Origin of the sequence: Burkholderia sp. Tr-862 (assembly GCF_011753085.1) — a bacterium.
In the GTDB taxonomy this organism is placed as follows: Bacteria; Pseudomonadota; Gammaproteobacteria; order Burkholderiales; family Burkholderiaceae; genus Burkholderia; species Burkholderia ambifaria.
Window position 1 is genome coordinate 1 of sequence record NZ_VWWG01000018.1, and the last position, 57,671, is coordinate 57,671.

Genomic DNA, 57,671 nt, shown 5'->3' on the forward strand with positions numbered 1-57,671 from the left:
TCGGCGAAACCGGCGGCGACCTGCTGTCGATGACGCTGAACGTCGGCTACGCGGTGAGCTCGATCCTGCTGTTCGGTTTCTTTCTCGTCACGCTCGGTGCGCAGCTCAGGACGACCGGCTATCGCCCATACGGCAGACCGGCGCACCCGCGCCGGTTTTTTTTCGTCCCGCACCAAATTTCACGATGCGAAAAATTTTTTTGCGTCGTAAAAAATCATGCTGCGCGGCACAACCTCATGATTGCGAGATGGGAAAAATCGTTTCTCATTGCGAAACGTGATTAGCAACCATTTGATTCATAACGATTAAAAAATTTCGAGCTTCCTGAGATAGCCCCTGTTTCACGTCGATCGGTTTGCCTAGACTCTTATACAAGACTTCACGAAACGGCACGCGTCCCGCTCCGCTTCGAGAACAGCATCATCACCGTCCGATTCGACTCATCAGGCAACGCACCGTATCAAGGAGCTCATCATGTCGCGACAGCAACAGGCGCAGGAACTGCAAAAGCAATGGGAAACCGATCCGCGCTGGAAGGGCATCAAGCGCAGCTACACCGCTGACGACGTGGTTCGCCTGCGCGGCTCGATCGCCGTCGAGCACACGCTGGCCAAGCGCGGCGCGCAAAAGCTGTGGAGCCTCATGAACGAAGAGCCGTTCGTCAACGCGCTCGGCGCGCTGACCGGCAACCAGGCGATGCAGCAGGTGAAGGCCGGTCTCAAGGCGATCTACCTGTCGGGCTGGCAAGTGGCCGGCGACGCGAACGTCGCGGGCGAAATGTACCCGGACCAGTCGCTGTACCCGGCGAACTCGGTGCCGCTCGTCGTCAAGCGCATCAACAACACGCTCACGCGTGCCGACCAGATCCAGTGGTCCGAAGGCAAGAACCCGGGCGACGAAGGTTACGTCGACTTCTTCGCGCCGATCGTCGCGGACGCGGAAGCCGGCTTCGGCGGCGTGCTGAACGCGTTCGAACTGATGAAGGCGATGATCGAGGCAGGCGCATCGGGCGTCCACTTCGAAGACCAGCTTGCGTCGGTGAAGAAATGCGGCCACATGGGCGGCAAGGTGCTCGTGCCGACGCGCGAGGCCGTCGCGAAGCTGTCGGCAGCGCGTCTCGCCGCTGACGTGATGGGCACGCCGACCGTGCTGGTCGCGCGGACCGACGCGGAAGCAGCGGACCTGATCACGTCCGACATCGACGACAACGACAAACCGTTCCTGACGGGCGAGCGTACGGTCGAAGGCTTCTTCCGCACGAAGCCGGGCATCGAGCAGGCGATCTCGCGCGGCCTCGCGTATGCGCCGTACGCCGACCTGGTCTGGTGCGAAACGGGCAAGCCGGATCTCGAGTACGCGAAGAAGTTCGCGGAAGCGATCCACAAGCAGTTCCCGGGCAAGATGCTGTCGTACAACTGCTCGCCTTCGTTCAACTGGAAGAAGAACCTCGACGACGCGACGATCGCGAAGTTCCAGAGGGAACTGGGTGCGATGGGCTACAAGTTCCAGTTCATCACGCTGGCCGGCTTCCATGCACTGAACTACTCGATGTTCAACCTCGCGCACGGCTATGCCCGCACGCAGATGAGCGCGTTCGTCGAACTGCAGCAGGCCGAGTTCGCGGCGGCCGACAAGGGCTTCACGGCCGTCAAGCACCAGCGCGAAGTCGGCACCGGCTACTTCGATGCGGTGACGCAGACGGTCGAGCGCGAGGCATCGACGACCGCGCTGCACGGCTCGACCGAGGACGAACAGTTCTTCGACGGCAAGAAGGTCGCGTAACGCGCGAAAGCGTCACGCCGATGCCCGCCCGTCACGCGACGGTGCGGCATCGGCCGCACAGAACAAAAATCAGGGAGGAGACGGCAGGCGCGCGGTGACACGCGCGACCCGCCGCGCGGCCTGCGGCCGCCAGCAACGACGCGCGCCGGCTTCGTCCGGCGCGCCCTTTTTCAGCGGCGCTGCCGTGCCGCCGCCCGCGCGGCCACGGACGACGTCGCCGCTACCGATAGACGATCACCGGAATTTTCGTATGGGTCAGCACGCGCTGCGTCTCGCTGCCGATCAGCAGGCTGCCGAGCCCGCGACGTCCGTGGGACGCCATGAAGATCACGTCGCAGCCGCCGCGTTCGGCCGCCTCGATGATGCCGAGGTACGGCGACGGATGCACGCTCGTCCAGCTGTCGCAGACGACGCCGGCCGCCTTCGCGGCCGCCTGCACCTCGTCGAGGTGCGCGCGCGCCTCACGCTCGCTGCGCGCCCGGAAATCGGCGGGCGGCTCGATGATCACTTCGGAAAACGGCGAGTACGGATACTGCGGCAGGCACGCGTAGGCCGTGACCTGCGCGCCGACCGCGCGCGCCAGGTCGATCGCGCCGTCGATCGCCTTCTGCGACAGTTCGGAACCGTCGGTTGGAACGAGGATGTGCCGGAACATCGCGCCCTCCTGCGTCAGACGCACCGCGCGCGCCGCGAACCCATGCGGGCCGGCCCCGGCGCGTCGCGCATGCCAGTTTCGATTGTAGTGCGCGAAACCGGGCGGCCGGCGCCGTCAGCGGGTTCGCCCTCATATCGGAAACGCGCGGGCGGGCGCGCCCTACTCGCCCCAATACCCGGGCCGCTCGTACGTATGTTTCAGGTAATCGAGAAACAGCCGCACGCGCAGCGGCAGGTGGCGCCGCTGCGGAAACACTGCGTGGATACCGATCGGCGGCGCCGCGAACGCATCGAGCACGCTGACGAGGCGGCCGGCCGCGATGTCGTCGCCGACCTCCCACCACGATCGCCATGCCAGGCCGTAGCCGGCGAGGCACCACTCGTGCAGCACCGCGCCGTCCGAGCATTCCATCGTGCCGTTCACCCGGATCGACACGACCTTATCGTCCTCCTGGAACGCCCAGCCGCGCTGCTGGTTTGCGTTCGCGGCAAGGGCGAGGCAGTTGTGGCGCGCAAGTTCGGCGAGCGTGGCGGGCGTGCCGCGCCGCTCGAGATACGCCGGAGACGCAACGCACACGCGCCGGTTCTCGCCGAGCTTCAGCGACACCAGCGACGAATCGGGCAGCTCGCCGAGCCGCACCGCGCAATCGAACCCTTCGTTGACGAGGTCGACTATCCGGTCGGACAGGTCGAGCGTGACCGATACGTCCGGATGTGCGCCGCTGAACTCGGGCACGAGCGGCGCGACGTGGCGCCGCCCGAAGCCGGCCGGCGCGGAAATGCGCAGGTGGCCGCTCGCCTTCACGCCGCCGGCAGACACGCTCGCCTCCGCGTTCTGCATGTCGTTGATGATCCGCTGGCAATCCTCGAGGAAGGCCGACCCCTCGAAGGTCAGCGTGAGCTTGCGCGTCGTCCGCACCAGCAGCTTGACGCCGAGCCGCTCCTCGAGCGCGTCGAGGCGGCGGCCGATGATCGCCGGCGCGACGCCTTCCGCGTGCGCGGCCGCCGACAGGCTGCCCTTCGCCGCGACCGCGGCGAACGTTTCGATCTGTTTGAACCGGTCCATGACTCGAAAGGACGGCCATCCCGCCCTTGAAATAGCTTAAGCCGCTCCAGATTAGGTATATGAAAGTAAAAGATCAAGTGATGATTACCGTCTTTTTTAGTACATGTGATCACGAATAGAATCGACTCGACCTCTGAAACTGGAGCGCAAGGCTATGTCGGCCACAACGACACTCTCCTCTCCCGACGCAATCCTCTTCGACGCATTCGGCACGTTGTTCGACGTGCATGCGGTCGTGGCCGCGGCGGAGCAAATGTTTCCCGGTCACGGGGAGCGGTTGTCGCAGCTGTGGCGACGCAAGCAAATCGAATACTCGCAGTTGCGCACGCTCGCCGATCCGGCCGGCGCCCGCTATCGCCCGTTTCGCGACATCACGCTCGACGCGCTGCGGTTCGCCGCGCGCGTGCTCGGCCTCGCGCTGAACAGCGCGGCCGAGAAGCGGCTGATGGACGAGTACGCGTGCCTGTCCACCTATCCCGACACGGTGCCCGCGCTGCGCAAGCTGCGCGCGCTCGAACCGCGCCCGCCGCTCGCGATCCTGTCGAACGGCAACCCGGAGATGCTCGACATCGCGATCAAGAGCGCCGGCATGATCGGGCTGTTCGATCGCGTGCTGTCGGCCGACACGGTGCGCGCGTACAAGCCGAGTCCGGCCGTCTACGCGCTCGGCACCGCCGCGTTCGGGCCGAACCCGCGCGGCATCGTGTTCGTATCGTCAAACGCCTGGGACGTCGCGGGGGCCGCTTGGTTCGGCTACACGACGTTCTGGCTCAACCGCACGGGCGCCCCCGCCGAGGAACTCGGCGCGCCGCCCGACGGCACCGGCAGCGGCATGGCCGATCTGCTCGCCTTCCTCGCCACCCCGGCTCCGTCCGGCAGACCCGCGAACCGCGCGCGCCCCGGCCCGGGCGCATGACGTTCGCGGCGCTGCCGCCTTCCCCCTTCATCGAAACCGCAACTGACCGACCAAGGAGATGAGACTCATGAGCACCCCGATCACGCTGCCGCAAGGCATGGCGATCACCGGCGAAATCAAGCCGGGTTACGAAGCAATCCTGACGCCTGAAGCGCTCGCACTCGTCGCGGCGCTGCACCGTACGTTCGAGCCGCGCCGCCAGACGCTGCTGCAGGCCCGCGTCGAACGCACCAAGCGCCTCGACGCCGGCGAACGCCCCGATTTCCTGGCCGACACGAAGGCAATCCGCGAAGGCGACTGGAAGGTCGCGCCGCTGCCGGCCGACCTGCAATGCCGCCGTGTCGAGATCACGGGCCCCGTCGAGCGCAAGATGATCATCAACGCGCTGAACTCCGGCGCCGACTCGTACATGACGGACTTCGAGGACTCGAACGCGCCGAGCTGGACGAACCAGATCGACGGCCAGATCAACCTGAAGGACGCGGTGCGCCGCACGATCTCGCTCGAGCAGAACGGCAAGTCGTACCGGCTGAACGACAAGGTCGCGACGCTGATCGTGCGTCCGCGCGGCTGGCACCTCGACGAGAAGCACGTGACGGTCGACGGCCAGCGCGTGTCCGGCGGCATCTTCGATTTCGCGCTGTTCCTGTTCCATAACGCGAAGGAACTGATCGCGCGCGGCTCGGGCCCGTACTTCTACCTGCCGAAGATGGAAAGCCATCACGAGGCTCGCCTGTGGAACGACATCTTCGTCGCGGCACAGGAAGCGGTCGGCGTGCCGCGCGGCACGATCCGCGCGACGGTGCTGATCGAGACGATCCTCGCCGCATTCGAGATGGACGAGATCCTGTACGAGCTGCGCGAACACAGCTCGGGCCTGAACGCCGGCCGCTGGGACTACATCTTCTCGGCGATCAAGAAGTTCAAGAACGATCGCGACTTCTGCCTGGCCGACCGCGCGAAGATCACGATGACGGTGCCGTTCATGCGCGCGTACGCGCTGCTGCTGCTGAAGACCTGCCACAAGCGCAACGCACCGGCAATCGGCGGGATGAGCGCACTGATTCCGATCAAGAACGATCCGCAGGCGAACGACAAGGCGATGGGCGGCGTGCGCTCGGACAAGCAGCGCGACGCGACCGACGGCTACGACGGCGGCTGGGTCGCGCACCCGGGCCTCGTGCCGATCGCGATGGAGGAATTCGTCAAGGTGCTCGGCGACAGGCCGAACCAGATCGCAAAGCAGCGCGACGACGTGCAGATCGAAGGCAAGAACCTGCTCGACTTCCAGCCTGAAGCGCCGATCACCGAAGCCGGCCTGCGCAACAACATCAACGTCGGCATCCACTATCTCGGCGCGTGGCTCGACGGCAACGGCTGCGTGCCGATCCATAACCTGATGGAAGACGCGGCCACCGCCGAAATCTCCCGCTCGCAGGTATGGCAGTGGATCCGCTCGCCGAAGGGCGTGCTCGACGACGGCCGCAAGGTCACGGCGGAACTCGTGCGCGAATTCGCGAAGGCCGAGCTCGACAACGTGAAGCGTTCCGTCGGCGGCAACACGCAGCCCTATGAACGTGCCGCGGCGATCTTCGAACAGATGTCGACGTCGGAAGGCTTCACCGAATTCCTGACGCTGCCGCTGTACGAGGAAATCTGACGGCGCGGGCCGGTCCTGCCGGCCCTGGTCGTGCCCACCCTGCCCGCCGCCGGTCGCACCACCCGGCGGCATGAAAAAAGCGCCCGGCTGGGCGCTTTTTCTTTGCGACGCCGCGCGGTTTGCCGCGCGGACGCTCAGGCGGTTTCCCGCTCGCGCCGGTGCTGAACCCAGTCGCCCGACGCGATGCGCGGACGGTCGGCTGCCGCATGCGCGGCGATTGGATAGTAGACGCACGCGTATTTACGGCCGCCGAGCTCGACGGTCACCGGCTCCTGCCGGAACAGCGTGTCGACGCCCGGATAGACGCGCTCGATCTCGTCGAGCACGGGCATCAACTGCTCGTCGATCTCGTAGACGTCGCCCCATACGAGCGACTGGCCGGCCGGCCCGGCAATCATGCCCGGGTACGTGCCGAAATCGTACAGTTCGCCCGGCAGCGCGGCCGCACCGAGTAGCGTCGGCGCGGCGATCCCGTGCCGCGCGGCCGCATGGCCGATGTCGTTGGCTTCTCCCGCTCTCAACGTGCCGTAGACGAATACGTGGCGCATCGTGGTTCTCCTCTTCGATTCAGGTGTTGCCATGCCGGGCCGTCGTGGCCGCGCCGCGGGCACCGGCGTCTTCAGGGTGTTCGGGGCACCGCTCGCGCGACAACGCGGCCGCATCGGTAGACCGCGATCGCGGCCCGATGTTTTTTGGCCCGACGCGTCGTGCAGACCCAAACTTGCGCGCGGCTGGAATGCACGCGGCCCCATACAAAGTTCATTTGAACGGTGCATTATCGGCCGCAAAACCGCCGCATGCGCCTGCGCGGCGCCTTCTAAAATAACGGCATCGCCGCCGCGCCGACCGAGTCGTCCATGAATCCGCCTGCCCAAGCCGACACATCGAACCCCTACGACGTCATCGACATCCCGCCCGAGTTCGCGCCGACCCGCGTCCACCCGATGCGCGTCCGGGCGCGGCAGGTGGATGCCGGCCGCCGGATCCCGCTGCACACGCATGCGTGGGCGCAGCTCGCGTACGCGTCGCGCGGGGTGTTGCGCGTCGCGACGACCGGGACGACGTGGATGGTGCCGCCGTCCCGCGCGATCTGGGTGCCGCCGCACATCACGCATGAAGTCGTGATCGTCGAGGAGGCGTATCTGCGCACGCTGTATATCGACGAGTCGATCGTGCCGGACGGGCTCGATGCATGCCGGGTGGTCGAGGTGACGGGCTTGCTGCGCGAACTGATCGTCGCGCTCGACGCGCGCGACCTGAGCGAGGCGCGCGAGCGGCTGCTGTGCGGGCTCGTGCTCGACGAGCTGAGCCGCGCCGAACCGCTGCCGCTTGCGGTGCCGATGCCCGACGAGAAACGCCTGCGCATGCTGTGCGAGTCGGTCCTCGCGCAGCCGGCGCATGCGGAATCGCTCGAGCACTGGGCAAGCGAGGTCGGCGCGAGCACGCGCACGATTTCGCGGCTCTTCAAGCAGGAACTGGGCGTGAGTTTTTCGCAGTGGCGGCAGCAGGCGCTGCTCGCGCGCGCGATTCCGCTGTTGAATCAGGGGCGTCCGCTGTCGCATATCGCGCGCGAGCTCGGCTACCAGAGCCAGAGTGCGTTTTCGGCGATGTTCCGGCGCGCGTTCGGCGAAAGCCCGCGCGCGTTCATGCTGCGCGGCTACGAGCACCGCGGCGCGGAAGACAATATCGCGACGGACGACGCCCTCGACGACGACGACCCGTTCGGCACCGCCCGCTGACCGTCGCCGCGTCGCAGTTACTCGCTCAGACCGTACGCACCATGTGGCGGATCGAGCCGAGCTGCGCCAGCCTCGGCCCGGTGACGCGGTAGCCCATGCGCTGGTAGAGCCGCGCGGCCGGATTGTCGACGAACACGCGCAACTGCAGTTCGTGCAGCCCGCGGGCGCGCGCCCAGCGCAGCGACATGTCGAGCATGTAGGTGCCGGCGCCCTGACCGCGATGACCGGCTGCAATCTGCACATCGCGAATGTGGAGCGAATCGCCCTCCTCGGTCACACGCAGCACGCCGATGCGTTCCCCGTCGGCTTCCAGGATGAAGTTTTCGGATTCGCGCCAGCTCGCATAGAACAGGTCGCTGCGCCAGACGAGTCCATGGCGCTTGTAATAGCCGCCCATGTTGCCGTGCGTCAGCGCCTCGGCAAACGGAAAATCGCCAGGCTCCGCGGGCCGGAGCTGATACAGCAATCGCAGGTCGGTCGGATCGAGCATCGCGCGGGGGTCAAGAACGCATTCCGCCACGATAGCGCAGTCGCGGGCGGATGCAATCGCGAATTTCTCGTAGCGGCGCGCAACCGGTGATGCGTCACGCGCCCGCAAGCGGGCACGAATGGAAATACAAATGAAAAAGCCCGCACAAGGCGGGCTTTCTCATTTTCTGGCGGAGCGGACGGGACTCGAACCCGCGACCCCCGGCGTGACAGGCCGGTATTCTAACCAACTGAACTACCGCTCCAGTGTTGCTTCTTGCCTGGCAGGCGTCGGTTACTTCCTGCCGGCGCATCGTTTGTTCGAACGACGCCGAAATCTGGCGTCCCCTAGGGGATTCGAACCCCTGTACTCACCGTGAAAGGGTGATGTCCTAGGCCTCTAGACGAAGGGGACAACGTACTGCTTACATCTTTAATACAAAAGCCCGTTCAAAACGTTCATTTGAACGGGCTTGGTTCTGGCGGAGCGGACGGGGCTCGAACCCGCGACCCCCGGCGTGACAGGCCGGTATTCTAACCAACTGAACTACCGCTCCAGCTTTCTGCACCACCACCTGCAGGACCACGTTCACGTCCTGCAAGCGTTGCGACACTTCTACGAAACGCCGCTGAATCCTGGCGTCCCCTAGGGGATTCGAACCCCTGTACTCACCGTGAAAGGGTGATGTCCTAGGCCTCTAGACGAAGGGGACAGCGTACTGCTTACATCCTTAATACAAAAGCCCGCTCAAAAACGTCTTGAACGGGCTTCGTTCTGGCGGAGCGGACGGGACTCGAACCCGCGACCCCCGGCGTGACAGGCCGGTATTCTAACCGACTGAACTACCGCTCCAACTTTCTGCACCGTTACCTGCAGGACGTCGGTTACGTTCTGCAAGCCTCGCGACACTTCTACGAAACGCCGCTGAATCTGGCGTCCCCTAGGGGATTCGAACCCCTGTACTCACCGTGAAAGGGTGATGTCCTAGGCCTCTAGACGAAGGGGACATAATCTTTTCAGATCTGTCTGACTTTCGCTATTCACTCACCGCAACAGCGAAGGCCGAAATTCTAACTGCTTTAAATCATTTTGTGAAGCATTTATTACTACTGCCACTGCTTCACAACTCAATCCATTCTGCTCTGATGGTGGAGGTAAGCGGGATCGAACCGCTGACCTCTTGCATGCCATGCAAGCGCTCTCCCAGCTGAGCTATACCCCCTTGCAGAACAGAAATGAGATTATATGGACCGAATTTGAACTTGTAAATACCCTTTTTGCGATTCGAGCGAAATTTTTTGCGAAGCCGCGCCGCCCTCACGCGCGGACGGCCTCGCTCCCGCCCTCAGGCCAGCGCGGCCTCGATACGCGACACCACGACATCGCGACCGAACAGCACGAGCACCGCGTCGATCGACGGCGTATGCGTCGTGCCCGCCACCAGCAGGCGCACCGGCATCGCGAGCTGCGGCATCTTCAGCTTGTGCGTGCCGAGCGTCGCCTTCAGCGCCGCAGACACGGCTTCCTTCGTCCAGTCGGCCGCCTTCAGTGCGGCGGCGAGGTCGGCCAGCGCCGGACGCACCGCATCGGTCACGTGCTGCGCGAGTGCGTCGGCGTCCGGCGCCGGCACACGGTAGAACATCGCGGCGCCTTCGGCGATCTCCTTGACCGTCGTCGCGCGATCCTTCATCAGGCCAACCACCGCGTCGAGCGCGGGACCCGTCGCGATCGCCGCGTCCTCGATGCCGAGCGCGTCGAGGAACGGTTTCGCCAGCGCGGCGAGGCGCGCATTGTCGGCTTCCTTGATGTAGTGGGCGTTGAGCCAGCTCAGCTTGCTGTGGTCGTACTGCGCGGGCGACTTGCCGAGATGCTCGAGGTCGAACCATTCGACGAACTGTTCGCGCGAGAAGATTTCAGCGTCGCCGTGCGACCAGCCGAGACGCGCGAGATAGTTGACGACGGCCTCCGGCAGGAAGCCGGCGTCACGATAAGCCGTCACGCTCATCGCGCCATGCCGCTTGCTCATCTTCTCGCCCTGCTCGTTCAGCACGGTCGGCAGGTGCGCATAGACGGGCGGCTCGCCGCCGAGCGCGCGCAGGATGTTGATCTGGCGCGGCGTGTTGTTCACGTGGTCGTCGCCACGGATCACGTGCGTGATGTTCATGTCCATGTCGTCCACGACCACGCAGAAGTTGTAGATCGGCGTGCCGTCCGGGCGCGCGATCACGAGGTCGTCGAGCTCCTCGTTCGAGATCTCGACACGGCCCTTCACCGCGTCGTCCCACACGACCGTGCCGGTCAGCGGGTTGCGGAAACGCAGCACCGGCTTCACGCCGGCCGCCGGCTCGGGCAGCACCTTGCCCGGCTCCGGACGCCACGTGCCGTCGTAGCGCGGCTTCAGGCCGGCCTCGCGCTGGCGTTCGCGCAGCGCGTCGAGTTCCTCTGCCGACATGTAGCATGGGTACGCGAGGCCCTTCTCCAGCATCTGCGCGAGCACCTCGCGATAGCGGTCCATCCGCTGCATCTGGTAGATCGGGCCTTCGTCGAAATCGAGGCCGAGCCACTGCATCCCTTCGAGGATCGCGTCGACGGCTTCCTGCGACGAACGCTCGACGTCGGTATCCTCGATACGCAGCACGAACGTGCCCTTCATCTTGCGGGCGAACGCCCACGGATAGAGCGCGGAGCGGATGTTGCCGAGGTGGATGAAGCCGGTGGGACTCGGCGCGAAGCGGGTACGGACAGGACGGGTCATAAACGGTAACTCGAACGCCTGGGGCGCATGAATGATTCGACGCGGGATCGACGGCGGCAGCCCGGACAGCAATGGGGCCGGCCGCGCCCGGAACGGGAAAGAAGCCGGAATTATACTCGCGCCGGTCTTCGCGCCAAGCGCGCCGCTTGCTTTATGATGTGCGCGCCGCGGCCGCCAGTCGGCGCCGCGCCGGCCGCCCGGATCCCGCCGCACGGCCGCTCGGAACCTATCGCCGCCGCGGGCCGAACGGCCCGCCGCCAAGCCGCCGGAGAATCAATCGATGTCGTCCCCTCGCCTGTCGCGCCGTCACTTCACGATCGCGTGCGCGTCCGCCAGCCTCGCCGCCTGTACGTCGTTCGGCGACAAGTCCCGTCCCGACAACGCCGCGAATTCCGCGCAGTCGCACGAAAAGCCCGTGAAGATCGGCATCGCGCTCGGCGGCGGCGCCGCCCGCGGTTTCTCGCACATCGGCGTGCTGAAGGCGCTCGAGGCACGCGGCATCCCGGTCGAGATCGTCGCGGGCACGAGCGCGGGTTCGGTGGTCGGCGCGCTCTATGCGTCCGGGATGAGCGCGCTGCAAATCAACAAGATCGCGCTCGACATGGATCAGGCGTCGATCAGCGACTGGGCGCTACCGTTCCGCTCACGCGGATTGCTGCAGGGCGTCGCGCTGCAGAACTTCCTGAACAAGACGCTCAACAACCGTCCGATCGAGAAGATGGCGAAGCCGCTCGGCATCGTCGCGACGGATCTGCAGAGTGGCCAGCCGATCCTGTTCCAGCAAGGCAATACGGGGCTCGCGGTGCGCGCGTCGTGCAGCGTGCCGTCGGTGTTCGAACCGGTGAGGATCGGCAACCGCGAGTACGTCGATGGCGGCCTCGTGAGCCCGGTACCCGCGTCATTCGCGCGCAAGATGGGCGCGAGCTTCGTGATCGCGGTCGATATCTCGGCGCGGCCGGACGGCGCGGCGACCAACAACCCGATCGAGATGCTGCTGCAGACCTTCACGATCATGGGCCAGACGATCAAGTCCTACGAGCTCGACAAGTACGCGGACGTGGTAATCCGCCCGAACCTCGCGGCGATGGGCGGCAGCGACTTCAACCAGCGCAACGCGGCCATCCTCGCGGGCGAGGAAGCCGTCGCACGCATCATGCCCGAGCTGCAGCGCAAGCTCGCGGCTGCCCGCGGCGTCGCGACAGCGTAATCGGGCTCAGCGCGGTGCGCGACGCATGACGGCGCGCACCGCCCACGGTGACACGGCCGCCCGCCGGTTCCGCGTGCCGCAAAACAAAAAACCCTGCCGCCTTTCGGTGACAGGGTTTTTTGATCCGGCGGAGCGCCGGCGAGCGTCAGTTGCTGCCGTTCGCGTCGTCGCCGATCGTCGCGCGCACGCGCTGGCGCAAGTCGTCGGCCTTCATCGGAAACTCCGATTCGAGCCGGCGCGCGCCGGTGAACCGCTTTTCCCAGTAGCCGCTGTCGAGATCGTCGACGCGAATGGTGCTGCCCGTCGACGGCGAATGCACGAACTTGTTGTCGCCGATGTAGATGCCGACGTGCGAGAACGTACGGCGCATCGTGTTGAAGAACACGAGGTCGCCCGGCTTGAGGTTGCTCATGCTGACCTTTTCACCCACGCGGCTCATTTCTTCCGCACGGCGCGGCAGCGACATGCCGAGCGTGTCCTGGAACACGTAACGCACGAAGCCGCTGCAGTCGAGGCCCGAATCCGGCGAGTTGCCGCCCCAGCGATAGCGCACGCCGATCATGTTGAGCGCGCCGACGACCACGTCGCCTGCCTTGCCCGCCATGCCGGCGAGGAACGACTTTGCACCGCCGCTTGACGGCTGCGCGCTGGTCTGCTGGAGGGAGGAACCCGACCCGATCTGAGTCGAATTGGTGGCATTCTGGTTAAAACTGCTGACTTCGTCGGCGAACGCGCCGGGAGCTGCTGCGAACAGGGCGCCGATGAAGAGCCCGGCGATGGTGCGCGCGCATGCCTGGGTCAAGGATCGATGCTGCATTGGACGATGGAATTTGCTTAAAAATCAGCTGATTGGCGGAAAATTTCGGTCGATACTAGCCAGCGCGTAATCGTTTGTCAAAACAAATTAATAAATACAATCGAGATGGTCAGACCATTGGCGGCCTATCACGCTTTCCAGACCGCTTTCAACAGCTTTTGTGTGTAAGGATGTGACGGTCTGGCGAAGATCTCGGCGACCTCTCCCGACTCCACGACGACCCCCTCCTGCATTACCGCCACGCGGTGCGCCATCGCGCCGATCACCTCCAGGTCGTGGCTGATGAACACATAGCCGAGGTTGTATTTCTGTTGCAAATTCGCGAGCAGTTTCAGCACCTGCTGCTGGATCGACACGTCGAGCGCGGACGTCGGCTCGTCGAGGATCAGGATGCGCGGCTCCAGCACGAGCGCGCGCGCGATCGCGATCCGCTGGCGCTGGCCGCCCGAGAATTCGTGCGGATAACGATGCAGCACCGTGCGGTCGAGCCCCACTTCCCGCAGCACGGCCAGCGACTTCGCGCGGCGCGCGTCCGGCGTCAGTTCCGGACGATGCAGTTCGAGCCCCTCGCCGACGATCCGCTCGATCGTGTGACGCGGAGAAAGTGAACTGAAGGGATCCTGAAAGACGACCTGCATGTTCGAGCGCAGCGCGGTCTGTTCCCGGCCGCGATAGGTCGACAGCGCGCGCCCCTGGAATTCGATTTCGCCCTGCGCTGTCTTCTGCAGCCCGAGCAGCGCCATCGCGAGCGTCGACTTGCCGGACCCCGATTCGCCGACGATGCCGAGCGTCTCGCCCTGCCGCACCGACACGGACACGTCCGCGACCGCCGTCACGGGCACCGTGCCGAACCAGCCCGCGAAGCCCGGCCGCTTGCGCGCGAACTGCACGCTGACGTGGCGCGCGTCGAGCACGACGGGCGCAATTGGCATCACAGGCACGACCGCGCGCTGCGGGCGGCTGTTCAGCAGCCGCTGCGTATACGGATGCTCCGGCTCCGCGAATATCCGCTCGACCGACCCGCTTTCGACCAGCTTGCCGCGCTCCATCACCGCGACCCGCTCGGCGAAGTGCCGCACGAGGTTCAGGTCGTGCGTGATCAGCAGGATCGCCATCCCGCGCTTTTCCGCCTCCTCCCGCTGCAGTTCGAGCAGCAGGTCGACAATCTGCGCGCGGATCGTCACGTCGAGCGCGGTGGTCGGCTCGTCCGCGAGCAGCAGGCGCGGCCGGCACGCGAGCGCCATCGCGATCATCGCGCGCTGCCGCTGCCCGCCCGACAACTGGTGCGGGTAGCTGTCCACGCGCTTCTCCGGCTCCGCGATGCCCGTGCGCGCGAGCAGCGCGATCGCGCGCTTGCGCGCCTCGGCCGCCGTCACGCCGTCGTGCAGCACGATCGTCTCGCCGATCTGCGCGCCGATCGTATACAGCGGGTTGAGCGCCGTCATCGGCTCCTGGAAGATCATCGCGATGTCCGAGCCGCGCAGCCCGCGCATCTCGCGCTCGCTCTTGCCGGCGAGGTCTTGTCCGGCAAGGCGGATCGTGCCGCTCACGTCGGCATCGCGCAGCAGCCGCAGGATCGCCAGCGCGGTCACGCTCTTGCCCGAGCCCGACTCGCCGACGAGCGCGACGCGCTCGCCGCGACCGATCGCGAGCGTCACGTCGTCGACGGCCACCGTGTCGCCGAAGCGCACATGCAGATGCTCGAGCGACAGCAGTGGTTCGCCCGATTTCGATACGACCGTGTCGCTCATCGCTGGCCTCCCGCCGCGCGCACCGAGTCGGCGATTCGCGTGTCGAGCGCGTTGCGCAGCGCGTCGCCCATGAAGGTCAGCAGCAGCAGCGTCGCGACCAGCACACCGAACGTCGACAGCGAGATCCACCACGCGTCGAGGTTGCCCTTGCCCTGCGCGAGCAGTTCGCCGAGGCTCGGCGTCGGCGGCGGCACGCCGAGCCCGAGGAAGTCGAGGCTCGTGAGCGCGAGGATCGCGCCGCTCATCCGGAACGGCAGGAACGTGATCACGGGCGTCAGGCTGTTCGGCAGCACGTGGCGCCAGATGATCTGCCAGTTCGTGAGCCCCATCGCGCGGGCCGCGCGCACGTAGTCCTGAGTACGGTTGCGCAGGAATTCGGCGCGCACGTAGTCGGCCAGGCCGATCCAGCCGAACAGCGACAGCAGCACGATCAGCAGCAGGAAGCTCGGCTCGAAGATCGACGCGAAGATGATCAGCAGGTAAAGCTCCGGCAGCGAACTCCAGATCTCGATCAGCCGCTGTCCGACGATGTCGATGCGCCCGCCGAAGAAACCCTGCACCGCGCCCGCGGCGATCCCGAGCAGCGTACCGATCACGGTCAGGATCAGCCCGAACTCGACCGACACGCGGAACCCGTACACGAGCCGCGCGAGCAGGTCGCGCCCCTGCGCATCGGTGCCGAGCCAGTTCTCGCGCGACGGCGGCGCCGGGTTCGGCACGCTCGAGAAGTAGTTCAGCGTGTCGTAGTAATAGCGGTTCGGCGGATAGACGACGAAGTTGCCCGGCGCCTCGAGCCGCTTGCGCACGTACGGATCGAGATAGTCGGCCTGCGCCGGGAAGTCGCCGCCGAAGGTCGTCTCGGGGTACGCATGGAACATCGGGAAATAGTAGTGATCGTCGTAGCGCACGACGAGCGGCTTGTCGTTCGACCACAGCGGCGCCGCGAGGCTCGCGGCGAACGCGACGAAGAAGATCACGAAGCTCCAGTAGCCGAGGCGCTGCTGGCGAAAGCGCTGCCAGACGCGGCGCGCGGGCGACGGCGACACGCGCGCACGCGCGGCGTCGAGGCGGGACGACACGACGGCCCGGTTCATCGCGATCCTCGCCCGATCGCGCCAGGCATGCGGATGGCTCGTTTCATGTCAGCGCTCCAGGTTGTCGAATTGAATGCGCGGGTCGACCCACACGTAGCAGAGGTCGGAGACCAGCTTGGTCGCGAGCCCGATCAGCGTGAACAGGTACAGCGTGCCGAGCACGACCGGGTAGTCGCGCCGCACGACCGACTCGTACGACAGCAGCCCGAGGCCGTCGAGCGAGAACAGCGTCTCGATCAGCAGGCTGCCCGTGAAGAACGCGCCGATGAATGCGGCCGGAAAGCCGACGATCAGCGGCAGCATCGCGTTGCGGAACACGTGCTTCCACAGCACGGTGCGCTCGGCGAGCCCTTTCGCGCGCGCGGTCAGCACGTACTGCTTGCGGATCTCGTCGAGGAACGCGTTCTTCGTGAGCATCGTGATGACCGCGAAGCTGCCGACGACCGACGCCGTGATCGGCAGCGCGATGTGCCACAGATAGTCGAGCACCTTGCCGCCGAGCGACAGCTGCGCGAAGTTGTCCGACGTGAGCCCGCGCAGCGGAAACAGCTGCCAGAACGAGCCGCCGCCGAACAGCACGAGCAGCAGCACGCCGAGCACGAAGCCCGGGATCGCATAGCCGACCAGCACGACGAGGCTCGTCGCGACGTCGAACGGCGAGCCGTTGCGCACGGCCTTCGCGATGCCGAGTGGCACGGAGATCAGGTAGGTGACGAAGAACGTCCACAACCCGATGCTGATCGACACCGGCAGCTTCTGCACGATCAGCGACCACACGCTCTGGTGGCGGAAGTAGCTGTCGCCGAGATCGAAGCGCGCGAAGCGCTTGAGCATAAGCCAGTAGCGCTCGAGCGGCGGCTTGTCGAAGCCGTACAGCGCCTTGAGCTGCGCGAGCTGCTGCGCGTCGACGCCGGTATGCGCACGCATCCCGAACGGCGTCGCGCCCTGCTCCGTCGCGCCCTTGCGCAGTTCCTGCACGGCCTGTTCGACCGGGCCGCCCGGCACGAACTGGATCACGGCGAACGTGAGCGTGAGCACGCCGACGAGCGTCGGGATCATCAGCAGCAGGCGTTTGAGGATGTAGCTCCACATAGGGTGGCGACTCGCGATCGATAGGCTGGGTTGAACGAAGGGCCGGCGTGCTTCAGTGGCCGGGCTTGGCCCACCAGGTCGACACGACCCAGCCCTCGGCCGAATAGTACAGCGGCAGCGTTTGCGGATAGCCGAGCGTGCGCTTGTAGGCGATCCGGTGCGTCGTGCTGTACCACTGCGGGACCGCGTAATAGCCGTGCATCAGCACGCGGTCGAGCGCATGCGTCGCGTCGAGCAGGTCATCGCGCGTCTGCGCGGTGCCAAGTGCATGCAGCAACGCGTCGACGGCCGGCGACTTAAGACCGATGAGGTTGTCGGAGCCCGGCTCGTCGGCGAACTTGCTGGCGTAGCGCGAGAACTGCTCGGCACCCGGCACCTGCACGCCCGGCAGGCGGACCGTCGTCATGTCGTAGTCGAACGCGTCGAGCCGCTTTTGCAGCAGCGCGTAATCGGCCGTGCGAAAGCGCGCTTCGATGCCGAGCTTCGCGAGATTGCGCCGATAGGCCGTCACGATGCCTTCCATCGCCGCGCCCGAATCGTCGAGGATCTCGAACTCGAACGGCTCGCCCTGCGCGTTGCGCAGCGCGCCGTCACGGTAGGTCCAGCCGGCCTGCGCGAGCAGCGCGCGTGCCTTCAGCAGGTTCGCGCGCAGCGAGCCCGGCGGGTTCGTGCTCGGTTGCGAGACCATCGGGCCGAACACGGCCGGGTCGAGCTGCGCGCGCAGCGGCTCCAGCAGCTTCAGCTCGCCCGGGCCCGGCGTGCCGGTCGCCTGCAGGTCGGTGTCGGCGAAATAGCTGTCGAGGCGCGTGTATGCGCCATAGAACAACTGGCGGTTCAGCCATTCGAAGTCGAACGCGAGATCGAGCGCCTGGCGCACGCGCACGTCGCGAAACAGCGGCCGGCGCTGGTTCATGAAGAAACCCTGCATGCCCGCGCCGTTGTGCTGGCGGAATTCGCGCTTGACGAGCTCGCCGCTGTCGAAGCGCTTGCCGACGTCGCGCCGCGTCCAGTTGCGCGCGATGTATTCGACCAGCACGTCGTACTCGCCGGCCTTGAACGCCTCGAGACGCGCGACGCCATCGCCGTACAGCTTGTAGACGATCCGCTCGAAGTTGTGGGTGCCGACCCGCACCGGCAGGTCGGCGCCCCAGTACGCGGGATTGCGCCGGTACGTAATGGTGCGGCCGTTGTCGTGGCGCTCGATCAGATACGCGCCGCTGCCGATCGGCTGCTCGAACGCGAGCTGGTCGAACGGAATCCGCGAACCGTCCGCGCGCAGCCCCCACTTGCGCGAGAACACCGGCACGCCGCCGGCGATCAGCGGCAGCTCGCGGTTCGCGCTGCGGAATTCGAACCGCACGGTCGCGCGGTCGATCACGACGGCCTTCGCGATTTCAGCGAAATACGCGCCGAACTGCGGCGCGGCCTGCTTGCTCTTCAGCGTGTCGAACGAAAACCTGACGTCGTCGGCCGTGACCGGGTCGCCGTTCGAGAAGCGCGCGCGCGGGTTCAGGTGGAACGTGACCGAGCGGCGGTCCGGCGCGATCTCGATGTCGTCGGCGAGCAGCCCGTAGGCGGACGCCGGTTCGTCCGAGCTGCCGGTCGTGAGGCTCTCGAACAGCGTATCGATGCCCGGCGCGGGGTTGCCGCGCATCGTGAACGGATTGAACTTGTCGAACGACGTCAGCCGGCTCGGATTCGCGAGCACGAGCGTGCCGCCCTTCGGCGCATCCGGGTTCACGTAGTCGAAATGCCTGAAGCCCGGCGGATATTTCGGCTCGCCGTACTGCGCAATCGCATACGCCGCATGCGCGGCCGTCGCGGCCAGTACCGCCTGTATTGCCCATACTGCTGCGGTGCGGCCGGCGGCGCGGACCGCCTGCGCGGCGCCGGAACGGATGCGCGCGGCGGCGGTCCGGGGCGAACCCTTCGTCATAGAGGCCCTTGTGGGTCGATTGAGGGGATGGAACGTAGGTCGATTCTACCCATTCAATTCGACGCCGAGCCAGCTTGCGGCGCGGTCGTGCGTGACGTTACCGCGCCGCGACCTCCGCGCGCGGCCGGCGCGGGCAAAAGAAAACCGCCACGCGGGCGGTTTTCTGCTGACGCGGCGCACGCGTCACGCGTGCGCGATGTGCACCCTGTGCGCCATCTGTCGATCAGCGCCAGCCGTTGTGGCGGCCGTTATCCCAGTGATCGTGACGACGATCGTCGCCCCAGCCGCGGCCGTGACGGCGATACCACTCGTCGCGCCCCCAGTAGCGGCGGCCGTCCCAGTAGCGATCGCCGTGCCAGCCGATCACGATCGCCGGTGCCGGCGCATAGACGGGCGCCGGTGCATAGACGGGCGCCGGTGCATACACGGGCGCCGGCTGGTAGACGACCGGCGGAGGCGGCGGCGCATACACGGGCGCCGGCGCGACGTAGACCGGAGCCGGCACGCCGACGTTGATCCCGACATTGACTCCCGCCATTGCTGCGCCCGACACGAGCAAGGCCGTCATACCGGTCAAGAGCGAGGCAACACGCAAAGTCTTCATGGATTCCTCTTCGAGTTGTTTCATGTGTGATTCGACTATAACGGCAAGCACCGTGCCCGCATATTTCAAGTTTGTAAGAACTGATGCGCGGGATGGCAACCGGAAGCGCAGCTAACGTCTTGTAACAATTGACTGCGAGCCGCCGCGCCGCGCCCGCCGGACCACATTGCCCGCGGAAATACAAAACGCCCGACGCAGTGCATCGGGCGTTCCAGCGCCTGGATACTGTCAACCTATTCCAGGCCGTGACGAATGCGCATGGAGATCGTCCGCTGCGCCGCGATGCCGCTCAGCGCGACATCATGTTCATGCTCACGTTGTGCATCACCCACAGCGTGCCGACGATCAGGATCGCCGCGGTCAGCACGGTGTAGCTGAACGCCATCACGTTCCAGCGCTGGCCGGACGAGCCGTTCATGTGCAGGAAGTACACGAGGTGCACGACGATCTGCACGAGCGCGAGCGCGGCCAGCGCGATCAGCGATGCGTGCGGCGACAGCACGCCGCCCATCACGAGGCCGAACGACGCGGCCGTGAGCAGCACCGACAGGATGAACCCGGCGACATAGCCGCCGACGCTGCCGTGCCCTTCTTCGAGTTGAGACGAATGCGAATGGGCCATTTAGATCACGCTCGCAAGATAGACAAAAGAAAACACGCAGATCCACACGATGTCGAGGAAGTGCCAGAAAAGGCTCAGGCACGTCAGGCGCCGCAGGTCGCGGTCGGTCAGGTCACCGCCGCGCAATACGATCTGCGCCGCGAGCACGATCATCCACAGCAGGCCGGCCGTCACGTGCAGCCCGTGCGTGCCGACCAGCGTGAAGAACGCGGACAGGAACGCGCTGCGCTGCGGGCCCGCGCCATCCGCGATCAGGTGCGAGAACTCGCGCAGTTCCATCGCGAGGAACGCCGCGCCGAGCACGAACGTCACCGCGAGCCACGCGAGCAGCGCGCCGCGCCGCTGCTTGTACGCGGCCAGCATCGCGAAGCCGTAGGTGATGCTCGACAGCAGCAGCGCGGCGGTTTCGACCGCGACGCCCGGAATGTCGAACAGGTCCTTCGCGGTCGGACCGCCCGCGTGCTGGTTGCCGAGCACCGCGAACGTCGCGAACAGCGCCGCGAAGATCACGCAGTCGGTCATCAGGTACAGCCAGAAGCCGAACACCGAGTGCGACGGCGGATGGTCGTCGTGCTCGAGCAGGGTTGCGCTCAAGGTTTTCTGCAGCATCAGTTGGCCTCCAGTTCCACGTCGTCGACACGCGTGGCCACGCGCGCCGCCGGTTGCTTCTCTTCGATCTTGCGCACTTTCGACGCGGGGATGTAGTAGCCGTCGTTGTCACGCGAGCTGTAGACCACGAGCGTCGCGATGATGCCGACCAGTCCGCCGATCGCCATCCACCAGATGTGCCATACCAGCGCGAAGCCGAGCACCAGGCTGAAGACCGCGATGACGAGACCCGCACACGTGTTCGACGGCATGTGGATGTCGCGGATCGTCGCCGGGTTCGGCCGGCCGTCGCCGCGTGCCTTCATGTCGGCGTACGCGTCCAGCGTGCGCACTTGCGGAAGCACCGCGAAGTTGTAGTCGGCCGGCGGCGACGAGGTCGCCCATTCCAGCGTGCGGCCGCCCCACGGATCGCCCGTGGTGTCGCGATACGCCGGCAGGTTGCGGTTGCGGATGCTGACGACCAGTTGCAGCAGCTGGCAAGCGATGCCGATCGCGATCAGCACGGCGCCGAACGCGGCGACCAGCAGCCACGGATGCCACGCCGGGTTGTCGTAGTGGTTCAGACGACGCGTCATGCCCATGAAGCCGAGCACGTAGAGCGGCACGAACGCGACGTAGAAGCCGACCTGCCAGAACCAGAACGCGGCCTTGCCGAGCTTCTCGTTCAGCTTGAAGCCGAACGCCTTCGGGAACCAGTAGTTGAAGCCCGCGAGATAACCGAACAGCACGCCGCCGATGATCACGTTGTGGAAGTGCGCGATCAGGAACAGGCTGTTGTGCAGCACGAAGTCCGCGCCCGGAATCGCCATCATCACGCCGGTCATGCCGCCGAGCGTGAACGTGACCATGAAGCCGATCGTCCACAGCACGGGCGTCGTGAATTCGATCCGGCCGCGGTACATCGTGAACAGCCAGTTGAATACCTTCACGCCGGTCGGGATCGCGATGATCATCGTCATGATGCCGAAGAACGCGTTCACGTTCGCACCGGACCCCATCGTGAAGAAGTGATGCAGCCACACGAGGAACGACAGCACCATGATCGCGCAAGTCGCGTACACCATCGTCTTGTAGCCGAACAGCGGCTTCTTCGAGAACGTCGCGATGACTTCCGAGAAGATGCCGAACGCCGGCAGGATCAGGATGTACACCTCCGGATGGCCCCACGCCCAGATCAGGTTCAGGTACAGCATCGCGTTGCCGCCGGCTTCGTTCGTGAAGAAGTGCATGCCGAGGTAACGGTCCAGGCCGAGCAGCGCGAGCGTCGCGGTCAGGATCGGGAACGACGCCATGATCAGCACGTTCGTGCAGAGGGCCGTCCACGTGAACACGGGCATCTTCATCAGCGTCATGCCCGGCGCGCGCATCTTGATAATCGTCACGAAGAAGTTCACGCCGGTCAGCAGCGTGCCGACGCCCGAGATCTGCAGCGCCCACAGGTAGTAGTCGACCCCTACCCCCGGACTGAACTGCAGCTCCGAGAGCGGCGGATACGCGAGCCAGCCCGTCTGCGCGAACTCGCCGATCACGAGCGACACGTTGATCAGGATCGCGCTGACCGCCGTCATCCAGAAGGACAGCGAGTTGATGAACGGGAACGCGACGTCACGCGCACCGATCTGCAGCGGCACGACCAGGTTCATCAGGCCGACCATGAACACCATCGCCATGAAGAAGATCATGATCACGCCGTGTGCCGTGAAGATCTGGTCATAGTGGTGCGGCGGCAGGTAGCCGGGCGCGTTGTACGCGAGCGCGAGCTGCATGCGCATCATGATCGCGTCGGCGAAGCCGCGCAGCAGCATGATCAGCGCGACGATGATGTACATCACGCCGAGCTTCTTGTGGTCGACCGTCGTCAGCCATTCCGTCCACAGCCACTTCCAGCGGCCGGTGATCGTCAGCGCGGCGAGGATGCCCAGCACGACCAGCCCCATGAAGGCGCCGGCCACCATGATGATGGGCTGATCGAACGGGATCGCCGATAGTGTGAGTTTTCCGAACATGCGTTACCCCTTCGTGCCGCAGGCGGCGTCCTTCAGGTCGAGAACGTGGCCGTCGTTGTATTTCGCGATGATGTTGTGGAAGAGCCGCGGATCGACCGACGAGAAGTAGCGCACGGGCGCCTTCTCGCTCGGCTGCGCGACGGTGCCGTACACGGTCGCGTCGAGCCGCTCGGGCGAGGCCTTCACCTTCTGCACCCATGCGTCGAACTGCTCGCGCGGCTCGGCGAGCGTGCGGAACTTCATGTCGGAGAAGCCGCGGCCGCTGAAGTTGGCGGACGTGCCCGCGTAGTCGCCGGCTTCGTCGGCGATCAGGTGCAGGCGCGTCTGCATGCCGGCCATCGCGTAGACCTGGCCGCCCAGCTGCGGAATGAAGAACGAGTTCATCACCGAATCCGACGTGATGCGGAAGTTCACCGGCGTGCCGACCGGAATCGCGAGCTGGTTCACTGACGCGATGCCGAGTTCCGGGTAGATGAACAGCCACTTCCAGTCGAGCGCGACGACCTCGACGTCGATCGGCTTCACCGACGACTCGAGGGGCTTGTACGGATCGAGCTCATGCGTGGTTTTCCACGTGAGCACGCCGAGGAACAGGATGATCAGCGTCGGCACCGTCCAGATCACGACCTCGATCGCGGTCGAGTGCGACCAGTTCGGCGCATAGGTGGCGTTGCGGTTCGATGCGCGGTAACGCCACGCGAACCACAGCGTGAGCAGGATCACCGGCACGACGACGACCAGCATCGCCCATGTCGAGGTGGCGATCAGCGCCTTTTCGGCAGCGCCGACGCTTCCTTTCGGATTTAGTACATCTAACTTACAACCTGACAGGCTTAGCGCCGCGCCGATCGACATCAGCGCAATCCAGCCTTTTGAAGCTCTTCTTTTCATCACACCGCCCGAGGGTCATTGAATCTGTTGCGTATGCCCGATGCGCATTCGATCCACGAAAGTGGCCGAATCATACGTCGCGCGGGTGCGATGAAAAACCGGTGGATGCGGCAAATCATCATTGCAGAATCTGTTGTGAGACAGATTGTCGCGGGGCAATTTCACGCAGCCGGAAGCCGGCCGCGAGCCGACCTGAATGAGGCTGAAAACCCGGAGACAACGTTCGCGCGCGCCCCGATGGATGTGCGCACAACGACCGCATCGTCGTGCGATGCAGTCGTCGTGCGCGAAGTCCCGCGATTCAGCCGTGCGCCGATGCCATGAACGCCGGCTGCGCCGGTGCAAGGCCGTCCCCGGCCGGCAGCTTCGAACGGCTGGCGTCCTCGATCAGCCGCGCGACGGTCGGATCGATCACGTCGGTGAACGGCTTCGGATCGACGCCGACCATCAGCACGATCAGCGCGAGCGACGCGAACATCACGATCTCGCGGCGGCTGAGGTCGGCGAGCTTCGCGATGCGCGGGCTGGCGATCTTCCCGAACACGACGCGCTTGACCATCCAAAGCGTGTACGACGCGCTGAGAATCAGCGTGAGCGCGGCGATTGCGCCGATCCAGAAGTTGACGCGGATCGCGCCCATGATGACCATGAACTCGCCGACGAAACCCGACGTGCCCGGCAGGCCGACGTTGGCCATCGCGAACAGCAGCGCGAACGTCGCGAAGCGCGGCATCACGCCCGCCACGCCGCCGTACGCGCCGATCTCGCGCTGCTTCGTGCGATCGACCAGCACGCTCACGCAGAGCAGCATTGCGCCCGCGACGAAGCCGTACGACACGAGCTGCACGATCGCGCCTTCGACGCCGATCTGGTTGAACAAGAACAGCCCGAGCGTGACGATCCCCATGTGCGCGACCGTCGAATACGCGAGCAGCTTGCCGAGGTCAGTCTGCGCGAGTGCGATCAGGCTCGCGTAGACGATCGCGAACAGCGACAGCGCGATCACGGCGGGCGCGAAGAAGTGGCTCGCGTCCGGCGTGATCGGCAGCGCGAAGCGCAGGAAGCCGTAACCGCCGAGCTTGAGCATCGCGAGCATCAGCGCGGCGCCCGTCGGGCCATCCGTGTAGACGTCTCGCAGCCACGTATGAACCGGCCACATCGGCACCTTGACCGCGAACGCGGCGAAGAAACCGAGAAACACCAGCAGCTGCGGCGCGAAGCCGAGCTGCAGTGTGCGCCATGCGTTCATGTCGAACGTGTGCGACTTCGCGAACAGGTACAGCATCGCCATCAACAGCAGCAGCGAACCCGCGAACGAGATGAAGAAGAATTTCACGGCCGCGTAGACGCGATGCTCCCTGCCCCACGTGCCGATCAGCAGGTACAGCGGAATCAGCGTCGCCTCGAAGAAGATGAAGAACAGCAGCCCGTCCTGCGCGACGAACACGCCGACCATCAGCCCTGACAGGATCAGGAACGACGCGTAGTACTGCGCGACGCGCACCGTGACCGATTCCCAGGACGCGATCACGACGACGAGCGTCGTGAAGGCGGTCAGCACGACGAGCCACAGCGACGCGCCGTCGATCCCGACGCGCCAGCCGGCGTTGAAGGCCGCCAGCCAGTCGCGGGTTTCGGCGAACTGCATCGCGGCCGAGTGCGAATCGAAACCGGTGACGAGCGGCACGACGGCGGCCAGCCCCGCGAGCCCGCCGACGAGCGCGATCAGTCTCGTGCGATGCGGATGACGGTCGGAACCGGCGCGCAGCAGGCACGCGCCGAACAGGATCGGAACCCAGATCGCCAGGCTCAGAAAGGGGAAATCATGCATGTCAACAGGCCTTGAGAGGGTCGCGCGCTGTAGTGGGAACAGACGTGACGATGGGAACGAAATCAAATCGACAGCTAGATTTCGCGGATCGCCAATGTTGGCAAAATGTAAAGCGGGATCAGGGCAAAGCTTGATGCCGCTCAAACGCAATCGGGTTTACCAGCATAAAGCGGTTGATTATTTTTTGCAGCGCAGCAGAGCTTCGTTTTATGTCCTGCAGATAGGCTTCTGATTTTTATGAGTAATTTTTTGTAGTGCGGAGCAGCGTCGATCGCACCGATCGGTGCGATGCCGCATTTTTTTTCGGAAGCGCGGCGCGTCGGGGCGCAAGAACGGAATGTGGGGAGCGATGAATGAGAGCGATCCGAACCTTACACGGCTACTTTCATTTTTATTTCAATGAGTGCCGATCGCCGCGAGTCGCAACATCGGAAGTCGCCGCGGATGTCGACGAATCCGTCGACAGGTTGATGCGCGCCGTATCCGAAAGGAAGCGGGAAAAAGAAAAAGCCCCGCAAGTCCGAGAACTTGCGGGGCTTTGTCACCGCTTTTGGCGGAGACGGAGGGATTCGAACCCTCGATCCAGGTTTTGGCCCAGATGCTCCCTTAGCAGGGGAGTGCCTTCGACCTCTCGGCCACGTCTCCCAAACTTTCGCTCGCACCAGGGAGGCAGTGCGACGAGAACGAAATAATATAGGGTTTCGAACCGCTCGTCAATTTCCGTGATGCATTTTCTTCAATGCATCACAAATAAATTCACGCTGCCTGCTCGAGTTCGAATGCCTTGTGCAGCGCGCGGACGGCCAGCTCCATGTATTTCTCGTCGATCAGCACCGAAATCTTGATCTCGGACGTCGAGATCATCTGGATGTTGATGCCCTCTTCCGACAGCGTGCGGAACATCTTGCTCGCGACGCCCACGTGCGAACGCATGCCGACGCCGACCACCGACACCTTCGACACCTTCGGGTCGCCCTGCACGCGCTCGGCGCTCACATGGCCCTGCACCTGGTTGGTGAGGATGTCCATCGCCTTCTGGTAGTCGCCGCGACCGACCGTGAACGTGAAGTCGGTCTTGCCTTCGACGCTCTGGTTCTGGATGATCATGTCGACGTCGACGTTCGCGTCGGCGACCGGGCCGAGGATCTGATACGCGATGCCCGGCTTGTCGGGCACGCCCATCACCGCAATGCGTGCTTCGTCGCGCTGGAACGCGATGCCGGAAATGACTGCCTTTTCCATGGTCTCGTCTTCTTCAAAAGTAATCAGGGTGCCCGAGCGCATTTCTTCGTCGAGCGCAATCAGCGGATCGGTCAGGCTCGACAGCACACGCGTCTTCACCTGGTATTTGCCGGCGAATTCGACCGAGCGGATCTGCAGGACCTTCGAGCCGAGGCTGGCCATTTCCAGCATTTCCTCGAACGTCACGCGATCGAGGCGTCGCGCCTCTTCGACCACGCGCGGGTCGGTCGTGTAGACGCCGTCGACGTCCGTGTAGATCAGGCACTCTGCGGCATCCAGCGCGGCCGCGACCGCCACCGCCGACGTGTCCGAGCCGCCGCGGCCCAGCGTCGTGATGTGGCCGTCCGGATCGACGCCCTGGAAACCCGTGATGATCACGACCTTGCCGGCGTTCAGATCGGCCTTCACCCGCTCGTCGTCGATCGAGTGGATACGCGCCTTCGTGTACGCGTTGTCCGTCTTGATCGGCACTTGCCAGCCGGCATAGCTCACGGCTTCGACGCCGATTTCCTGCAGCGCGATCGACAGCAGGCCGACGCTGACCTGCTCGCCGGTCGACGCGATCATGTCGAGCTCACGCGGGCTCGGCTGGCTCGAAATCTCTTTCGCGAGACCGAGCAGACGGTTGGTTTCGCCGGACATCGCGGACGGCACGACCACCATCTGGTGCCCGGCCTGATGCCATTTTGCGACGCGTTTCGCGACGTTCTTGATGCGCTCGACCGAGCCCATCGAAGTGCCGCCGTATTTGTGTACGATGAGTGCCATTGTCGTTCTGAACTGGAGGAGAAACCGCACGGGCGCGCTGGGCAGGCCGCGTTGCCGTTCGGTCACGCGGCTTGTGGCTGTGGACGGACGACGAGAGGGACGGCTGGGACGCAACACGCAAGCGTGACGGATTTTGCCCGGAAGGCCGATCAGGCCGCGCAAACCGGGTACGTCACGCGGAAAACCTGCACAAAACGCTCAAAAATCGAGCCGAGCAAACGTCCGAGCGTACCCGATAGAGGCCCGCTTGACAAGCCGCTCGCCGGTTTGGCAGGCGTTCCGGCGCTGTTTACCAAATGGTGAAAACCGGCGCGCGATCACGCGGCCGCAAGCATGCCGCCGCTACGCGATCAGCAGGTCGGGACGCCACTCGATCCGGCGCCATCCACCGTCGCCGGAGAGCCCGTCGCCGGATAGCCCGTCGCCATGATTCACGCCGAGCCGCGGCACGTAGACGAGCCGGTCGCCCGCGAACAGCAGCGGCACGTCGCGCCGCCAGGCCGGCACGCCGCGCTCCTGGAACAGGTTCTTCAGCGTGCGCCCCGGGCCGCCGGGCGACGTACGCAGCCGCTCGCCGCCCGCCCGGGCGCGCACGACGAGCGTCGCACCGCGCAGCAGCGCCTCCGGCACCGCCCCGTCGCTGCCGGCCTCGGCCGGCGCGAACACGAACGTGCCGCGCCACGCCGGCACGCGCCAGACTTCCTGTCCGTCCCATGCGAGCGAGGACTCGGGACGCGGCATCCCGGTGCCGTCGTCGGCCGGGTCGGCACTGTCGCCCGCCTCCCAGTACACGACATCGCGATAGAGTCGCAGGCACTGCCCCGCGTGATCGACCCGCAGCGCATGCGCGTCGTGCGCATCGCGCAGTTGCCGCATCATGTTCGCGAGCCGGCCTGCCGACGCACTGGGCAAGCCGAGCCGGCGCATCCAGAAACGCAGCAGGTTCGCGCCGCGCGTGTCGTCGAACGCGACCAGCGCATCGCGCGACAGCGCACGGCCGTCGTCGCACGCGGCGCCGGCGAAATCCAGTTCGGCCAGGTCGTCGAGCAGCCGCTGCGCCGCGGCCGCATGCTGGGCCGCACGGCCCAGCGCATCGCGAAAGCCCGGGAAGTGCATGGCGAGCGTCGGCAACACGTCGATGCGCAACGCATTACGCGCGTAGCGCGTGTCGCCGTTCGATTCGTCGTCGATCCACGCGAGCTCGCGCTGCGCCGCGTAGCGCTCCAGTTGGGCACGCAACAATCGCAGGAACGGCCGCACGCGCTCGACGCTCGCGCCGTCGGGGCGATAGCGCGGCGCCATCGCGGCCAGGCCCGCGATCCCCGCGCCGCGCAACAGTTGCAGCAGCACGGTCTCGGCCTGGTCGTCCGCATGCTGCGCGACCCAGAGCGCCGCCACGCCGTGACGCTCGCACATCGCATCGAGCGCCGCATAGCGACGCTCGCGGGCGGTCGCCTCGATGCCGAGGCCGCTGTCGCGCGCCACGTCGACACGCTCCGATTCGAACGTGACACCAAGTCGCTCGGCCGTCGCTTGCGCATGCGCCACCCAGGCGTCGGCGTTCGCACTCAGGCCGTGATGCACGTGCAGCGCGACGCAGCGCGACGCGCCGGCCATGCGCACGGCCGCATCGAGCAGCACCGTCGAGTCGAGGCCGCCGCTGTACGCGATCGCGATGCGCGCATCGGCCGGCAGATCGGCAAGCGCCACGCCGACCGCGTCGAGTACGACGCGGTCGGCGAAGAGTTCGGTCGGGGGGATCACGAGATGGACGCGCGCCGGACGGCGCGCGATGTGAACACGCCGGTCATGCGCCGGGCGTGGTTTCCTTGAACTTGCCGTAGGCCATCAGGCGCTCGAAGCGGCGCTCGCGCAGCGCATCGATGCTCATGCCCTGGAACTGGCGCAGCGAATCGGCAAGCGCCCGGCGCAGCAGCGCGGCCATGCCCTTCGGATCGCGGTGCGCGCCGCCGAGCGGCTCGTTGATGATCTTGTCGATCAGGCCGAGCGCCTTCAGGCGATGGGCGGTCAGGCCCAGTGCTTCCGCGGCTTCGGGCGCCTTCGCGGCACTCTTCCACAGGATCGACGCGCAGCCTTCCGGCGAGATCACCGAGTAGGTCGAGAACTGCAGCATCATCACGGTGTCGGCCACGGCGATCGCGAGCGCACCGCCCGAGCCGCCCTCGCCGATCACGGTCGTGATGATCGGCGTCTTCAGTTCGGCCATCACGTACAGATTGCGGCCGATCGCTTCCGACTGGCCGCGCTCTTCCGCGCCGATGCCCGGATAGGCGCCCGGCGTATCGACGAACGTGAAGATCGGCAGCCCGAACTTCTCGGCGAGACGCATCAGGCGCTCGGCCTTGCGATAGCCTTCCGGACGCGGCATCCCGAAGTTGCGCGCCGCGCGCTCCTTCGTGTCGCGGCCCTTCTGGTGGCCGATCACCATGCACGGATGGCCGCCGAAGCGCGCGAGACCGCCGACGATCGACAGGTCATCTGCGAATGCGCGGTCGCCATGCAGTTCGTGAAAATCGGTAAACAGTTCCGCAACGTAATCGAGCGTGTACGGACGCTGCGGATGACGCGCGATCTGCGAGACCTGCCACGGCGACAGGTTCGCGTAGAGGTCCTTCGTCAGTTGCTGGCTCTTCTTCGACAGCCGCTCGATTTCTTCCGAAATATCGACAGCCGAGTCGTCCTGCACGAATCGCAACTCTTCGATCTTGGCCTCGAGTTCGGCGATCGGCTGTTCGAAATCCAGAAACGTGGTCTTCATGTGTTCGAATCCTTGGGTCTTGCGGCAGCGCGTATTCTACCCGCGCGGGCGATGTGCAAAACCGGCTCTCAACTATTGATGTTTAAAACCCGATAGCCATCAATCGGCGTCGGGCGCGTCGAGGCTGCGCCACATGTACCAGGTCGCGACGGTACGCCACGGCTCCCAGTTGGCGGCCACCTCGCGCGCCTCGCTGCGCGTGACGGGCTCCCCGCTGAAGTAATTGACGCTGATCGCGCGGATCAGGCCCGGATCGTCGAGCGGCAGGACGTCCGGCCGCGACAGGTTGAAGATCAGGAACATCTCGGCCGTCCAGCGACTGATGCCGCGGATCTGCGTGAGTTCCGCGATCACATCCTCGTCGTCCATCGACGTCCATTTGTCGACGTGCAGCGCGCCGGACACGAAGTGTTGCGCGAGATCGAGAATGTATTCCGTCTTGCGCTTCGACAGCCCGCATGCGATCAGCTTGTCCGCGCCGAGCCGGATGACCGGCTGCGGTGCGAGTTTCGGACACGCATCCTCGATGCGCGCCCACAGCGCCTGCGCGGACGGCACCGAGATCTGCTGACCGACGACCGAACGCGCGAGCGTGACGAACGGGTCGCCGCGCTTCACGAGATGCGCGGGACCGAACTTCGGGATCAGTTTCTTCAGGATGCGGTCGCGCTTGACGAGATCGGCGCACGCCTTGTCCCAGTAAGCGGGACGCACGACGCCATCGGCGCCGTCGGCTGCCCCATCGGATGCACGCACCTTGCGCACCGCATCGGCGGCCGCCATCGCGGCCTCCGGCTGCGCCGCGTCCGCGCCCTTCGCGCGCGCGGGCCTCGCATGACCGTTGAGCGCGCCGTTCGGCACGGCGCGCGTCGCGTCCGTCTTCGCCGCCGGCGCGCGCCTGGCTGCCGGACGCGCGGCGACCGGGGTCGCGCGCCTGACCGGCGCTTTTCTTGCCGTTGCCATCTTGCCTCCTACCTGACGGATCGGTCAGTGGAACGCGCCGCGCTCATACGCGACGCCATTCGGTCGATCCGCCCGGTTTGTCTTCAAGTGCGATGCCGGCGTCGAGCAGTTCCGCCCGAATCCGGTCCGCTTCGGCATAGTCCTTCGCTTGCTTCGCCGCGACGCGCGCGGCGATCTTCGCTTCGATCTCGTCGGCTGCGAGCCCGCCCGCCTGCGCGGCACCGGTGCCCTGCTGCAGGAACGCGCGCGGTTCGCGGCCGAGCAGGCCCAGCAGGCCCGCCAGTTGTTTCAGCTGCCGCGCGAGCGATGCATCGCGCGTGCGGTTGACCTCGCCCGCCAGTTCAAACAGCGTCGCCACCGCGACCGGCGTGTTGATGTCGTCGTTCATCGCGGCCGCGAAACGCTGCGCGTGCGGCTCGTTCCAGTCGAGCTCGAGTGCGTCGGGCTGGACATCCTTCAACGCCGTGTACAGGCGCGTGAGCGACGCGCGCGCATCGTCGAGATGCACGTCGCTGTAATTGAGCGGCGACCGGTAGTGCGTACGCACGATGAAGAAGCGCATGACCTCGGCGTCGTACCGCTCGAGCACTTCGCGGATCGTGAAGAAGTTGCCGAGCGATTTCGACATCTTCTCGTTGTCGACCTGCACGAAGCCGTTGTGCATCCAGTAATTGACGAACGTCTGGCCGGTCGCGCCTTCGCTCTGCGCGATTTCGTTCTCGTGGTGCGGGAATTGCAGGTCCTGCCCGCCCCCGTGGATGTCGAAATGCTCGCCGAGCAGCGTGCAGCCCATCGCGGAGCACTCGATGTGCCAGCCCGGCCGACCCATCCCGTATTTCGATGCCCACGACGCGCCTTGCGGGTCATCCGCCTTCGCGCGCTTCCACAACACGAAATCGAGCGGATCTTCCTTCGCGTCGTTCGCGGCGACGCGCTCGCCCGCGCGCAGGTCGTCGAGCGACTTGCCCGAGAGCTTCCCGTAGTTCGCGAACTTGCGCACCGAATAATTGACGTCGCCGTCGGCCGCCTGGTACGCGTAGCCGTTCGTCTCGAGCTTCTCGATCATCCCGAGCATCTGCGGAATGAACTGCGTCGCGCGCGGCTCGATGTCGGGCCGCTGGATGCCGAGCGCGGCTTCATCCTCGTGCATCGCGCCGATGAAACGGTCGGTCAGCGACTTGATCGTCTCGCCGTTCTCGAGCGCGCGGCGGATGATCTTGTCGTCGATGTCGGTGATGTTGCGCACGTACGTGACCCGATAGCCGATTGCACGCAGCCAGCGCTGGACGAGGTCGAACACGACCAGCATGCGCGCGTGGCCCACGTGACAATAGTCGTAGACGGTGATCCCGCATACGTACATCCGCACTTCGCCGGACTGGCGCGGCACGAAGACTTGCTTGTCACGCGCGAGCGTGTTGTAGATGCGCAGTGATTCCATAGAGATGAACCGTGAGCCGAAGGAAACCGCCCTGGCGAAGCTCGCCCAGCATGCGAAACGGAAGGACCACTTGCTGCGGCACGACGCCGGGCGTCCTCGGTATCACATGGGGCGGTCAGGCTGCAAGCACAGCGGTGACGGCCACGAGAGGCAAAGAAAGACTGTCTACGGCTCGCCGGAACGCGCAGACGTTTTGTTAGAATGGCTCGGAGTATAACATTCCGATTTACGCCTATGAAACCTCATCGCGGCCGCGCGCCGAGCGCTGCGACCCTCGTTGCGACCGCCGTCATGGGCGTCGCACTGACGCTTTTCGCGGCCCCCGCGGCACATGCGCAAAAGGCCCCGGCCACCGCCGACGGCACGCCCGAAATCGACGCGTCGATCACCGGCAAGCAGTGGAAGCAGGCGCTCGCGCAACTCGACGCGCGCATCGCGGCGAATCCGCACGACGTGCAGGCGCAGTTCAAGCGCGGCACCGTGCTCGCCCGCCTGAACCGCGACGACGACGCGATCCAGCAGTTCGTCGCGATCACGCAGGCCTACCCCGAACTGCCCGAGCCGTACAACAACCTCGCGGCGCTCTACGCGAAGCACGGCCGCTACGACGAAGCGCGCAGCGCGCTCGTCACCGCGACGCAATCGAACCCGAGCTACTCGCTCGCGTACGAGAACCTCGGCGATCTCTACCTGCGCCTCGCGGCCGAATCGTACAAGCGTGCGCAATCGCTCGGCCGCACGAGCGGCGCGACCGCGCAGCGCCTCGCCGATCTGCAGAAGATCGTGTCACCGCCGAAGGCCGCGCCGAACGCCCACGCGGCGAAGCCGGCCACGCGCGAGTACACCGATCGCGCCGCCGCGAACGTGAGCACCACCACGCTGCCGATGTCGCCGACGTTCCAGTTCAGCGGTCCGTCGGGCGCACTGGCGGCGCCGTACGTCGCGCCGTCGCAATAAGCGGCGCGGCCTTCTTTCCCTCCCAACCTGAGGATCGCAATGAAACGTCTGTTGCTGGCGCTTGGCGGCGCCGCCCTTCTCGCGACCGCGCCTGCTTTCGCGCAATCGGCCACCGCGCACCCCGTCGTGCAGCTGAAGACCTCGCAGGGCGACATCCGCGTCGAGCTCTACCCGGAGAAGGCGCCGAAGACGGTCGCCAACTTCCTCGATTACGTGAAGGCCGGCCAGTACAACGGCACGATCTTCCATCGCGTGATCAAGGGCTTCATGATCCAGGGCGGCGGCTACAAGACCAATTTCGAGGAGAAGCCGACCCGCGCGCCGATCCCGCTGGAAAGCCGCAATGGTCTGAAGAACCTGACGGGCACGATCGCGATGGCGCGTACCAGCGATCCGAACTCGGCCACCGCGCAGTTCTTCATCAACACGGTCGACAACGGCGGCCTCGACTACCCGAACCCGGACGGCAACGGCTATGCGGTGTTCGGCAAGGTCGTGTCGGGCCTCGACGTCGTGAAGAAGATCGAGGGCGTGGCGACGACCTCGCGCGGCCCGATGCAGGACGTGCCGGCCCAGCCGATCTTGATCGAATCGGCCAGCATCGTCTCGAAATAAGCACTTGCCGGCACGTCCGGCGCCACACGCGGCCGCGTCGCACGACCGGCCGCGTGCCATTTAAACCGCCTTACCGAAGGAATTCATCATGGTTGAACTGCATACGAACCACGGCGTGATCAAGCTCGAGCTGGACGCCGCGAAGGCACCGAAGACGGTCGAGAACTTCCTCAACTACGTGAAGAAGGGCCATTATGACGGCACGGTGTTCCACCGCGTGATCAACGGCTTCATGATTCAAGGCGGCGGCTTCGAGCCGGGCCTGAAGCAGAAGCCGACCGACGCGCCGATCGCCAACGAAGCGAACAACGGCCTGAAGAACGACAACTACACGATCGCGATGGCGCGCACGAATGATCCGCACTCGGCGACCGCACAATTCTTCATCAACGTGAACGACAACGACTTCCTGAACCACTCGTCGCCGACGCCGCAGGGCTGGGGCTATGCGGTGTTCGGCAAGGTCGTCGAAGGCCAGGACGTGGTCGACAAGATCAAGGGCGTCAAGACCGGCAACGCGGGCTTCCACCAGGACGTGCCGGCCGACGACGTCGTGATCGAAAAGGCCGTGGTGGTCTGACGCACGGTTGTTACGGAGGCACTTCGATGTTGCAGGAGAGTCCGCCGCGAAGCGTCTCCGCGGGCGTGCCGGGCGAGCGCGAATACGCGCAAGCCGCACGCCCGTTCCTGTTTCTGTCCGATCTGCACCTGAGCGAGGCGATTCCGAAGACGGTCGCCGCGTTCGAGCATTTCGTGAAATACACGGCCGACAGCGCCGACTCGGTGTTCATCCTCGGCGACCTGTTCGAATACTGGATCGGCGACGACGTGCTCGACGACGATCCGTTCGCGGCACGCATGGCCGCGCTGATGCATACGTTCTCGGAGCGCGGCATCGCGCTCTACGTGATGCACGGCAATCGCGATTTCCTGCTCGGCCGGCGCTTCATGAAGGCGGCCGGCGCGATGCTGCTGCCCGACCCGGCGCTGATCATGGCGTTTGGCCAGCGCATCGTGCTTGCCCATGGCGACGCGCAATGCACGGCCGATCGCGGCTATCAGGTGTTCCGGCGGTTCGCGCGCAATCGCGTCGCGCAGGCGCTGTTTCTCGTATGGCCGTTCCGCTGGCGCCGCGCGCTCGCCCAGCGGATGCGCTCGAACAGCGAAGCGGGCCGGATGCGCCCCGTTTCGGCGATCTACGATGTCACGCGTGAAGGCGTGGCCGCGCTGTTCAAGAAGAGTCGCGCGAGCGTGATCATTCACGGCCACACGCATCGCCCCGCGCGCCACCTGGAACCGGGTGGGATTCGCTGGGTATTGCCCGACTGGGATCTCGACCACGGCACGCGGCGCGGCGGCTATCTGCGCGTCGACGCCGAAGGCATCCACGCGATGCCGCTCGACTGACGCGATTGGTACGATCGGCGCGACTGTCGCTGCCGGCAGCCGCCGGCAGGCGCCGCGTTACGACTGGCGTTCGACCGCCTTGCCTTCCAGCACTGCCGACAGCCTGCGCAAATCGAGACGCGCCGCGTCCGCGCCCTGTAGCGTTTCCAGATGCGTGCCGAGTTGCTCGAGCGCCGCGACGATCTCGTCGACGCGCCGGCTTTCCTTCGCCGCGTGATCGATCAGCCCGTGAATCGCGAGCGACATCGGGTCGTCCGCGTTCGGCGTGATCCCGTATGCGCAGAACGCGGCGCGCTCGGGCTGCGGCTTCGGTTGCGCGGGCATCACGATGCGCGCCGGATTGCCGACCGCAGTGCCGCCTGCCGGCACCGGCTTCACGACCACCGCGTTCGAACCGATCTTCGCGCCCGCGCCGACCGTGAAACCGCCGAGCACCTTCGCGCCCGCGCCGACGATCACACCGGCCTCGAGCGTCGGATGGCGCTTCGCGCCGCGCGTGAGCGACGTGCCGCCGAGCGTCACGCCCTGATAGATCGTGCAGTCGTCGCCGATGATCGCGGTTTCGCCGATCACGACACCCATCCCGTGATCGATGAATACGCGCCGGCCGATCGTCGCGCCCGGGTGAATCTCGATCCCCGTCAGGAAGCGCCCGGCCTGCGACGCGAAGCGTGCGAGCCAGTAGCGTTTCGCGCGCCAGCACGCATGGGCGAAACGATGCAGCACGAGCGCGTGCAGCCCCGGATAACAGGTCAGCACTTCCCAGGCACTGCGAGCGGCGGGATCCCGCTCGCGAATCGTCGCAACGTCTTCGCGCAGTCTAGTGAACATGATCTGGTCTGGGCTGGGGAAAAGGCCGGGCGTTATCGCGCCGGGTAATTTGCTTATGATGTCCGGCGATTGTAGGGCCACTCGGGCGAGGCCGCACAACGTCGCGCGTTCACCCCGCCGGCGGCACGGGTATTCACGCGGGACGCCTGTTGTCGCCGAGCGACACGATCAGCCGGTGGATTCGCGCGGGCCGGGACGCAGTCATCGGGCGGCCGACGCAGCGCGGCCGCGGCAGGCGAAACGCAGCCGCCAAACACCTGAGCGGCCGGCCGCCGGCCTACCGGCCGCTTACGCGTCGCCGGCAGGCGTACCGGACTTCAGCAGGATGTGCTTCGCGATGCCGCGCAGGATGTTGACTTCCTCGCGCTCGAGGCCCGTGCGCGCGAACAGGCGCCGCAGCCGCGGCATCAGCTTCTTGGGGTTGCGCGGGTCGAGGAAATCCAGTGCGACCAGCGCGTTCTCGAGGTGCGCGTACATCCGCTCGATCTCGTCGCTCTGCGCGAGCGTGCCGACCTCGGCCTGCGCCTGGTGCAGCTCGCTCCCCCGCTCCAGGAACGCGACGCGCAGCTCGTACGCGAGCACCTGTATGGCCTGCGCGAGGTTCAGCGAGCTGTAGGCCGGATTCGCCGGGATATGCGCGAGCGCGCTGCATTGCTCGACGTGCTCGTTCGCGAGGCCCGTGCGCTCGTTGCCGAACACGAGCGCGATGTCGCCGGCGCCGACCTGCATGCACGCCTGCTCGGCGGCCGCACGGGGAGCCAGCCGCGGCGGCCCGTATTCGCGCGTGCGGGCGGTCAGCGCGATCGACCAGTGGACGCCTGACAGCGCGTCGCCGAGCGTGGGCACGACATGCGCGGACGCCAGGACGTCGTCGGCGCCGCTCGCCATCGCGATCGCCTCGGGGTCTTCCTGCACGTGCGGCACGCGCGGCGCGACCAGCACGAGCCTGGAGAAACCCATCGTCTTCAGCGCGCGGGCGGCCGCCCCGACATTGCCGGGATGGCTCGGCTCGACGAGCACGAAACGGGTGGACGTGAAGCCGCCGGACGGCGGCGGGGACGAGGCCGCGCCAGATTCGGAGGGCGCGGCGGGGTTCAGCGGAGTTTCCACTACATACGACTCGGTTCATCGGAATGGCAGTATGGTAGCGCCATCGCCCCGGCAAACCCACTCGTCCGGACGGCCAGTGGGGTTTCCCCGCATCCTGGTCACCTGAAACTCTCGAAAATCGGGTAAAATCATGTGTTTACGCGTCGCATCTCGTGCGACGCGGGTCGTACCCCGCTCTTTGTCAATTCGCGTCTCATTTCGCCCGGCACGTTTGTGCCGTTCCAGGCGGTGTGTTCCACTTCGTGGCGGCTCGTGCCGCCGGCTACAGGATCCAGGCTCATGCATCCCATGCTCAACATTGCTGTCAAGGCTGCGCGCCGCGCCGGACAGATCATCAACCGCGCCTCCCTCGACCTCGACCTGATCGAGATCCGCAAGAAGCAGCAGAACGACTTCGTCACCGAAGTGGACAAGGCCGCCGAAGAGGCGATCATCGAGACGCTGAAGACCGCCTACCCCGACCACGCGATCCTCGCGGAAGAATCGGGCGAATCCGAGAACGAATCCGAATTCAAGTGGATCATCGATCCGCTCGACGGCACGACCAACTTCATCCACGGCTTCCCGTACTACTGCGTGTCGATCGCGCTCGAGCACAAGGGCGTCGTCACGCAGGCCGTCGTCTACGATCCGAACAAGAACGACCTGTTCACGGCGACCCGCGGCCGCGGCGCGTACCTGAACGACCGCCGCATCCGCGTCGGCCGTCGCGACCGCCTGGCGGACGCGCTGGTCGGCACGGGCTTCCCGTTCCGCGAGAAGGACGGCCTCGACGCGTACGCGCGCCTGTTCACCGAAATGACCCAGGCCTGCACGGGCCTGCGTCGTCCGGGCGCGGCCGCTCTCGACCTCGCGAACGTCGCGGCCGGCCGTCTCGACGCATTCTTCGAGCAAGGCATCAACGTGTGGGACATGGCGGCAGGCAGCCTGCTGATCACCGAAGCCGGCGGCCTCGTCGGCAACTACACGGGCGACGCCGACTTCCTGCATCGCCATGAGATCGTCGCGGCGAACCCGAAGATCTATGCGCAGATGATCCCGATCCTGAACCGCTACAGCCGCGTGCATCCGGCAGCGGAGTAAGCCCGTGCCGCGCCCGCGCGGCACGGCTTGCGCATCAACCACTCGCTGGCACCGTCATGATGGAGCGCTCGTTGCCTTTCCGTTATCCGGGGGGCGAAGTAATCTTCTCCACGGAGCGCTCGCTTCGGGCGCCCGTCCTGACATTGCCCGAGTGGCCCGGCCTGACCGGTGTACCGCCGCGCGTGCCGCGCTTTCCGATGCCGGATGATCGGCTTCGGGGATGCCCGGGCAGCGCACGCCGCCGCCAGCACGCCGGCCCCCGCCTGTCTCAACACCGCCACGACTGCGTGGCACCCGTATCCGAATACTCATGTTACGGCTAAGCGAACTGAAACTCCCGCTCGATCACCCCGAGAGCGCCCTCGAAGCCGCGATTCGCGCGCGCCTCGAGGAGCTTGGCGTGGCGGCTGACGGGCTCCTCCGTTACACGGTGTTCCGCCGTGCGCACGATGCGCGCAAGCGCTCCGACATCAAGCTCACGTATATCGTCGACGTCGAGGTCAAGGACGAAGCATCCGTGCTTCCGCGACTCGCCGTCACGCCGCATTGCGCCGTGACGCCCGACATGGCGTACCACTTCGTCGCGAAGGCGCCCGAGCACGGCAACTTCTTGCGCCCGGTCGTCATCGGCATGGGGCCGTGCGGCCTGTTTGCGGGCCTGATCCTCGCGCAGATGGGGTTCCGTCCGATCATCCTCGAACGCGGCAAGGCCGTGCGCGAGCGCACCAAGGACACCTTCGGCTTGTGGCGCAAGAGCGTCCTCAATCCCGAGTCCAACGTGCAGTTCGGCGAAGGCGGGGCCGGGACGTTTTCCGACGGCAAGCTGTACAGCCAGATCAAGGATCCGCACCACTACGGCCGCAAGGTGCTCGACGAATTCGTCAAGGCCGGCGCACCGGAGGACATCCTGTATCTGAGCCGGCCGCACATCGGCACGTTCCGCCTCGTCAGCATGGTGGAAAAGATGCGCGCGACCATCCACGAACTGGGCGGCGAAGTGCGCTTCGAAAGCCGGGTCGAGGACATCGAGATCGATCAGGGCAAGGTGCGCTCGCTGACGCTGTCGAACGGCGAAACGCTGCGCTGCGACCACGTCGTGCTGGCCGTGGGCCACAGCGCGCGCGACACGTTCCAGATGCTGCACGATCGCGGCGTCTACGTCGAAGCGAAGCCGTTCTCGCTGGGCTTCCGGATCGAACATCCGCAGGGGCTGATCGATCGCAGCCGCTTCGGCAAGTTCGCGGGCCACAAGCAACTCGGCGCGGCCGACTACAAGGTGGTCCATCACTGCAGTAACGGACGCGCGGTCTACAGCTTCTGCATGTGCCCGGGCGGCACGGTGGTCGCGGCGACTTCCGAGCCGGGCCGCGTGGTCACCAACGGCATGAGCCAGTATTCGCGCGCCGAGCGCAACGCGAACGCGGGCATCGTCGTCGGCATCACGCCGGAAGACTATCCCGGCGGCCCGCTGGCAGGCATCGCGTTCCAGCGCAAGTGGGAAGAGCGCGCGTTCGAACTCGGCGGCGGCGATTACAGCGCGCCGGGCCAGCTGGTCGGCGACTTCATCGCGGGCCGCCCGTCGACGTCGCTGGGCTCCGTGGTGCCGTCGTACAAGCCTGGCGTGCGCCCGACCGATCTCAGTACCGCGCTGCCCGACTACGTGATCGAAGCCATTCGAGAAGCGCTGCCGCAGATCGACAAGAAGATCGCCGGCTTCGCGATGCACGATGCGGTGCTCACCGGCGTGGAGACGCGCACGTCGTCGCCGATCCGGATCCGTCGCAAGGACGATTACCAGAGCGTGAACGTCGAAGGGCTGTATCCGGCCGGCGAAGGCGCCGGATATGCGGGTGGCATCTACTCGGCGGCGATCGACGGGATCGAAGTCGCGCAGGCGGTGGCGCTCGATCTGGTGTCGGCGCACGCGTCCTGATTGGTTGGTGAGACTCGGCGCACGCAGGTCGGTGCGCCGGGTGAAGCCGGCTTTTCAATTCGTGCCCGGGGAATGGGATCGAATCGCCGGATTGGGCCGACGGCTTCCACCGCGATTTTCTGCTACTGGCTGAACGGTGAACTTCGCGCTTGTGCGCTGAAGCCACTCGTGAGCTCGGGTAGCTCAAGCGACCACTTGGCGCTGGATCCAATGACCACGCTGTCGCCCGAGGCCTTTGCTGGCCACACTCAGATGATGCGGCAGTACCTGCGCCTTATCTGACAAGGCCTCAATCAGAAAGCTAAGCCGCGACCTACGCCCGGCAATTGCCTTCGGTCAGCAGCACCCTGCCCTCACACGCCTTTTGGCAAGCGCACCGCGAATATTGTTTCCGTCTGATCGGACCGCGCGTCAATACGGCCGTGGTGTGCCTTTGCGATTTCGCTCGCGATGAACAAGCCGAGCCCCAAGCCAACATCGTCACTGGGCACGTTTGCTTGATGCGCTCCGCGCTGAAGCGGGTCGAAGATGCGGTCCAGCGTGCGCCGATCCATTGCCGGCCCACTATTCCTAATCTCGATGAGCACTTCCGCATCAGCCGATGCTGCCGCCACCCATACCGGTGTCGCGGGCGTTCCGTACTTAACGGCGTTGCTCACGAGATTGCTCAGCAACCGCTGCATTCGCTGATCATCCCAGTCACCTCGGAGGTCGCCGCTTACATCGAGATGGATTTCGCGATCGGGATGAGCCACCTGCAATTCCTCAACCACATTGGCGAGCACATGGGCGAGATCAATATTGCGGGGAACGACATTGATGCCTACCCCGAGCTGGGTCCGATTGAAGTCGCAGAGATCGTCAAGGAGGCCCTGCATCCGGCCACCGCTTCTGATCAGCCGGGCCGCGGCCTCCGACACCGCCTCCCCCGCATTGAGCGCGGCAAGATAGGACGCTGTTACGTGAATGGTCTGCAGCGGGGTACGCATGTCGTGACCCAGCATACCGAGCAACAAGTTGCGAGACTGTTCGACCTGTTCGGTAAAGAAAGCAAGCGATTCTGCCAGCGCTTGATCTATCGCTTCATTGAACCGAATCATGTCATCCAGATCAGGCGGACTCGGCTCGCACTCGTCGATCCATAAGCGCAGCACACTGGCACGCAGCGCTCGATACTCGGCCGCCAACTGGTTGATGTTAAAGCCCCGCCGGGCCCGCAGAACGGCATGCGTCTGCGCGGCCGTCTCCGTGGCCTTCACCGGTTTGGGCGCGAGCCCCAACGATTTTTCACGTTGCTCTTCTGTTGTTTGCGGGGTCGTTATGTCCTTGGCTACGGCCTCCAGGATCTGGCGCGCATGGTCGCGCAACGCGAGCGAGTCCATGCTCCTGGCGGCTGGTAGCAGCGTGGCGGCAAACGCTTCCCACTGCACCAGGATCGGCTCTATGTTCCTAACAATGAAATCAGCTAGCCGCATGTCGCCCCTCATAACAGAATGACCGACGGGTGCTTCTGTCGTCCTTGCGCGATATTAAGTGAATACCGGGAACCGGCGCAATTACATCGAAAGCGAGGCATAATCGGGCCGTCGAATGCCCGCTACCTTACGACCTGATCAGACCATTGTGTGGGCCAGGGGGCGGGCGGACGCGCGCGAAGCTGCTTCCGCCAATGTGCCGGAACTAATGTCAAAGCGAACTTCGTGGTTACCCGTCAAAGCAGGTATAAACTCGCCCACCGAAGCAACTTTTCGCGGTCCCGTGGGCACAAAACCAATCACCGTACCTGCCAGCGTCACCCCAGTGATGCAGCAGTACCTGCTGCCTTATGTGACAAGCCTTGGCACACAAAGCTACGCTACGACCTGCGCTCACTCTTTTTGGGAATTGGCCGTTAGACCGCGACACCTCAATCAGTGACGATGTCCCCGGAATTTATAAGGATCGCAATTTCCATGAATACCAATGCGATACCTAAAAAAGAAGATATTGCATGCCAATAGCTATACGTCCAGATCGAGTGGGTGACCTCATGACACGAGCCATGCGCGCAAACAAAGTAGTGGAGATCGCGCACATAACCGTTCAGGGCGTCACCGCCCAGATAGACAGCGGCGCCCCAGAAAGCGAAGAAGTTGAAAAAAACGAGCACGCTTGTGACACGTAGTATCAACTTGGCACGCCTCGACATTTCTTTGAACTTTACAGTCATGACAAGCCTTCCGACCAAGCACGGGGCCAACGCCTGAGGCAGCGCCCATACAGTCACAATCTAAACTGTCGACCGCAAATGGCATGTCGGGGTTGGCACTACGTTGCGTGTTGTACCTGCTGCGCTAGGCCCACGAGCTAGGACAGCCCCCCTGTCGCTGCCGATTCCCAACCCCCTGCAACTGGCCAAACGGCGAACTTCGCGCGTGCCCGTCCGGGCCACTGGTAAACTCGGGCAACTCAAGCAACAACTTTACGCCGGATCTATGACCACGCTGTCGCCCGAGGCCTTTGCTGGCCACACCCCGATGATGCAGCAGTGCCTGTGCCGTATCTGACAAGCCCGCGATCAAAAACCTACGCTGTAACCTACGCCAACCTTTTGCGTCGGTCTGCCCCGCATTCAAGCGGGTTCATTGAGTGCCGCACCATCGCTCCAAAGTAACAGCTCCACGTGGTTCCGGCTCGTGGACTCGAAAATTGGGGACAGGAAGATGCCGATACTGGACGGTACGTGCCGACCCCGGAAAACCGACGAGCCGGGTGTATCATGCGGGGCTCGCACGATAGACACAGCGCCTAACTGTAGGGCCTCCAACTTTGAGATTTCATTGCCGATGCTGAATTTTGTGCACATTCACAAGTACCGATCTTGTACCGACGTTCGCTTTGACAACATCGGCAGGATAACCGCGCTGATTGGACGGAACGGAGCCGGCAAGACAAACGTACTTAAAGGGATTGAATGGGTCGCTGCGATAATTTCGGACCGCGCGGCCAACAGCCCGGCGGCATCCCATCGCGTACTTCGGGATGTCGAGGAGCCCGGCTCCGTCACCATCTCCTTCGCAATCGAGGGGGGGGCGTATACGTACTTCATCAATAAGCTAACCCGATATCGGCGCAGCGACGATGGTTCCGTGGAGGCCCTGGAGATATTCAAGGAAGAGCTTACTGAACATGGACCCCGTGGTCCCGTGAAGCTGCTAGAGCGCGACAATGAGCGGGTGATCTTCGGGGCATCAGGAACGGAGGTGGCCGTCTCCACGTCTTCCTCTGCAATCGCTGCTTTGATAGCGTTACTCCCAGAGTCCGACAGCCTGCGACCACGCCTAGATGCTATCAGGGAATTCTTTGCCGGCGTCATCTATTACCCGCTCGAGCAAGCGCTTGGGGGAGTACCGCGCACGAGAATTGTTACAGCGGAAGACTTTGCTAAATGGAACGCCCGACCAAACCGATTTCTTCTCAATAGTGTAGAAAGCACTATCATGAGAGTGATTAAGCTTTTCCTAGAGAACCCGAAGAAACTTGAGGAATTGCAATCCTTGCTGGGTGATGATGGTCTTGGTCTCGTGCGGCGCATCGATGTACAGAGAATCGAGACTCATTTGGATGACTCTGCTGATGATGCTCACCAAGACGCCAACGGTTCTGACGAAAAGCGATATCTCTACTTCATACGATTCAGCCCGTGCGGACAGACCGGTTTCTTCTCGTTCGATAGCCTTTCGTTCGGCACAAAGCGCGTTATTCAACTCGTTGCATCAATGCTAGTTGATCAAGCTTCTGTCGCCCTAATCGAACAACCTGAAGACGGGATTCACCCGGGACTACTCCATAAATTGACGCCCCTCTTGCGCACCTATGCAGAAGACAATCAATTCATTCTGGCCAGTCATGCGCCCGGGGTACTTGACAGACTTGAGCCCAAAGAAATTCGCCTCGTTGAAATGACAGAAAGCGGCACGACGGTTCGCGCCTTGAGCAGTGACGAACTCAGCATTGCACATGACTACTTGGCGGACGATGGTCCACTTTCTGATTTCTTGGAATCTCTGTAGGAGGATGCCTTGTACGGGGTAATCGGCGAAGACCGGTCAGACGTTGAAACATTGAAGGTTATCATTCGCAAGTTGGCCAACAATGAGAATGTACAAATTAAATCGAAAGGGTACAGCAGCTGTGGCGAAATGCTTAGGAAAGGCGCCACGCAGCTGAAAGCGTTCGAAAAGTTGAACTGCACCCGTTTTATAGCGTGCTACGACTCAGACCGCGCCACACCCAAAGATAGAAAGCAAGAATTGATTGACAAAATATTCACGCCGGCAGCATTGAAAGGGGAATGTTGCGCCCTAGTTCCAATCCAAGAGTTGGAGTCTTGGATCCTAGCCGACCTTAAGGCCGTAACCAATGTAATAAAAAGCTGGCGACCTGAAAAGGAAGAGAAATACCCGGAGAGGATTAGCGACCCCAAAGAATATCTGGAAAAGCTCAGCAGAAAGAACCATCGCCCTTTATATAGCCATGCAACCCACAATCCAATTGTCGCAAAATATCTAGACTTGGACGTAGTACGTGAGCGCTGCATCTCGTTTCGTCCGTTAGCGGCCATTGTGCAGAACGGAGAGGGAAACCTCACGGAAGAGGAAGACTCCTAATCTCAGTTGCATTCCGTGACAGTGACATTCACTGCCATGCTTAGTGGAAAGGCGGAGGGAATCTATAACCTAACACCCTTCGCATCCGATACAGTCCCCGGCGCTTTTTCTTCGGGTGCATGGTCGCTGATTGCCCAGGAGAGACCGCGTAGCAGAAGTTTGTGGATAGCAGCCGGCCGTGATCTACGGCAACAAGCCGTGCTACGCAAGCCCCCCTGGTAAATTCGTCACCCAAAGGAACTTTTGTCCGGTCACATGAGCACGCGATCCCGTAGTAGCATCCGCGCCTGTCACTCCAATGATGCAGCAGTACCTGCGGCTTATCTGACAAGGGCAAGCGTACAAAGCTACGCCAAGAGCTACGCCTGCGCTTTTCGCGGACCGGCCCTTACCGACCCGGTCGAACGCCAACGGAAACAGCAGACTCAAACCCTTCGAACTCCCGCCTTCCCTGAAGAATCGTGATCTTCATGTGGTACCGCCCCGGCGGCAAAATAGAAGCATAGATCATGCGATCATATGCGCCGCTAAGATTGGCGCCGAGCTCGTGCGCAGCAATACCTTGAATAGTCCTGTCGACATCAATCGACGCGTTTCCAGTGGCGGCCGTCAGCTTTAAATTGGCAGGCTGCACGACCCCAGGATTGGCATACTCGCCGGTATGCAACCGGCCACCATCTCCCACCAATGGGGCAAGTCGCTTTCGCTCTCCTTCGTCTTTGTAGTGAAATCCGAGGTAAAAGATATACAGACGCGCCTCGGTTATTTCGACTTCTGCGCTTGCCGATGCCCCGGACCTACTGGCATCTATTGGAAGAAACACCTCATATATTTTACTTATCGCGACACTGCAAATCGGCATCGCAGCGAACGCCAATATGAATAGAAAGCCCATATACCGGCATATCGATCTTGTCGCTTTCATCGCCGCTCCCGAGACAGCCCCTCGATGCCATTGTTCGAAACGCCAAGTTCCGCAGTCATCTCCAGGGTGAAGATGTTGCGGAAGATAGCTGGAACGCGGTTGTGCTGCCGTCAATGATCGGATTGTCGACAATCGCGGTCCCGATGTCGACGATCCGTTCATCGCTGCCGATAGCTGCCGCCCGCCTCGCCGACACCTGATCGGATGGCAAACTTCGAGCGATCGGTTGCGTGCTGCAACCGTCACTTCAACGATGCAGTCGTACCGGTGACTTACTTGTCGGCCGCTGCTTGAATCTCTCGGCAAAAGTTCTTCAGAGTTCCAGGGCATTGTGTGTCCGCATTTCGGGCGATCCGCCTCAACCGTTCTGCTGGGACTGTAGCGTCAACATGCCGGACAATGAACGCGCGGAACGCTGGGTCCGAAACGATCATGGGTTCCAACTGCTGAATAGTGCCCCAGTGATCTGCGAGCAAAAGAGTGTTTGATTCGCTGAACCCTTCCGCGACTCCCCCATCGTCACAATTTGAGAACGTTCGAAATTGTCGATACAACTGCTTCCAGGACGTGGCGGCATCAGAAACAGCCTCGGCCTTCCGAGCTTGATCGGAAGTGCAAACGTTGGGTCCGGCGGGCGCCGTGGACGAGTAGAAAATGGCGACTAGCCATAGTCCGAAGTAGCGACGTGTCGTTTGGAAGGTTGCGGCGTCGACCGACGGAACGTGGGCGCTTTGCGTCTCATGACCAATCCCGTTCACTCGGACACCTCCTCGATAGCCTTTAAAATCACTTGTTGGTCGTCGATTACACTCTCATCTCCGGAAAAGCGCGACATCTCCATATGTCCATCGTCGAACACGTCGATCTCGATACGCTCACCGGGCACAGTTATCGAGATCAGAATGGTGTCCGGGCGATGCCGGCCCAATGTATAAAAGAGGCGGCGTTCGTCCAGGTTGCTAAGCAATTCGTACAAAGGATGCGTCATATATCCTCCGTCACGGTCAGCAGATCACGACAAAGCCGAAAATGACGCGGTAGATCGATTCGTTCACGTAGCGGTCTCCGGTCGACATATCGAGGAAATGGACAGAACGTCCGATGCTCGATCAACGAACCCCTACAGTCACAATCTAGACTTTCGACCGCAACTGGCGTGTCGGGGTTAGCACTATGTGGCGGGTTGTGCCCGCAGCGCTACGCCCGCGAGGCAGGACAGGCCCCTGACGCTGCCGAGTCCCCCTGCACCTGGCCAAACGGCGAACTTCGCCCAGCCGCCTCCGGCCCACTGGTAAACTCGGGCAGCCAAAGCAACTTTTCCCGGTCACATGAGCATGCAACCCACCGCAGCACCTGCACCCGTCACTCCAATGATGCAGCAGTACCTGCGCCTTATCTGACAAGCCTTAGTACAGAAAGCTACGCTAGGACCTACGCTCACCCTTTTGAGGTTCGGCCGTTACGGGTGCCGGGCCGGGAACGACTTCAACGCGGAATTACTCGATGGCCGTGCCGCGAACGCAACACTGTTGCGCAGGGCTTGGAATCGCTGGGTGGGACGTAGATTCCCGTCAACCCGCTTTGGGCGCAGCGCTTGTTCTCTATGGATCGATACGGCTGTTTCTCCAGCAAAAAGACTACGCGACCCTACTGTCTTTCCGCCGCATAAAATCAAGCAGAACTGCTATCAGAAAAAGGAATACTGCCGCACTCATCAATCCGTACAGAAAATGGTGCTCGCCAGCGGTTAGATACACGACTGATCCGTGCGTATTCAATGGAAAGATCCGTCCACTTTCGGGTCGAGCAACCCTGCTCCGATTGGCGTCAAAGTAAAGCCAGACAAAGACAGACGAAAACCAAGTGCACAACGATGCGCACGCTATGGCCTTAATTACACCCATCGTCATCTCCCTTTGTTCCACGGTATCACCAGAACAACACGGGCTATTGGGTCTGAGCATGCGGCCGCGGAGCCCTAGTGTCAACGATCTAGCCCCAGCTGTCGAAAGGCCACTTTTGGCCGGTCACTTCCTCTCGCCATCGCCGACAACTGGCCGGACGGCGAACTTCGACCGATCCCGTGCGGGCCGCTGATAAACTCGGGCAGTCGCACTGGCAAACTCGGCTATCTTAACTCCACGAAATATGCTCGATACCGTCCGATTTTTCTTCGTCGCGATTGTTTTCTTTGGTTCTTGGCTTGAGGCAATGCGGTGGCTGTCCGGTTGGAAGGATCTTGAGCCGTACGAGACGAGCCGGGATGCCCCAAACGAAAGGCAATTCTCCAATGGCTCCTATCGCTGGGTTTCGTGTCGAGCAAAATGGACAAGATTTACCGTGGCCGTTGAACTCTATCCTCAACACTTATGGCTACGACCCAGCTTTCCCTTGAACTTGCGACTTCCCGCGATCTGCATACCTTGGGATGCCATAAATGCGTCACCAAGAGAGATATTCTTTTCACGCACGGTCACATTACGTATTCACGGTTGCTCTACAGGTCTGCGCTTTTTCGGCGCGGTAGGCCAGCGAATTCTGGCGGAAGTTGAAAATAGCAAGAAGCGTACGCACACGAGCTAGGACAGGCCTCTGGTCGCTGCCGACTCCCAACACCTTCAACTAGCCAAACGGCGAACTTCGCTCAGACGGATCCGGGCCACTGGTAAACTCAGGCAGCCAAAGCAACTTTTCTCGGTCACATGAGCACGCAACCCACCGCAGCACCTGCACCCGTCACTCCAATGATGCAGCAGTACCTGCGCCTTGTCTGACAAGGCTCCGCGCGCAAACCTACGCCACGACCTACGCTCGCCCTTTTGAGGATCGTCCGCTACCGACCCACAGCAGCCCGTCACCGCCCTCGACAACGGACATTCGAGCAACGAGGACTTTTTGGTCTGAGAATTCGTGTAGCCGTGGCTGTGGAAACAGGTACCATCGTATCAGCCGTTGCCATTGGGGATGCTGTAGCTGGCGCAATGTTGGGAGGAGCGGGGGGCCGTTGTAGGGGTGGTATTAGGCGGCGCTTGCTTTTATCTTCCCTGATTCGACAGGGGATTAAATGAAAGCATTTCTCGGGATATTGGTTGCGATATTGTGGATTCCGTTCACGTATTGGACTGTTTGTTATTTGAGAAAATCACGAAACCAGCCGAGCGGAAGAATAATTTATCGGCGAGGTGTCTTGGGATATGGCGTTCCACTTTGGTTGGGATCCCTTATTGTCACTTTAGCAATCATACCCGAGCGTGATATTTACTTTTTGTTGTACTGGACCGCCATTTATCTTTACTTTTTATTTCCGGTGTGTTTGTGGGTCGGATATTTTTGGGGTAAAGGGATGTCGGCGATTTTCCCGGGGGCGCATGATCGGTAGGATCGTCGATATCGGTGGGACTTACGGTTCACAAGCGATTTGTCAACAATCTTGACTCGGCCATCGAGCGTCCGAAATTGGCCGAACGCGGCCTGCCGCCGCGCAGTGGCGCGCGACCGGCGCAGATAGATCCTGAGCGGTCCTTCAGAATTCCCAAGAGCTGTCGTTGAATCAGGAAACTTCGCGACTCGATAGGAGTGTCGAACGTCCCATATTCGTCAGCGAAGGACAATGCGTCGCGGATTCCCTTATTTCATCTTTCGAAACAAATAGAAAACACCTGTTATCGATGCGATTATGACCAGCAAAAAAACGGGGGCGAGTGCCAACAATACAAAACCTCCGGCAAGGTCGGTGTCTTCTGTTGAGGGAGCCGTGAAGCGGTGATAAAGAATCAGATTGAGAGCGGTAATGCAGATGATCGCCGCAACTGTGATCCCAGTTACGACAGCCAGTACGCCAATACAGAACTTCTCTATCGACGTAACCGGTTGTTGTTCTTTCTCAGCCACCATCGCCTCCCATCGTGCGTCCTTCGCCGATGCGTCGATTTTCGTCGATCTGTGCGGCTATGTCTAACGACAGCTTCTGGCCGAACGCGGCCGGCCGCCGCTCTATGACACGCGACCGGCGCAGATCCGACCCGAAGCGCTCCTTCAATCTCTTCGATACCGGACGTTCAGCGCTTGATAAAAGGAAGTGGCCAGTGGCTCAGTGCTTCTTCGCCGCACTTGCGTAGGTAGATGTCTTCGTGACGGGCCAAGTGCTCAAGGACTTCACGGGATTCGGGCGTTCCAATTCGAGCGAGCGCATACGCGCACTTGCGCTGGAACTCGTGAAGATTTCCCCATCTATCCATGTAGGAAAAGCGAGTCGTAATGGCTCTGGCGATTGCCGGGATAGCAGCAGGATTTCCGAGAAGCCCAAGATCCAACACGATGTCTTCATGACGCTCGTGTCCGTCCAAGTTGAGGAGCTCAATCAAAAGAGGCAGCCGAGCTTCGTCAGTTGGGAAGACATTAAGTGCAGCGCATAGCTCTGTAACGTCTTTGGGACCTTCCATACTCGTTCTATCCATCGTTTGTTGGCCAGCCACAATCGGCTCTTGTTGTCGATTGTCGGCGATCCTTGGGGGGGCTGTCGAATGTCCCTTCCTGGCCGGCAGCCGCCGGTCGTGATCTCCCGCAACTGGCCGAACGGCGAACTTCGAGCGGTTCCGTTCGGCCAGCTGGTAAACTCGGGCAGCCAAAGCAACTTTTCCCGGTCACATGAGCATGCAACCCACCGCAGCACCTGCACCCGTCACTCCAATGATGCAGCAGTACCTGCACCTTATCTGACAAGGCTCTGCGCACAAACCTACGCCAAGACCTACGCTCGCCCTTTTGAGGATCGGCCGCCACCCCAAACGGCCGGTCGTTGGAGCTACCAGCGGACCTTCATCGCATTAAAAATTCAGTGATAGCGCTACGGCAATAGTGCGTCGAACGGCGACGGTGCGGGGTACGGCCAAGCGGCACGTACGTCTACGCCAGCGCATTCGACCTGGATGCTGAGCCCAGCATTAGGTTCAAGATCGAATATAAAGAGCTGATTGTCACCCTTACTCAGCGTGATCTCTGAGACAAAACTATCAACTAGCATTGCGTTCACATCAATGTCGCACGCGACTACATCGAGCAAGGCTACCGTGACACCGTAGTCGATTTGACCGACTCTCTCCTCCCGGCTGCGAAATTGTCGGTGCTTCAGTTCGACGACGACATCGACCAATTCAAGTTTCCGAGGATCAAATAACGTCCCCGGCGTTGGGGATTTCAGTCTCTTCGCCCGTTCGATACAAATCGAACTCACCATCGCGTCATGGAAAGAGGGATATTCACCGAACAATTTCAACAACAGCTCGCTGCCGGTGGCAAGGCTCCAGGCGGAAGTCTTCTCGTTCATATTTGAGAGCATATCGGTGTGTTTGAGGACTTCTACATTCGATCGAGCCAAGCCCTACGCGCATCAGGGATTTGACCGTCGTTGTCTCCGCTTGGCCTCCGAACCGACGGTGTGCGCTCGCCGATTGTCGACAATTTTGGCATAGAACTCGAGTGGCCCAAAGTGGCCGGCAGCCGCCGGTCGTGATCTCCGGCAACTGGCCGAACGGCGAACTTCGAGCGGTCCCGTGTGGCCCGCTGGTAAACTCGGGCAGCCAAAGCAACTTTTCCCGGTCACATGAGCACGCAACCCACGGCAGCACCTGCAACCGTCACGCCAATGATGCAGCAGTACCTGCGCCTTATTTGACAAGGTGCCGCGCACAAACCTACGCCAAGACCTACGCTCACCCCTTTTGAGGATCGTCCGCTAACGACCCTAAGCCGCCATTGGCGGATCGCGAAAAGGAGACATTGGCCTGCGCCGTTGCTAGCAGAGCACAACCGAGAGGGCTTTCGAAACGAGCCAACGAGGCACACCCCGAAGATATTCCCAAACCCTCTCTCTCACCGGTTTTTACTACTGCTTTACGGGAAGGCCGAGTGATTTCCTCATATTGGCCGAGATTCGATCAACACGACGACGGTAGATTTTCCCCGGTTCCGTTGCAAAAGAGATGGTTTTATTGTTCGGATCAAAAATCAGCGACCTGCTGGAAACGGCCTTTCCATTGTCGATCAAATCGACCTGAAGTATGTTGCTTTTTGTGTCGTAAGTCTTGACGGAAAACTCCATACCCAAAACCTCGTTTCCATTACCGCCAACGCCTGCACCGATGCCGTCTGAATCTAGATAGATGGCGTCGCCTTTCCATAGTGCCTCGCCTCTGAACTGCGAGTTCTCTGTCGCCCAGATACCAACCAGATTCGCTGGAACCGGGTTTTCGGCTCTCGTGCAAGCCATCATTGCAAGCAGAATCAATCCAACCGCGAAGGCCCGTTGTTTTATAACTAAAATCATTATTATTCTCCAACGAAAATTTGGTCCGCTAGGTTCTTCATTGTCTCCTCCGTGTTGCGGCGATCGCCACAGATGCCCGCAGTGAACCAACGGATTCTCAAGACATGCTGGCGCGTGCCGATTGTCGACGATTTTGGCGGCGTCGTCGAACGACCGATCCTGGCCGGCCGCTGCCTCTTGCGTCAGTCGTTGTAAGACAGTGCGACCACAGCACCTCCGTGCTCGCGCGCACGACGCCAGTTCACGAAAGCGCACGCGTCTTGCAAACCTGCGAATTGATCCGGACAGCGCTTCCTGAAACTGTTGACAGAACCGAGCTGTATCGTCAATGTGCCCCCGGGTCTAACGTGGACCCGCGTCATCTCAGCTTCGGGCTCATCGAGGTAACCCAAACAGTCAATCAGCGCATCTAGGTTATTGCCGTAAAACGAGGGGAAGCCAAAGATTCGCGAGAATACCCGATGAAGGGAGGGCCAGTCTGTAATTTCGGTCGTGTCTACGAACACTGTCGTCATCGCGGTTTTTCGATTTGTGCAGTTTGCCTATTTTGCTGTTCAAAGTTTTGCACGCAAGATAAGGCTGGGCATTGTGGATTGTCGGCGATCCTGATGCTCGCGTCGAGTGACTGTTCATGGCCGGCAGCCGCCGGTCGTGATCTCCGGCAACTGGCCAAACGGCGAACTTCGAGCGGTCCCGTGCGGCCCGCTGGTAAACTCGGGCAGCCAAAGCAACTTTTCCCTGTCACATGAGCACGCAACCAGCAGCAACACCTGCCCCCGTCACTCCAATGATGCAGCAGTACCTGCGCCTTATCTGACACGGGTCAGCGCAAAAACCTACGCCAAGACTTACGCCTGCAGTTTTGAGGAGCCATAAGCTCAGTCCATCAAGAACCTAGACTCTGGGCAAACCCAGGGTCGGCCATTACCGATGAAGAAGATGTAGCGAGTGCCTTGTTCTGAAATCGAATTTTTAGCATCCGGCCTTCGCAAGAAACGAATTTTAACCGCCTTAGCAACAACACCCACCCCTGCTTTCAAGGTCGCACTTTCCAGGCTTCCTTCGACTGCTTCAAGGCGACCAAATCTGTATCCAATTCCCATGTAGAAGTGGGCAACCGCAACAACGAATAAACAAATACCCGCGCCCCCAAACGCTATTCCTCCTACTGAATCACCAGTGATGCCAAAGTACGCAATAGCGCGCTCCAATGCATAGCTACCCAGCAAGGTAGATCCCAGACCCATGATCGCGTAAGCATTTGCGCGTGACTCTGGTCTCATTTGTAGCCTCGCTGAACCGTGATTGATAATTTCAAGAAGCACACCGCCCCCTGATGCGTCCCTGGCGATCGACGAACCCGAACAGTCATAATCTAGGCGGTCTACCACAACTGGCGTGTCGGGGTTAGCACTATGTCACGGGTTGTGCCAGCAGCGCTAAGCCCACGAGTTGGGACAGGAACACTGGTCGCCGCGGACTCTCGATACCGCCAACTGGCCAAACGGTGAACTTCGCGCGGGTGCGTCCGGCCCGCTGGTAAACTCGGGCAGCCAAAGCAACTTTTTCCCGGTCACATGAGCACGCATCCCACCGCAGCACCTGCACCCGTCACTCCAATGATGCAGCAGTACCTGCGCATCAAGGCCGATCACCCCGACACGCTCGTCTTCTACCGGATGGGCGACTTCTACGAGTTGTTCTTCGAAGACGCGGAGAAAGCCGCGCGCCTGCTCGACCTGACCCTCACGCAACGCGGCGCATCGGCCGGCACGCCGATCAAGATGGCCGGTGTCCCGCACCACGCGGTCGAACAGTATCTGGCGAAGCTCGTGAAGATGGGCGAATCGGTCGCGATCTGCGAGCAGATCGGCGACCCGGCCACGTCGAAGGGGCCGGTCGAGCGCAAGGTCGTGCGCGTCGTCACGCCCGGCACGCTGACCGATGCCGCCCTGCTGTCCGACAAGAACGACGTCTACCTGCTTGCAATGTGCACGGGCCACAACAAGCGTGGCGTCGCGGTCAACATCGGCCTCGCGTGGCTGAACCTCGCGAGCGGCGCACTGCGGCTCGCCGAAATCGAACCCGACCAGCTCGGCGCCGCGCTCGAACGCATCCGGCCGGCCGAGATCCTGACGGCGGATGGCGCAACCGACGCAGTGCCCGCGGGCGCCGGCGCGATCAAGCGCGTGCCGGCATGGCACTTCGACATCGCATCGGGCACGCAGCGCCTGTGTGACCAGCTCGACGTCGCGGGCCTCGACGGCTTCGGCGCGCATTCGCTGACGAGCGCATGCGGCGCCGCGGGCGCGCTGCTGCTGTACGCGGCGGCCACGCAAGGCCAGCAACTGCGGCACGTGCGCAGCCTGAAGGTCGAGAACGAAACGGAATACATCGGGCTCGATCCGGCGACACGCCGCAACCTCGAGCTGACCGAAACGCTGCGCGGCACCGAATCGCCGACGCTGTACTCGCTGCTCGACACGTGCTGCACGACGATGGGCAGCCGCCTGCTGCGTCACTGGCTGCATCACCCGCCGCGCGCGTCGGTCGCCGCGCAATCGCGCCAGCAAGCGATCGGCGCCCTGCTCGATGCGCCCGCGGACGCGAGCCTCGACGCACTGCGCAGCGCGCTGCGTCAGATCGCCGACGTCGAACGGATCACCGGGCGTCTCGCGCTGCTGTCCGCGCGGCCGCGCGACCTGTCGAGCCTGCGCGATACGTTCGCCGCGCTGCCGGCACTGCGTGAGCGCATCAGCGCGATCGTCGCGAACGCGGATGCGCTCACGCGCGTCGACGCGGCGCTCGCGCCGCCCGCCGAATGCCTCGACCTGCTGACGAGCGCGATCGCTCCCGAGCCGGCCGCGATGGTACGCGACGGCGGCGTGATCGCGCGCGGCTACGACGCGGAGCTCGACGAACTGCGCGACATCTCGGAGAACTGTGGCCAGTTCCTGATCGATCTTGAGGCGCGCGAGCGCACCCGCACGGGCATCGCGAACCTGCGCGTCGAATACAACAAGGTGCACGGCTTTTACATCGAGGTCACGCGCGGCCAGACCGACAAGGTGCCCGACGATTATCGCCGCCGCCAGACGCTGAAGAATGCCGAACGCTACATCACGCCCGAACTGAAGACCTTCGAGGACAAGGCGTTGTCCGCGCAGGAGCGCGCACTGGCCCGCGAGCGCGCGCTGTACGACGGCGTGCTGCAGGCGCTGCTGCCGTTCATTCCCGAATGCCAGCGCGTCGCGTCGGCGCTCGCGGAGCTCGACGTGCTCGCCGCGTTCGCCGAGCGTGCCCGCACGCTCGACTGGGTCGCACCGGCCTTCACCGACGAAATCGGCATCGAGATCGAACAGGGTCGCCACCCGGTCGTCGAAGCGCAGGTCGAGCAGTTCATCGCGAACGACTGCCGGTTCGGCGTCGAGCGCAAGCTGCTGCTGATCACCGGCCCGAACATGGGCGGTAAGTCGACGTTCATGCGCCAGACGGCGCTGATCGCGCTGATGGCGTATATCGGCAGCTACGTGCCCGCGAAGTCGGCCTGCTTCGGCCCGATCGACCGCATCTTCACGCGGATCGGCGCGGCCGACGACCTCGCCGGCGGCCGCTCGACCTTCATGGTCGAGATGACCGAAGCCGCCGCGATCCTCAACGACGCGACGCCGCAAAGCCTCGTGCTGATGGACGAAATCGGCCGCGGCACGTCGACGTTCGACGGCCTCGCGCTTGCGTGGGCCATCGCACGTCACCTGCTGGCGCAAAACGGCTGCTACACGCTGTTCGCGACGCACTACTTCGAGTTGACGCAACTGCCGGCCGAATTCCCGCAAGCGGCGAACGTCCACCTGTCGGCCGTCGAGCACGGCCACGGCATCGTGTTCCTGCACGCGGTCAACGAAGGTCCGGCGAACCAGAGCTACGGGCTGCAGGTTGCGCAGCTCGCGGGCGTACCGGCGCCGGTGATCCGTGCCGCACGCAAGCATCTCGCGCATCTTGAACAGCAGTCGGCCACGCAGCACACGCCACAGCTCGACCTCTTCAGCGCGCCGCCCGCCGCAGCCGACGAACTCGAATGCGCGGATGCGCCGGCCGTGTCCGCCATCCCGCATCCGGCGCTCGAAAAGCTGCGCGATATCGATCCCGACGACCTCAAGCCGCGCGACGCGCTCGACCTGCTGTACGAACTGCGCACGCTCGTCCGCTCGCACGATGCCGACGGGCACGCATAAACGCCTCCCGCCGGGCCGGTCGGCCCGCACCGCCGCCGCCGCGCTGATCGCGGCGGTGCTCGCGCTGGCGCAGGCCGGCGCGCTGGCCGCGCCACCCAAGCGTGCCGCCGCACCCTACTCGTTCGCGATCGTATCGGGCGTGATCGCCGCGCCGGCCGACGAACCGGCCGCGCAGCGACTGTTCGAATCGATCGCGCGCGAGCGCAATCTGGCTTTCGTCGTCTATGCAGGCGACATCAAGGGCACGAAGGAAGCGTGCCGCGACGCGCTGTATACGCAGCGCGGCGCGATCCTGGACGCGTCGCGCGTGCCGCTCGTGTTCATTCCCGGCCACGACGACTGGGTGACGTGCAACACCGCGGCCGGCGGCGGCTACGATCCGGTCGAACGTCTGGACTTCCTGCGGCAGACGCTGCTTGCCGACGCGGCGCTGCCCGACCCCGGCGCACTTCAGATCACCCGCGAAAGCGAAGTCGCCCGGTTCCGGCCATATCGCGAAAACGCGCGCTGGATGCATGACGACGTCGTCTACGTCGCGCTGAACGCACCGGCGCCGAACAACCATTACCTGACGGCGGGCGGCCGCAACGGTGAATTCGAGGACCGCATCATCGCGAACGGCTTCTGGATCGACCATGCGGCCGAATATGCGAAGCGGCGCGAAGCGCGCGCAATGGTGGTGATTTTCGAAGGCGATCCGCAGTTCGATCGCTATGAGCGAGCCGAACGCTTTGCGTGGTTGCGCTTCAACCGGCCGCGCATCCGCGATGGCTTCCGCGAGCTGAAACGAACGCTGGTGAAGGCGGCGGCGACTTTCCGCGGCCCGATCCTGGTGATGCACGCGAGCAGCGAGCCGCTTGCGAACGGCTTCCTGATCGATCGCCCGCTGCATGCGGACGACGGTGTG

The 57,671-nt window shown here is 63.4% G+C and carries 48 protein-coding genes, 8 tRNA genes and 1 pseudogene (1 of these 57 running past the window's edge); 16 read left to right on the top strand and 41 right to left on the bottom strand.

Features of this window, described 5'->3' with window-relative positions:
- Positions 1-128, top strand: a pseudogene (locus tag F3J14_RS08395) (hypothetical protein); the annotation flags it as partial.
- Positions 129-474: 346 nt separating this feature from the next.
- The gene (gene aceA / locus F3J14_RS08400) at positions 475-1,782 is read left to right on the top strand and encodes an isocitrate lyase (RefSeq protein ID WP_166722587.1); all 1,308 of its coding nucleotides are present in this window, start codon (positions 475-477) and stop codon (positions 1,780-1,782) included.
- 220 nt (positions 1,783-2,002) lie between these two features.
- Here aceA and F3J14_RS08405 read toward each other — a convergent pair whose 3' ends face one another.
- Positions 2,003-2,437: a universal stress protein gene (locus F3J14_RS08405; protein WP_006755353.1), complete on the bottom strand. Its 435-nt coding sequence runs from the start codon at positions 2,435-2,437 to the stop codon at positions 2,003-2,005.
- Positions 2,438-2,596: 159 nt separating this feature from the next.
- On the bottom strand, positions 2,597-3,502 hold the full coding sequence (locus F3J14_RS08410) for a LysR family transcriptional regulator (RefSeq protein WP_166722588.1): 906 nt from the start codon (positions 3,500-3,502) through the stop codon (positions 2,597-2,599).
- Between the two features lie 154 nt (positions 3,503-3,656).
- Here F3J14_RS08410 and F3J14_RS08415 point away from each other — a divergent pair, with 154 nt between their 5' ends.
- Positions 3,657-4,418, top strand: a complete 762-nt coding sequence (locus F3J14_RS08415) for a haloacid dehalogenase type II (protein ID WP_166722589.1) — start codon at positions 3,657-3,659, stop codon at positions 4,416-4,418.
- A 67-nt stretch (positions 4,419-4,485) separates the two neighbouring features.
- Positions 4,486-6,078 carry a malate synthase A gene (gene aceB / locus F3J14_RS08420; RefSeq protein WP_166722590.1) on the top strand — a complete coding sequence of 531 codons (1,593 nt, stop codon included), beginning with the start codon at positions 4,486-4,488 and terminating at the stop codon, positions 6,076-6,078.
- Positions 6,079-6,212: 134 nt separating this feature from the next.
- On the opposite strand, the gene F3J14_RS08425 is transcribed toward aceB, so the two are convergent.
- Positions 6,213-6,626 (bottom strand): gamma-glutamylcyclotransferase family protein, encoded by a 414-nt coding sequence (locus F3J14_RS08425; protein WP_166722591.1) that lies wholly within the window; start codon positions 6,624-6,626, stop codon positions 6,213-6,215.
- Positions 6,627-6,935: 309 nt separating this feature from the next.
- Here F3J14_RS08425 and F3J14_RS08430 point away from each other — a divergent pair, with 309 nt between their 5' ends.
- Positions 6,936-7,817, top strand: coding sequence for a helix-turn-helix transcriptional regulator (locus F3J14_RS08430; protein ID WP_166722592.1), 882 nt, complete (start codon positions 6,936-6,938; stop codon positions 7,815-7,817).
- 25 nt (positions 7,818-7,842) lie between these two features.
- On the opposite strand, the gene F3J14_RS08435 is transcribed toward F3J14_RS08430, so the two are convergent.
- The 9 genes from F3J14_RS08435 to gltX form a co-directional block, all read right to left on the bottom strand.
- Positions 7,843-8,307: a GNAT family N-acetyltransferase gene (locus F3J14_RS08435; protein ID WP_006762691.1), complete on the bottom strand. Its 465-nt coding sequence runs from the start codon at positions 8,305-8,307 to the stop codon at positions 7,843-7,845.
- Between the two features lie 167 nt (positions 8,308-8,474).
- Positions 8,475-8,551 (bottom strand) — tRNA-Asp (locus F3J14_RS08440).
- Positions 8,552-8,624: 73 nt separating this feature from the next.
- A tRNA-Glu gene (locus F3J14_RS08445) sits at positions 8,625-8,700 on the bottom strand.
- A 65-nt stretch (positions 8,701-8,765) separates the two neighbouring features.
- Positions 8,766-8,842 (bottom strand) — tRNA-Asp (locus F3J14_RS08450).
- Between the two features lie 80 nt (positions 8,843-8,922).
- Positions 8,923-8,998: transfer RNA gene (locus tag F3J14_RS08455), tRNA-Glu, on the bottom strand.
- Positions 8,999-9,061: 63 nt separating this feature from the next.
- Positions 9,062-9,138, bottom strand: a tRNA-Asp gene (locus tag F3J14_RS08460).
- Between the two features lie 79 nt (positions 9,139-9,217).
- Positions 9,218-9,293: transfer RNA gene (locus tag F3J14_RS08465), tRNA-Glu, on the bottom strand.
- Positions 9,294-9,432: 139 nt separating this feature from the next.
- A tRNA-Ala gene (locus F3J14_RS08470) sits at positions 9,433-9,508 on the bottom strand.
- 123 nt (positions 9,509-9,631) lie between these two features.
- On the bottom strand, positions 9,632-11,041 hold the full coding sequence (gene gltX, locus F3J14_RS08475) for a glutamate--tRNA ligase (protein ID WP_166722593.1): 1,410 nt from the start codon (positions 11,039-11,041) through the stop codon (positions 9,632-9,634).
- A 280-nt stretch (positions 11,042-11,321) separates the two neighbouring features.
- Here gltX and F3J14_RS08480 point away from each other — a divergent pair, with 280 nt between their 5' ends.
- Positions 11,322-12,248, top strand: a complete 927-nt coding sequence (locus F3J14_RS08480; RefSeq protein WP_166722594.1) for a patatin-like phospholipase family protein — start codon at positions 11,322-11,324, stop codon at positions 12,246-12,248.
- Between the two features lie 145 nt (positions 12,249-12,393).
- Here the strand turns inward: F3J14_RS08480 and F3J14_RS08485 are convergent, their stop codons facing one another.
- From F3J14_RS08485 to cysS, 17 genes are all read right to left on the bottom strand, one after another.
- Entirely contained in the window at positions 12,394-13,065 is a 672-nt protein-coding gene (locus tag F3J14_RS08485; RefSeq protein ID WP_166722595.1) for a C40 family peptidase, read from the bottom strand.
- 128 nt (positions 13,066-13,193) lie between these two features.
- Positions 13,194-14,816 (bottom strand): dipeptide ABC transporter ATP-binding protein, encoded by a 1,623-nt coding sequence (locus tag F3J14_RS08490; RefSeq protein ID WP_166722596.1) that lies wholly within the window; start codon positions 14,814-14,816, stop codon positions 13,194-13,196.
- A complete protein-coding gene (locus tag F3J14_RS08495; RefSeq protein WP_006754533.1) occupies positions 14,813-15,910 on the bottom strand; it encodes an ABC transporter permease in 1,098 nt (365 codons plus the stop codon). Before F3J14_RS08495 ends, F3J14_RS08490 begins: the two co-directional genes overlap by 4 nt.
- A gap of 48 nt (positions 15,911-15,958) precedes the next feature.
- Positions 15,959-17,002: an ABC transporter permease subunit gene (locus F3J14_RS08500; RefSeq protein WP_166722597.1), complete on the bottom strand. Its 1,044-nt coding sequence runs from the start codon at positions 17,000-17,002 to the stop codon at positions 15,959-15,961.
- Between the two features lie 52 nt (positions 17,003-17,054).
- The gene (locus tag F3J14_RS08505; protein WP_166722598.1) at positions 17,055-18,938 is read right to left on the bottom strand and encodes an extracellular solute-binding protein; all 1,884 of its coding nucleotides are present in this window, start codon (positions 18,936-18,938) and stop codon (positions 17,055-17,057) included.
- 223 nt (positions 18,939-19,161) lie between these two features.
- Positions 19,162-19,542 carry a hypothetical protein gene (locus F3J14_RS08510; protein WP_166722631.1) on the bottom strand — a complete coding sequence of 127 codons (381 nt, stop codon included), beginning with the start codon at positions 19,540-19,542 and terminating at the stop codon, positions 19,162-19,164.
- Between the two features lie 289 nt (positions 19,543-19,831).
- On the bottom strand, positions 19,832-20,164 hold the full coding sequence (cyoD, locus tag F3J14_RS08515; RefSeq protein ID WP_006753713.1) for a cytochrome o ubiquinol oxidase subunit IV: 333 nt from the start codon (positions 20,162-20,164) through the stop codon (positions 19,832-19,834).
- A complete protein-coding gene (cyoC, locus tag F3J14_RS08520) occupies positions 20,165-20,773 on the bottom strand; it encodes a cytochrome o ubiquinol oxidase subunit III (RefSeq protein ID WP_166722599.1) in 609 nt (202 codons plus the stop codon).
- Positions 20,773-22,779 carry a cytochrome o ubiquinol oxidase subunit I gene (gene cyoB / locus F3J14_RS08525; protein ID WP_166722600.1) on the bottom strand — a complete coding sequence of 669 codons (2,007 nt, stop codon included), beginning with the start codon at positions 22,777-22,779 and terminating at the stop codon, positions 20,773-20,775. The genes cyoC and cyoB overlap by 1 nt, the downstream gene beginning before the upstream one ends.
- A 3-nt stretch (positions 22,780-22,782) precedes the next feature.
- Positions 22,783-23,670 (bottom strand): ubiquinol oxidase subunit II, encoded by an 888-nt coding sequence (gene cyoA / locus F3J14_RS08530; protein ID WP_041489828.1) that lies wholly within the window; start codon positions 23,668-23,670, stop codon positions 22,783-22,785.
- 301 nt (positions 23,671-23,971) lie between these two features.
- Positions 23,972-25,501 (bottom strand): NADH-quinone oxidoreductase subunit M, encoded by a 1,530-nt coding sequence (locus tag F3J14_RS08535; protein ID WP_166722601.1) that lies wholly within the window; start codon positions 25,499-25,501, stop codon positions 23,972-23,974.
- 551 nt (positions 25,502-26,052) lie between these two features.
- Positions 26,053-26,146 (bottom strand) — tRNA-Ser (locus F3J14_RS08540).
- A 111-nt stretch (positions 26,147-26,257) separates the two neighbouring features.
- Complete coding sequence (locus F3J14_RS08545) at positions 26,258-27,511, bottom strand: aspartate kinase (protein WP_166722602.1); 1,254 nt, start codon at positions 27,509-27,511, stop codon at positions 26,258-26,260.
- Between the two features lie 342 nt (positions 27,512-27,853).
- The gene (tilS, locus tag F3J14_RS08550; RefSeq protein ID WP_166722603.1) at positions 27,854-29,275 is read right to left on the bottom strand and encodes a tRNA lysidine(34) synthetase TilS; all 1,422 of its coding nucleotides are present in this window, start codon (positions 29,273-29,275) and stop codon (positions 27,854-27,856) included.
- A gap of 43 nt (positions 29,276-29,318) precedes the next feature.
- Complete coding sequence (locus F3J14_RS08555) at positions 29,319-30,290, bottom strand: acetyl-CoA carboxylase carboxyltransferase subunit alpha (RefSeq protein WP_006478433.1); 972 nt, start codon at positions 30,288-30,290, stop codon at positions 29,319-29,321.
- Positions 30,291-30,389: 99 nt separating this feature from the next.
- Positions 30,390-31,253, bottom strand: coding sequence for a DNA-3-methyladenine glycosylase (locus F3J14_RS08560; protein ID WP_166722604.1), 864 nt, complete (start codon positions 31,251-31,253; stop codon positions 30,390-30,392).
- Positions 31,254-31,296: 43 nt separating this feature from the next.
- Positions 31,297-32,694, bottom strand: a complete 1,398-nt coding sequence (gene cysS, locus F3J14_RS08565) for a cysteine--tRNA ligase (RefSeq protein WP_166722605.1) — start codon at positions 32,692-32,694, stop codon at positions 31,297-31,299.
- Between the two features lie 234 nt (positions 32,695-32,928).
- On the opposite strand from cysS, the gene F3J14_RS08570 reads away from it, so the two are divergent.
- From F3J14_RS08570 to F3J14_RS08585, 4 genes are all read left to right on the top strand, one after another.
- Positions 32,929-33,651, top strand: a complete 723-nt coding sequence (locus F3J14_RS08570; RefSeq protein WP_166722606.1) for a tetratricopeptide repeat protein — start codon at positions 32,929-32,931, stop codon at positions 33,649-33,651.
- Between the two features lie 39 nt (positions 33,652-33,690).
- On the top strand, positions 33,691-34,266 hold the full coding sequence (locus tag F3J14_RS08575; RefSeq protein WP_006751617.1) for a peptidylprolyl isomerase: 576 nt from the start codon (positions 33,691-33,693) through the stop codon (positions 34,264-34,266).
- A gap of 88 nt (positions 34,267-34,354) precedes the next feature.
- Positions 34,355-34,846 carry a peptidylprolyl isomerase gene (locus tag F3J14_RS08580; protein WP_166722607.1) on the top strand — a complete coding sequence of 164 codons (492 nt, stop codon included), beginning with the start codon at positions 34,355-34,357 and terminating at the stop codon, positions 34,844-34,846.
- Positions 34,847-34,872: 26 nt separating this feature from the next.
- The gene (locus F3J14_RS08585) at positions 34,873-35,673 is read left to right on the top strand and encodes a UDP-2,3-diacylglucosamine diphosphatase (protein ID WP_006751615.1); all 801 of its coding nucleotides are present in this window, start codon (positions 34,873-34,875) and stop codon (positions 35,671-35,673) included.
- 57 nt (positions 35,674-35,730) lie between these two features.
- On the opposite strand, the gene cysE is transcribed toward F3J14_RS08585, so the two are convergent.
- Together cysE and F3J14_RS08595 are read right to left on the bottom strand one after the other, a co-directional pair.
- Complete coding sequence (gene cysE / locus F3J14_RS08590; protein WP_006751614.1) at positions 35,731-36,504, bottom strand: serine O-acetyltransferase; 774 nt, start codon at positions 36,502-36,504, stop codon at positions 35,731-35,733.
- 288 nt (positions 36,505-36,792) lie between these two features.
- A complete protein-coding gene (locus tag F3J14_RS08595) occupies positions 36,793-37,614 on the bottom strand; it encodes an RNA methyltransferase (protein ID WP_166722608.1) in 822 nt (273 codons plus the stop codon).
- A 279-nt stretch (positions 37,615-37,893) separates the two neighbouring features.
- Between F3J14_RS08595 and F3J14_RS08600 the strand changes: the two genes are divergently transcribed.
- Entirely contained in the window at positions 37,894-38,697 is an 804-nt protein-coding gene (locus F3J14_RS08600) for an inositol monophosphatase family protein (protein WP_006751612.1), read from the top strand.
- A gap of 310 nt (positions 38,698-39,007) precedes the next feature.
- Positions 39,008-40,630, top strand: a complete 1,623-nt coding sequence (locus tag F3J14_RS08605) for an NAD(P)/FAD-dependent oxidoreductase (protein WP_166722609.1) — start codon at positions 39,008-39,010, stop codon at positions 40,628-40,630.
- A 353-nt stretch (positions 40,631-40,983) separates the two neighbouring features.
- On the opposite strand, the gene F3J14_RS08610 is transcribed toward F3J14_RS08605, so the two are convergent.
- Together F3J14_RS08610 and F3J14_RS08615 are read right to left on the bottom strand one after the other, a co-directional pair.
- Positions 40,984-42,105 (bottom strand): sensor histidine kinase, encoded by a 1,122-nt coding sequence (locus F3J14_RS08610; RefSeq protein ID WP_166722610.1) that lies wholly within the window; start codon positions 42,103-42,105, stop codon positions 40,984-40,986.
- 431 nt (positions 42,106-42,536) lie between these two features.
- Positions 42,537-42,839, bottom strand: a complete 303-nt coding sequence (locus F3J14_RS08615) for a hypothetical protein (protein WP_166722611.1) — start codon at positions 42,837-42,839, stop codon at positions 42,537-42,539.
- 616 nt (positions 42,840-43,455) lie between these two features.
- On the opposite strand from F3J14_RS08615, the gene F3J14_RS08620 reads away from it, so the two are divergent.
- Positions 43,456-44,682: an ATP-binding protein gene (locus F3J14_RS08620; RefSeq protein WP_247682164.1), complete on the top strand. Its 1,227-nt coding sequence runs from the start codon at positions 43,456-43,458 to the stop codon at positions 44,680-44,682.
- Between the two features lie 9 nt (positions 44,683-44,691).
- Positions 44,692-45,279, top strand: coding sequence for a DUF4276 family protein (locus F3J14_RS08625; protein ID WP_166722613.1), 588 nt, complete (start codon positions 44,692-44,694; stop codon positions 45,277-45,279).
- 388 nt (positions 45,280-45,667) lie between these two features.
- Here F3J14_RS08625 and F3J14_RS08630 read toward each other — a convergent pair whose 3' ends face one another.
- The 8 genes from F3J14_RS08630 to F3J14_RS08665 form a co-directional block, all read right to left on the bottom strand.
- Positions 45,668-46,174 (bottom strand): DUF5625 family protein, encoded by a 507-nt coding sequence (locus F3J14_RS08630; protein ID WP_166722614.1) that lies wholly within the window; start codon positions 46,172-46,174, stop codon positions 45,668-45,670.
- A gap of 784 nt (positions 46,175-46,958) precedes the next feature.
- A complete protein-coding gene (locus F3J14_RS08635; protein WP_166722615.1) occupies positions 46,959-47,192 on the bottom strand; it encodes a hypothetical protein in 234 nt (77 codons plus the stop codon).
- A 2,639-nt stretch (positions 47,193-49,831) separates the two neighbouring features.
- Positions 49,832-50,095 carry a hypothetical protein gene (locus tag F3J14_RS08640; protein WP_166722616.1) on the bottom strand — a complete coding sequence of 88 codons (264 nt, stop codon included), beginning with the start codon at positions 50,093-50,095 and terminating at the stop codon, positions 49,832-49,834.
- A gap of 167 nt (positions 50,096-50,262) precedes the next feature.
- A complete protein-coding gene (locus F3J14_RS08645; RefSeq protein ID WP_166722617.1) occupies positions 50,263-50,646 on the bottom strand; it encodes a HEAT repeat domain-containing protein in 384 nt (127 codons plus the stop codon).
- Between the two features lie 404 nt (positions 50,647-51,050).
- Complete coding sequence (locus tag F3J14_RS08650; RefSeq protein ID WP_166722618.1) at positions 51,051-51,530, bottom strand: hypothetical protein; 480 nt, start codon at positions 51,528-51,530, stop codon at positions 51,051-51,053.
- Positions 51,531-52,088: 558 nt separating this feature from the next.
- Positions 52,089-52,529, bottom strand: coding sequence for a hypothetical protein (locus tag F3J14_RS08655; RefSeq protein ID WP_166722619.1), 441 nt, complete (start codon positions 52,527-52,529; stop codon positions 52,089-52,091).
- A 182-nt stretch (positions 52,530-52,711) separates the two neighbouring features.
- The gene (locus F3J14_RS08660; protein ID WP_166722620.1) at positions 52,712-53,044 is read right to left on the bottom strand and encodes a barstar family protein; all 333 of its coding nucleotides are present in this window, start codon (positions 53,042-53,044) and stop codon (positions 52,712-52,714) included.
- 363 nt (positions 53,045-53,407) lie between these two features.
- Positions 53,408-53,854 carry a hypothetical protein gene (locus F3J14_RS08665; protein ID WP_166722621.1) on the bottom strand — a complete coding sequence of 149 codons (447 nt, stop codon included), beginning with the start codon at positions 53,852-53,854 and terminating at the stop codon, positions 53,408-53,410.
- A 252-nt stretch (positions 53,855-54,106) separates the two neighbouring features.
- Between F3J14_RS08665 and mutS the strand changes: the two genes are divergently transcribed.
- Together mutS and F3J14_RS08675 are read left to right on the top strand one after the other, a co-directional pair.
- Positions 54,107-56,764, top strand: a complete 2,658-nt coding sequence (gene mutS, locus F3J14_RS08670; RefSeq protein WP_166722622.1) for a DNA mismatch repair protein MutS — start codon at positions 54,107-54,109, stop codon at positions 56,762-56,764.
- Positions 56,745-57,671 carry the 5' portion of a hypothetical protein gene (locus F3J14_RS08675; protein ID WP_166722623.1) on the top strand. The gene runs 333 nt beyond the window's last position, so the window shows 927 of its 1,260 coding nt (coding positions 1-927); the start codon lies at positions 56,745-56,747; its stop codon lies beyond the right edge, outside the window. The genes mutS and F3J14_RS08675 overlap by 20 nt, the downstream gene beginning before the upstream one ends.

What these genes read in the sequence shown, in the direction of transcription:
- cyoA (WP_041489828.1), bottom strand. Translation starts at nt 23,670, where the DNA reads ATGAAAAGAAGAGCTTCAAAAGGCTGGATTGCGCTGATGTCGATCGGC.
- cyoC (WP_166722599.1), bottom strand. Translation starts at nt 20,773, where the DNA reads ATGCTGCAGAAAACCTTGAGCGCAACCCTGCTCGAGCACGACGACCAT.
- F3J14_RS08405 (WP_006755353.1), bottom strand. Translation starts at nt 2,437, where the DNA reads ATGTTCCGGCACATCCTCGTTCCAACCGACGGTTCCGAACTGTCGCAG.
- F3J14_RS08485 (WP_166722595.1), bottom strand. Translation starts at nt 13,065, where the DNA reads ATGCAGCATCGATCCTTGACCCAGGCATGCGCGCGCACCATCGCCGGG.
- F3J14_RS08415 (WP_166722589.1), top strand. Translation starts at nt 3,657, where the DNA reads ATGTCGGCCACAACGACACTCTCCTCTCCCGACGCAATCCTCTTCGAC.
- F3J14_RS08660 (WP_166722620.1), bottom strand. Translation starts at nt 53,044, where the DNA reads ATGACGACAGTGTTCGTAGACACGACCGAAATTACAGACTGGCCCTCC.
- F3J14_RS08535 (WP_166722601.1), bottom strand. Translation starts at nt 25,501, where the DNA reads ATGCATGATTTCCCCTTTCTGAGCCTGGCGATCTGGGTTCCGATCCTG.
- cysS (WP_166722605.1), bottom strand. Translation starts at nt 32,694, where the DNA reads ATGGAATCACTGCGCATCTACAACACGCTCGCGCGTGACAAGCAAGTC.
- aceB (WP_166722590.1), top strand. Translation starts at nt 4,486, where the DNA reads ATGAGCACCCCGATCACGCTGCCGCAAGGCATGGCGATCACCGGCGAA.
- F3J14_RS08545 (WP_166722602.1), bottom strand. Translation starts at nt 27,511, where the DNA reads ATGGCACTCATCGTACACAAATACGGCGGCACTTCGATGGGCTCGGTC.
- mutS (WP_166722622.1), top strand. Translation starts at nt 54,107, where the DNA reads ATGAGCACGCATCCCACCGCAGCACCTGCACCCGTCACTCCAATGATG.
- F3J14_RS08610 (WP_166722610.1), bottom strand. Translation starts at nt 42,105, where the DNA reads ATGCGGCTAGCTGATTTCATTGTTAGGAACATAGAGCCGATCCTGGTG.
- gltX (WP_166722593.1), bottom strand. Translation starts at nt 11,041, where the DNA reads ATGACCCGTCCTGTCCGTACCCGCTTCGCGCCGAGTCCCACCGGCTTC.
- F3J14_RS08580 (WP_166722607.1), top strand. Translation starts at nt 34,355, where the DNA reads ATGGTTGAACTGCATACGAACCACGGCGTGATCAAGCTCGAGCTGGAC.
- F3J14_RS08585 (WP_006751615.1), top strand. Translation starts at nt 34,873, where the DNA reads ATGTTGCAGGAGAGTCCGCCGCGAAGCGTCTCCGCGGGCGTGCCGGGC.
- F3J14_RS08575 (WP_006751617.1), top strand. Translation starts at nt 33,691, where the DNA reads ATGAAACGTCTGTTGCTGGCGCTTGGCGGCGCCGCCCTTCTCGCGACC.
- F3J14_RS08635 (WP_166722615.1), bottom strand. Translation starts at nt 47,192, where the DNA reads ATGACGCATCCTTTGTACGAATTGCTTAGCAACCTGGACGAACGCCGC.
- F3J14_RS08435 (WP_006762691.1), bottom strand. Translation starts at nt 8,307, where the DNA reads ATGCTCGATCCGACCGACCTGCGATTGCTGTATCAGCTCCGGCCCGCG.
- F3J14_RS08600 (WP_006751612.1), top strand. Translation starts at nt 37,894, where the DNA reads ATGCATCCCATGCTCAACATTGCTGTCAAGGCTGCGCGCCGCGCCGGA.
- F3J14_RS08650 (WP_166722618.1), bottom strand. Translation starts at nt 51,530, where the DNA reads ATGAACGAGAAGACTTCCGCCTGGAGCCTTGCCACCGGCAGCGAGCTG.
- cyoB (WP_166722600.1), bottom strand. Translation starts at nt 22,779, where the DNA reads ATGTTCGGAAAACTCACACTATCGGCGATCCCGTTCGATCAGCCCATC.
- F3J14_RS08630 (WP_166722614.1), bottom strand. Translation starts at nt 46,174, where the DNA reads ATGGGCTTTCTATTCATATTGGCGTTCGCTGCGATGCCGATTTGCAGT.
- F3J14_RS08430 (WP_166722592.1), top strand. Translation starts at nt 6,936, where the DNA reads ATGAATCCGCCTGCCCAAGCCGACACATCGAACCCCTACGACGTCATC.
- F3J14_RS08655 (WP_166722619.1), bottom strand. Translation starts at nt 52,529, where the DNA reads ATGATTTTAGTTATAAAACAACGGGCCTTCGCGGTTGGATTGATTCTG.
- F3J14_RS08615 (WP_166722611.1), bottom strand. Translation starts at nt 42,839, where the DNA reads ATGACTGTAAAGTTCAAAGAAATGTCGAGGCGTGCCAAGTTGATACTA.
- F3J14_RS08500 (WP_166722597.1), bottom strand. Translation starts at nt 17,002, where the DNA reads ATGTGGAGCTACATCCTCAAACGCCTGCTGCTGATGATCCCGACGCTC.
- F3J14_RS08605 (WP_166722609.1), top strand. Translation starts at nt 39,008, where the DNA reads ATGTTACGGCTAAGCGAACTGAAACTCCCGCTCGATCACCCCGAGAGC.
- F3J14_RS08410 (WP_166722588.1), bottom strand. Translation starts at nt 3,502, where the DNA reads ATGGACCGGTTCAAACAGATCGAAACGTTCGCCGCGGTCGCGGCGAAG.
- F3J14_RS08495 (WP_006754533.1), bottom strand. Translation starts at nt 15,910, where the DNA reads ATGAACCGGGCCGTCGTGTCGTCCCGCCTCGACGCCGCGCGTGCGCGC.
- F3J14_RS08620 (WP_247682164.1), top strand. Translation starts at nt 43,456, where the DNA reads ATGCTGAATTTTGTGCACATTCACAAGTACCGATCTTGTACCGACGTT.
- F3J14_RS08570 (WP_166722606.1), top strand. Translation starts at nt 32,929, where the DNA reads ATGAAACCTCATCGCGGCCGCGCGCCGAGCGCTGCGACCCTCGTTGCG.
- F3J14_RS08505 (WP_166722598.1), bottom strand. Translation starts at nt 18,938, where the DNA reads ATGACGAAGGGTTCGCCCCGGACCGCCGCCGCGCGCATCCGTTCCGGC.
- F3J14_RS08490 (WP_166722596.1), bottom strand. Translation starts at nt 14,816, where the DNA reads ATGAGCGACACGGTCGTATCGAAATCGGGCGAACCACTGCTGTCGCTC.
- cyoD (WP_006753713.1), bottom strand. Translation starts at nt 20,164, where the DNA reads ATGGCCCATTCGCATTCGTCTCAACTCGAAGAAGGGCACGGCAGCGTC.
- F3J14_RS08560 (WP_166722604.1), bottom strand. Translation starts at nt 31,253, where the DNA reads ATGGCAACGGCAAGAAAAGCGCCGGTCAGGCGCGCGACCCCGGTCGCC.
- F3J14_RS08555 (WP_006478433.1), bottom strand. Translation starts at nt 30,290, where the DNA reads ATGAAGACCACGTTTCTGGATTTCGAACAGCCGATCGCCGAACTCGAG.
- cysE (WP_006751614.1), bottom strand. Translation starts at nt 36,504, where the DNA reads ATGTTCACTAGACTGCGCGAAGACGTTGCGACGATTCGCGAGCGGGAT.
- F3J14_RS08480 (WP_166722594.1), top strand. Translation starts at nt 11,322, where the DNA reads ATGTCGTCCCCTCGCCTGTCGCGCCGTCACTTCACGATCGCGTGCGCG.
- F3J14_RS08510 (WP_166722631.1), bottom strand. Translation starts at nt 19,542, where the DNA reads ATGAAGACTTTGCGTGTTGCCTCGCTCTTGACCGGTATGACGGCCTTG.
- F3J14_RS08645 (WP_166722617.1), bottom strand. Translation starts at nt 50,646, where the DNA reads ATGGAAGGTCCCAAAGACGTTACAGAGCTATGCGCTGCACTTAATGTC.
- F3J14_RS08425 (WP_166722591.1), bottom strand. Translation starts at nt 6,626, where the DNA reads ATGCGCCACGTATTCGTCTACGGCACGTTGAGAGCGGGAGAAGCCAAC.
- aceA (WP_166722587.1), top strand. Translation starts at nt 475, where the DNA reads ATGTCGCGACAGCAACAGGCGCAGGAACTGCAAAAGCAATGGGAAACC.